55 protein-coding genes (2 of these 55 cut by a window edge) are annotated in these 57,671 nt (G+C 69.0%); 31 read left to right on the top strand and 24 right to left on the bottom strand.

The features are described 5' to 3' along the window. Both F9C11_RS17260 and F9C11_RS17255 read right to left on the bottom strand, forming a co-directional pair. On the bottom strand, positions 1–576 hold the 5' portion of the coding sequence (locus tag F9C11_RS17260) for a response regulator (RefSeq protein WP_409185893.1). The gene continues 87 nt to the left of window position 1, outside the view; the window shows 576 of its 663 coding nt (coding positions 1–576); its start codon is at positions 574–576; its stop codon lies beyond the left edge, outside the window. Then, positions 573–1,670 (bottom strand): sensor histidine kinase, encoded by a 1,098-nt coding sequence (locus tag F9C11_RS17255; protein WP_409185892.1) that lies wholly within the window; start codon positions 1,668–1,670, stop codon positions 573–575. The genes F9C11_RS17260 and F9C11_RS17255 overlap by 4 nt, the downstream gene beginning before the upstream one ends. A 208-nt stretch (positions 1,671–1,878) precedes the next feature. Here F9C11_RS17255 and F9C11_RS17250 point away from each other — a divergent pair, with 208 nt between their 5' ends. Then, complete coding sequence (locus F9C11_RS17250; protein ID WP_409185891.1) at positions 1,879–3,297, top strand: alpha/beta hydrolase family protein; 1,419 nt, start codon at positions 1,879–1,881, stop codon at positions 3,295–3,297. Positions 3,298–3,388: 91 nt separating this feature from the next. Here the strand turns inward: F9C11_RS17250 and F9C11_RS17245 are convergent, their stop codons facing one another. Next, a complete protein-coding gene (locus tag F9C11_RS17245; protein ID WP_409185890.1) occupies positions 3,389–3,928 on the bottom strand; it encodes a hypothetical protein in 540 nt (179 codons plus the stop codon). 192 nt (positions 3,929–4,120) lie between these two features. Here F9C11_RS17245 and F9C11_RS17240 point away from each other — a divergent pair, with 192 nt between their 5' ends. From F9C11_RS17240 to F9C11_RS17185, 12 genes are all read left to right on the top strand, one after another. Further along, positions 4,121–5,632, top strand: coding sequence for a class I adenylate-forming enzyme family protein (locus tag F9C11_RS17240; protein WP_409185889.1), 1,512 nt, complete (start codon positions 4,121–4,123; stop codon positions 5,630–5,632). Continuing rightward, positions 5,629–6,807 (top strand): thiolase family protein, encoded by a 1,179-nt coding sequence (locus tag F9C11_RS17235; RefSeq protein WP_409185888.1) that lies wholly within the window; start codon positions 5,629–5,631, stop codon positions 6,805–6,807. The genes F9C11_RS17240 and F9C11_RS17235 overlap by 4 nt, the downstream gene beginning before the upstream one ends. Continuing rightward, complete coding sequence (locus F9C11_RS17230; RefSeq protein ID WP_409185887.1) at positions 6,798–7,184, top strand: Zn-ribbon domain-containing OB-fold protein; 387 nt, start codon at positions 6,798–6,800, stop codon at positions 7,182–7,184. Before F9C11_RS17235 ends, F9C11_RS17230 begins: the two co-directional genes overlap by 10 nt. Positions 7,185–7,221: 37 nt before the next feature. Continuing rightward, positions 7,222–8,004, top strand: coding sequence for an IclR family transcriptional regulator (locus tag F9C11_RS17225; RefSeq protein ID WP_409185886.1), 783 nt, complete (start codon positions 7,222–7,224; stop codon positions 8,002–8,004). A gap of 16 nt (positions 8,005–8,020) precedes the next feature. Beyond that, the gene (locus F9C11_RS17220) at positions 8,021–9,574 is read left to right on the top strand and encodes a methylmalonyl-CoA mutase family protein (protein ID WP_409185885.1); all 1,554 of its coding nucleotides are present in this window, start codon (positions 8,021–8,023) and stop codon (positions 9,572–9,574) included. After that, positions 9,571–9,948: a cobalamin B12-binding domain-containing protein gene (locus F9C11_RS17215; protein ID WP_409185884.1), complete on the top strand. Its 378-nt coding sequence runs from the start codon at positions 9,571–9,573 to the stop codon at positions 9,946–9,948. Before F9C11_RS17220 ends, F9C11_RS17215 begins: the two co-directional genes overlap by 4 nt. 192 nt (positions 9,949–10,140) lie before the next feature. Next, positions 10,141–11,499, top strand: a complete 1,359-nt coding sequence (locus F9C11_RS17210) for an MFS transporter (RefSeq protein WP_409185882.1) — start codon at positions 10,141–10,143, stop codon at positions 11,497–11,499. A 22-nt stretch (positions 11,500–11,521) separates the two neighbouring features. Beyond that, a complete protein-coding gene (locus F9C11_RS17205) occupies positions 11,522–12,511 on the top strand; it encodes an aldo/keto reductase (RefSeq protein WP_409186923.1) in 990 nt (329 codons plus the stop codon). 12 nt (positions 12,512–12,523) lie between these two features. Continuing rightward, positions 12,524–13,318, top strand: a complete 795-nt coding sequence (locus tag F9C11_RS17200) for an SDR family NAD(P)-dependent oxidoreductase (protein WP_409185881.1) — start codon at positions 12,524–12,526, stop codon at positions 13,316–13,318. Continuing rightward, positions 13,315–14,184 (top strand): carbon-nitrogen hydrolase family protein, encoded by an 870-nt coding sequence (locus tag F9C11_RS17195; protein WP_409185880.1) that lies wholly within the window; start codon positions 13,315–13,317, stop codon positions 14,182–14,184. The genes F9C11_RS17200 and F9C11_RS17195 overlap by 4 nt, the downstream gene beginning before the upstream one ends. After that, on the top strand, positions 14,181–15,551 hold the full coding sequence (locus tag F9C11_RS17190; RefSeq protein ID WP_409185879.1) for an amidase: 1,371 nt from the start codon (positions 14,181–14,183) through the stop codon (positions 15,549–15,551). Before F9C11_RS17195 ends, F9C11_RS17190 begins: the two co-directional genes overlap by 4 nt. Beyond that, complete coding sequence (locus F9C11_RS17185) at positions 15,548–16,378, top strand: LLM class F420-dependent oxidoreductase (protein WP_409185878.1); 831 nt, start codon at positions 15,548–15,550, stop codon at positions 16,376–16,378. Before F9C11_RS17190 ends, F9C11_RS17185 begins: the two co-directional genes overlap by 4 nt. A 541-nt stretch (positions 16,379–16,919) precedes the next feature. On the opposite strand, the gene F9C11_RS17180 is transcribed toward F9C11_RS17185, so the two are convergent. From F9C11_RS17180 to F9C11_RS17160, 5 genes are all read right to left on the bottom strand, one after another. Further along, complete coding sequence (locus tag F9C11_RS17180) at positions 16,920–17,651, bottom strand: glycoside hydrolase family 75 protein (protein WP_409185877.1); 732 nt, start codon at positions 17,649–17,651, stop codon at positions 16,920–16,922. A 198-nt stretch (positions 17,652–17,849) separates the two neighbouring features. Further along, a complete protein-coding gene (locus F9C11_RS17175; RefSeq protein ID WP_409185876.1) occupies positions 17,850–19,262 on the bottom strand; it encodes a DUF4157 domain-containing protein in 1,413 nt (470 codons plus the stop codon). Positions 19,263–19,574: 312 nt separating this feature from the next. Continuing rightward, positions 19,575–20,702, bottom strand: a complete 1,128-nt coding sequence (locus F9C11_RS17170) for a serine hydrolase domain-containing protein (protein ID WP_409185875.1) — start codon at positions 20,700–20,702, stop codon at positions 19,575–19,577. Positions 20,703–20,819: 117 nt separating this feature from the next. Beyond that, positions 20,820–21,866 carry an alpha/beta fold hydrolase gene (locus tag F9C11_RS17165; protein ID WP_409185874.1) on the bottom strand — a complete coding sequence of 349 codons (1,047 nt, stop codon included), beginning with the start codon at positions 21,864–21,866 and terminating at the stop codon, positions 20,820–20,822. A 91-nt stretch (positions 21,867–21,957) separates the two neighbouring features. Then, a complete protein-coding gene (locus F9C11_RS17160) occupies positions 21,958–24,669 on the bottom strand; it encodes an AAA family ATPase (RefSeq protein WP_409185873.1) in 2,712 nt (903 codons plus the stop codon). A 127-nt stretch (positions 24,670–24,796) separates the two neighbouring features. Between F9C11_RS17160 and F9C11_RS17155 the strand changes: the two genes are divergently transcribed. The 4 genes from F9C11_RS17155 (at position 24,797) to F9C11_RS17140 (ending at position 29,094) form a co-directional block, all read left to right on the top strand. Continuing rightward, entirely contained in the window at positions 24,797–26,308 is a 1,512-nt protein-coding gene (locus F9C11_RS17155) for a tannase/feruloyl esterase family alpha/beta hydrolase (protein WP_409185872.1), read from the top strand. Positions 26,309–26,434: 126 nt separating this feature from the next. Next, a complete protein-coding gene (locus tag F9C11_RS17150) occupies positions 26,435–26,926 on the top strand; it encodes a DUF6130 family protein (RefSeq protein ID WP_409185871.1) in 492 nt (163 codons plus the stop codon). A gap of 83 nt (positions 26,927–27,009) precedes the next feature. Beyond that, a complete protein-coding gene (locus tag F9C11_RS17145) occupies positions 27,010–27,933 on the top strand; it encodes a LysR substrate-binding domain-containing protein (RefSeq protein ID WP_409185870.1) in 924 nt (307 codons plus the stop codon). Positions 27,934–28,578: 645 nt separating this feature from the next. Next, positions 28,579–29,094, top strand: coding sequence for an SRPBCC family protein (locus F9C11_RS17140; protein WP_409185869.1), 516 nt, complete (start codon positions 28,579–28,581; stop codon positions 29,092–29,094). A 19-nt stretch (positions 29,095–29,113) separates the two neighbouring features. Here F9C11_RS17140 and F9C11_RS17135 read toward each other — a convergent pair whose 3' ends face one another. Then, entirely contained in the window at positions 29,114–29,554 is a 441-nt protein-coding gene (locus tag F9C11_RS17135) for a hypothetical protein (RefSeq protein WP_409185868.1), read from the bottom strand. Between the two features lie 356 nt (positions 29,555–29,910). Between F9C11_RS17135 and F9C11_RS17130 the strand changes: the two genes are divergently transcribed. Continuing rightward, positions 29,911–30,483, top strand: a complete 573-nt coding sequence (locus F9C11_RS17130) for a hypothetical protein (protein WP_409185867.1) — start codon at positions 29,911–29,913, stop codon at positions 30,481–30,483. Positions 30,484–30,499: 16 nt separating this feature from the next. Here F9C11_RS17130 and F9C11_RS17125 read toward each other — a convergent pair whose 3' ends face one another. The 8 genes from F9C11_RS17125 to F9C11_RS17090 all read right to left on the bottom strand — a co-directional run bounded on the left by F9C11_RS17125 (position 30,500) and on the right by F9C11_RS17090 (position 37,389). Next, entirely contained in the window at positions 30,500–30,961 is a 462-nt protein-coding gene (locus F9C11_RS17125) for a hypothetical protein (RefSeq protein WP_409185866.1), read from the bottom strand. A 30-nt stretch (positions 30,962–30,991) separates the two neighbouring features. After that, a complete protein-coding gene (locus tag F9C11_RS17120) occupies positions 30,992–31,327 on the bottom strand; it encodes a hypothetical protein (RefSeq protein WP_409185865.1) in 336 nt (111 codons plus the stop codon). 108 nt (positions 31,328–31,435) lie between these two features. Further along, positions 31,436–32,947: a DHA2 family efflux MFS transporter permease subunit gene (locus F9C11_RS17115; RefSeq protein WP_409185864.1), complete on the bottom strand. Its 1,512-nt coding sequence runs from the start codon at positions 32,945–32,947 to the stop codon at positions 31,436–31,438. A 29-nt stretch (positions 32,948–32,976) separates the two neighbouring features. Continuing rightward, complete coding sequence (locus F9C11_RS17110) at positions 32,977–33,879, bottom strand: NADP-dependent oxidoreductase (RefSeq protein ID WP_409185863.1); 903 nt, start codon at positions 33,877–33,879, stop codon at positions 32,977–32,979. 492 nt (positions 33,880–34,371) lie between these two features. Further along, positions 34,372–35,088 (bottom strand): TetR/AcrR family transcriptional regulator, encoded by a 717-nt coding sequence (locus F9C11_RS17105; protein WP_409185862.1) that lies wholly within the window; start codon positions 35,086–35,088, stop codon positions 34,372–34,374. 59 nt (positions 35,089–35,147) lie between these two features. Further along, positions 35,148–35,960: a class I SAM-dependent methyltransferase gene (locus tag F9C11_RS17100; RefSeq protein ID WP_409185861.1), complete on the bottom strand. Its 813-nt coding sequence runs from the start codon at positions 35,958–35,960 to the stop codon at positions 35,148–35,150. Between the two features lie 9 nt (positions 35,961–35,969). Further along, a complete protein-coding gene (locus F9C11_RS17095) occupies positions 35,970–36,422 on the bottom strand; it encodes a GbsR/MarR family transcriptional regulator (RefSeq protein WP_409185860.1) in 453 nt (150 codons plus the stop codon). A gap of 34 nt (positions 36,423–36,456) precedes the next feature. Then, positions 36,457–37,389: an alpha/beta hydrolase gene (locus F9C11_RS17090; RefSeq protein ID WP_409185859.1), complete on the bottom strand. Its 933-nt coding sequence runs from the start codon at positions 37,387–37,389 to the stop codon at positions 36,457–36,459. Between the two features lie 105 nt (positions 37,390–37,494). On the opposite strand from F9C11_RS17090, the gene F9C11_RS17085 reads away from it, so the two are divergent. Continuing rightward, a complete protein-coding gene (locus F9C11_RS17085) occupies positions 37,495–37,833 on the top strand; it encodes a PadR family transcriptional regulator (protein ID WP_409185858.1) in 339 nt (112 codons plus the stop codon). A gap of 257 nt (positions 37,834–38,090) precedes the next feature. Here the strand turns inward: F9C11_RS17085 and F9C11_RS17080 are convergent, their stop codons facing one another. The 3 genes from F9C11_RS17080 to F9C11_RS17070 form a co-directional block, all read right to left on the bottom strand. Then, positions 38,091–39,689, bottom strand: a complete 1,599-nt coding sequence (locus tag F9C11_RS17080; protein WP_409185857.1) for an ABC-F family ATP-binding cassette domain-containing protein — start codon at positions 39,687–39,689, stop codon at positions 38,091–38,093. A 267-nt stretch (positions 39,690–39,956) separates the two neighbouring features. Beyond that, positions 39,957–40,373 (bottom strand): Dabb family protein, encoded by a 417-nt coding sequence (locus F9C11_RS17075; protein WP_409185856.1) that lies wholly within the window; start codon positions 40,371–40,373, stop codon positions 39,957–39,959. Positions 40,374–40,384: 11 nt separating this feature from the next. Further along, positions 40,385–41,227 carry an SDR family oxidoreductase gene (locus tag F9C11_RS17070; protein WP_409185855.1) on the bottom strand — a complete coding sequence of 281 codons (843 nt, stop codon included), beginning with the start codon at positions 41,225–41,227 and terminating at the stop codon, positions 40,385–40,387. 113 nt (positions 41,228–41,340) lie between these two features. On the opposite strand from F9C11_RS17070, the gene F9C11_RS17065 reads away from it, so the two are divergent. Beyond that, positions 41,341–44,001 carry an AAA family ATPase gene (locus F9C11_RS17065; RefSeq protein WP_409185854.1) on the top strand — a complete coding sequence of 887 codons (2,661 nt, stop codon included), beginning with the start codon at positions 41,341–41,343 and terminating at the stop codon, positions 43,999–44,001. Here the strand turns inward: F9C11_RS17065 and F9C11_RS17060 are convergent. The 4 genes from F9C11_RS17060 to F9C11_RS17045 are packed head-to-tail and all read right to left on the bottom strand — an operon-like array spanning position 43,998 to position 45,673. Then, complete coding sequence (locus F9C11_RS17060; RefSeq protein ID WP_409185853.1) at positions 43,998–44,273, bottom strand: hypothetical protein; 276 nt, start codon at positions 44,271–44,273, stop codon at positions 43,998–44,000. The genes F9C11_RS17065 and F9C11_RS17060 overlap by 4 nt on opposite strands. Then, positions 44,270–44,719: a hypothetical protein gene (locus tag F9C11_RS17055; RefSeq protein ID WP_409185852.1), complete on the bottom strand. Its 450-nt coding sequence runs from the start codon at positions 44,717–44,719 to the stop codon at positions 44,270–44,272. Before F9C11_RS17055 ends, F9C11_RS17060 begins: the two co-directional genes overlap by 4 nt. Further along, positions 44,716–45,021 (bottom strand): hypothetical protein, encoded by a 306-nt coding sequence (locus F9C11_RS17050; protein ID WP_409185851.1) that lies wholly within the window; start codon positions 45,019–45,021, stop codon positions 44,716–44,718. Before F9C11_RS17050 ends, F9C11_RS17055 begins: the two co-directional genes overlap by 4 nt. A gap of 10 nt (positions 45,022–45,031) precedes the next feature. Continuing rightward, positions 45,032–45,673 carry a DJ-1/PfpI family protein gene (locus tag F9C11_RS17045; RefSeq protein WP_409185850.1) on the bottom strand — a complete coding sequence of 214 codons (642 nt, stop codon included), beginning with the start codon at positions 45,671–45,673 and terminating at the stop codon, positions 45,032–45,034. 122 nt (positions 45,674–45,795) lie between these two features. Between F9C11_RS17045 and F9C11_RS17040 the strand changes: the two genes are divergently transcribed. The 11 genes from F9C11_RS17040 to F9C11_RS16990 all read left to right on the top strand — a co-directional run. Beyond that, a complete protein-coding gene (locus F9C11_RS17040) occupies positions 45,796–46,755 on the top strand; it encodes a GlxA family transcriptional regulator (RefSeq protein WP_409185849.1) in 960 nt (319 codons plus the stop codon). Positions 46,756–46,851: 96 nt separating this feature from the next. Then, complete coding sequence (locus F9C11_RS17035; RefSeq protein ID WP_409185848.1) at positions 46,852–47,877, top strand: ABC transporter permease; 1,026 nt, start codon at positions 46,852–46,854, stop codon at positions 47,875–47,877. Continuing rightward, positions 47,874–48,839: an ABC transporter permease gene (locus tag F9C11_RS17030; protein WP_409185847.1), complete on the top strand. Its 966-nt coding sequence runs from the start codon at positions 47,874–47,876 to the stop codon at positions 48,837–48,839. Before F9C11_RS17035 ends, F9C11_RS17030 begins: the two co-directional genes overlap by 4 nt. After that, positions 48,836–49,828, top strand: a complete 993-nt coding sequence (locus tag F9C11_RS17025) for an ABC transporter ATP-binding protein (protein WP_409185846.1) — start codon at positions 48,836–48,838, stop codon at positions 49,826–49,828. Before F9C11_RS17030 ends, F9C11_RS17025 begins: the two co-directional genes overlap by 4 nt. After that, on the top strand, positions 49,828–50,838 hold the full coding sequence (locus F9C11_RS17020) for an ABC transporter ATP-binding protein (RefSeq protein WP_409185845.1): 1,011 nt from the start codon (positions 49,828–49,830) through the stop codon (positions 50,836–50,838). The genes F9C11_RS17025 and F9C11_RS17020 overlap by 1 nt, the downstream gene beginning before the upstream one ends. Then, a complete protein-coding gene (locus F9C11_RS17015) occupies positions 50,831–51,775 on the top strand; it encodes a LysR family transcriptional regulator (RefSeq protein ID WP_409185844.1) in 945 nt (314 codons plus the stop codon). Before F9C11_RS17020 ends, F9C11_RS17015 begins: the two co-directional genes overlap by 8 nt. Then, entirely contained in the window at positions 51,772–53,472 is a 1,701-nt protein-coding gene (locus F9C11_RS17010) for an ABC transporter substrate-binding protein (protein ID WP_409185843.1), read from the top strand. Before F9C11_RS17015 ends, F9C11_RS17010 begins: the two co-directional genes overlap by 4 nt. Before the next feature lie 36 nt (positions 53,473–53,508). Then, a complete protein-coding gene (locus F9C11_RS17005; protein ID WP_409185842.1) occupies positions 53,509–54,579 on the top strand; it encodes a hypothetical protein in 1,071 nt (356 codons plus the stop codon). Between the two features lie 52 nt (positions 54,580–54,631). Then, positions 54,632–55,660 (top strand): LysR family transcriptional regulator, encoded by a 1,029-nt coding sequence (locus F9C11_RS17000; protein ID WP_409185841.1) that lies wholly within the window; start codon positions 54,632–54,634, stop codon positions 55,658–55,660. 49 nt (positions 55,661–55,709) lie between these two features. Beyond that, a complete protein-coding gene (locus F9C11_RS16995) occupies positions 55,710–56,099 on the top strand; it encodes a hypothetical protein (RefSeq protein ID WP_409185840.1) in 390 nt (129 codons plus the stop codon). A gap of 1,193 nt (positions 56,100–57,292) precedes the next feature. Beyond that, on the top strand, positions 57,293–57,671 hold the 5' portion of the coding sequence (locus F9C11_RS16990) for a TetR/AcrR family transcriptional regulator (protein WP_409185839.1). It continues 218 nt past the right edge of the window; only the first 379 of its 597 coding nucleotides appear in the window; it begins with the start codon at positions 57,293–57,295; the stop codon falls past the right edge of the window.

Raw genomic sequence — 57,671 nt, 5'->3', positions numbered from 1 at the left:
CAGGTGGGACTTCACGGTCGCCTCGGCGAGGTGCAGGGCGGCGGCGATCTCGGCGTTGGACCGGCCGGCGCCGACCTGGACGAGCACCTCGCGTTCCCGGGAACTGAGCCGACTCAGCCGCTCGTCGGGGGCGGTGGCGGCGGGGTCCGGGAGGTGCGGGCGGAATTTCTCCAGCAGCCGGCGGATGACGCGCGGCGAGACGACCGCGTCGCCGGCAGCCACGGTGCGGATCGCGGCGAGCAGTTCCTCGGGCCGGGTGTTCTTGAGCAGGAAGCCCGAGGCCCCGGCTTTGAGCCCGGCGAAGGCGTACTCGTCCAGGTCGAAGGTGGTGAGGATCAGGACCCTGGTGTGCGGGCAGTTCCGGAGGATCTGGCGGGTCGCCTCGATTCCGTCGGTCCCGGGCATGCGGACGTCCATGAGGACGACGTCGGGGCGCAGCTCGACGGCGAGGCGGACGGCGTCGGCGCCGTTCCCCGCTTCGCCGATCGGCTCCAGGTCCGGCTGCGCGTCCAGAACCATGCTGAATGCCATGCGCAGCAACGCTTCGTCGTCGGCGATCAGGATGCGGATCGTCATGCGGACGCCGTCAAGTCGAGGCAGGTATGCACTCCCCAGCCGCCGCCGGGAAGCGGGCCGGCCTGCACCGTTCCCCGGTAGGCGGCCGCGCGCTCGCGCATTCCGGTGATGCCGTTGCCGAAACGGGTGATCGCAGAGGTCGGCGGGCCGGCGTCGGTGACGTCCACCGTGACGGTCTCGGCAGTGCATTTGATCCGGACCTTCGCGTGCGTACCGGCGGGAGTGTGTTTGAGGGTGTTCGTCAAGGCTTCCTGTACCAGGCGATAGACGGTCAGTTGCGCGGTCGCGGGGAGCTGCGCGTGGTCGCCGTGGAGGTCGAGTTCGGTCGGGAGCCCGGCGGCGCACATCTGGTCCGCGAGGGACTCCAGCTGCGCGATGCCGGGCAGTGGGTGCCGCGCAGCGTCCGGTTCGTCGGCTCGCAGGACGCCGAGCGAACGCCGCATGTCGGTCAGCGCCTGCCGGCCGGTTTCGGCGACCTGGAGCATCGCGGCGGCGGCTTTGCCGGACGACGGCTGCGCGTAACCGGCGGCATCGGCGAGCGCGACCATGACGGACAGGTTGTGGGTGACGATGTCGTGCATCTCCCTCGTGATCCGGGCTCGCTCCTCGGCAACTGCCCGTTCCCGCGCTGCTTCCAGGTACGCACGGGTGGTCCGGTTGTTCCTCCCGAGGGCGGCCGCGGCGGCGACCATCGCGGTGAGCGCGACGAACGGGGTCAGGAACCCGCCGTCTGTCGCCCAGCGCAGGCAGGCGAGGACGGCCCCGATTTCGGCGACGACGACTGCGGCGAGGGTGGCGCGCTTGCCGGAGTTCGCGGCCACTGTGTAGAGAGCCACCAGCAGAGCGACGTCCGCGGGCAACTGCACGCCCGCCCACCACTGGACGAAAGCCGCAGCCGCCACCGCACCGAACACGGTGAGCGGGGCCCGGCGCCGCCAGGCCAAGGGCAACGCGAGTGCGACGGTGAGCGCGGCGGCCACCGGCAACTCCGCAGGCGCCCACATGGTCAAGACGTTGAGCAGCAGAAGCACGGGCAGCAGCGAGTCCCACACTGTCGGCGGCAGCCGGGACGCCCAGCGCCGCTCGGTCCTCACAGCGCGATCGTAGGCCGCCGACCCGCCGCGCACATGAGCCTGCGGGCTGACCGCGGCGAGCCGGATTGCGACCGCGGAAGGAGTCCCGACACCTCCTGCGGTCGCACTCCGGCCGCTGGTTCCGGGGTTCGATTGCCACTGGAGACGGCATCGAGATCGGGTCCAGAGAGCGATGCGGCCGCGCGGGCCCGCGGCCGAACATGGCCCGGTGACCGAGATCATCCCGGGACTGAACCTGTCCCTGCTGGAAATCCTGACCCTGCTCAGCGCCGTCACGCTGGTGGTAGCGCGCTGGCTGCCCGCCCTGGCACGCCGGCGCGGCGCCATCGCCGCGGGAGTGGTGTTCCTGCCGTCCGCGATCGCGCTCGCCGTGACCGGGATCCGCTGGCAGCTGCTGCCGGTGCTGGCAGGCGCCATGCTCGCCTTCCTTCCGTTGGCGCGAAACCGTCCTCGGCGGATCCGCTTGGCGCTGCCGGGATCGCTGGCCTGCTTCGCCCTGATCGCCACCGGCCCCGTGACCGCGTGGGCCTTCCCCGTCCCCGGCTTCCCCGCGCCCTCCGGCGGCTTCGCGGTCGGCACCCGCGTGCTGCAGTGGACCGACCCGAACCGCCCCGAGACCTTCACCGCCGATCCGCAGGACCGGCGCACGGTCGTCGCCCAGCTCTGGTACCCCGCGCGAGACAGTGCTGACGCACCGCGTGCGCAGTACCTCGGACGCACGACGGACGAAGCACGCACGGTCGCCGAAGCACTCGCCCGCGGAGTCGGCCTGCCGGGTTTCCTGCTGGACGATGTCCCGCGCGCCCGCACCCACGCGATTCCCGACGCCCCGGCGGCCAGCGAAGGCGGACGGTTTCCGATCGTGCTGTTCTCGCCGGGGTCGAGCGGCGTGCGTACGCAGAACACCGCGTGGGCGGAGGAACTCGCCAGCCACGGCTACGTGGTCGCCGCGCTAGACCACCCGTACGACTCCGCCGCCGTCGTGCTCGCCGACGGCCGGACGATCACCACCGCGACCGTCTCCACCGGAGACCGGGACGAGGACAACCGCCTTGGCGAAACCTGGACCGCGATCCGGGCCGCCGACCTCAGCTTCGCGCTGACCCAACTGGAAGCCCTCAACCAAGGCGGCTCCGATCCGCTGGCCGGACGCCTGGACACCAGCCGGGTCGCCGCGACCGGCCACTCCATGGGCGGTGCCGCCGCACTGCAAGCGGCCAGACAGGACCACCGGATCGCCGCGGTCGTCGATCTGGACGGCTACCCGCGCGGCCCCCTGTCGCCCGCACTGGACCAGCCGACGCTCGCACTCACCCAGGCCGTCACCCCGGCCACCGACCCTCGTTACCTGCCCCAGCTCACCGAGGTGCTAGCCCGCGGGACAGCGACGAACTACCGCCTCACCCTCCCGGGCGCCGCACACCTCACCTTCACCGACGGTCCGCTGTACTTGCCGCCGGTGCCTTCGATAACCGGTTCGCTGGGCCGGGCCGAGAGCCCGCACGTGGTCGCGGCTGCCACTCTGGTGTTCTTGGATTCGGTTCTGCGTAACGGGTCTGGTGATGTGGCGGGGGTTCTGGCGGGGTATGGGGAGGTGCGCGTTTTTTCTCCGGGGCACAATCGCTGAGTGAGCTTTGTTCCGCGAAACCTTCAGCGCTCGCCAGCTCTCCTCCACGGACAGCCGACCTGCCACGACTTGATCGTCCAGTTCGGCCTGGTCAGGCCAGACTGGCAGCCTTGAGCCACAACGTGAGCGGGACCGTCAACGGATACAGCACGAAAACCCACAACGACCGATCAATACGTCTTCCTCGCCCCTCGACCTCCGTGTCACGGACCGCACGGCTGTGCTCCAACGCAGCGGACAACCGACGTTCGTTCTTCCCGGCGCGTGAACGGTAGCGGCGGGAAATCTTGGACAGCAGCCAAAGATGGTCGAACTCCCACCGGATACTGCTGTTTTCCAGCCCAATTTCAATCTGGTTTCCGCGCTCGCGGACGAAATAGACCTGTTTCCAAGGAACTTTCAGCGACCCGACCGCGTACACGACCTCCACCTCATGCCCGTCCCAGGCGATTCGGGGTCGCAAGCCGCTGCGGCGGATCACTTCGAGCAGCACTGCGGCCAGCGGCAGGGAAACCCCCAGCGGAGGCAACCCTCCGACGTCGTAGACGGCCGGGACTCCGGCGCTGAGGAACACTACGACGAAAGCGGCGAACACATTGATGAATCTGCTGCGCCTGATCTCGCCGTGCACCGTGTCCTCGTCAGTCGTCAGAGCCGCGCTCCCGCCGCGCCGCTGAGGATACCGCTGTCCGGACGAGGCGCGGCCGGGCAGCGCAGCGAAGCAAGCGGCTCCCCGGCAGCACCCCCCTTGACACAGTGTTTCATCAGACAATACGTTCTTGTCACCAGATGAAACACCCTTCAGCAAGGGGAGGCCGCTCGGATGGTTCTCGACACCGCCTACTTGCTCCGTCGGGCCGGGGCCGCGCATCGGGGTCTTACGGCAGTCGACGACGGGCGCACGGCGCGCACCTTCGGCGAGCTTCTCGACCGCGCGGAGCGGCTGGCCAATGCGATGGACGCGCTCGGCGTTCCGGAAGGCGCGAGTGTCGGGATCCTGTCCGACAACCGCACCGAATTCGTCGAGACCGATTGTGCTCTGGCGCTCGGGCGACGGGTTCGCGTGGCACTCAACGCGAGGCTGCATCTGGAGGATTTCCGTTACGTAGCCGAGGATTCCGGACTCCGTGCGCTCTTCTTCGCCCCGAAATTCGCCGCCGAGGCGCACGCGCTGGCCGAGGAGTTCGGGATCGCGGTGATTCCGTTCGAGGACGATGCCAGCTTCCAGCACTCGTACGAGATGCTGATCGCCAGCGCACGAAGCGGGCCAGTGTTGCGGGACAGCGATCCCGAAGGGGCGGCGTGGATTTCCTACACCTCCGGGACAACTGGGCGGCCCAAGGGAGTCGTGCTGTCGCATCGGGCATTGCGCGAGGTGGCGTTGAACTTGCTGCTGGAGCTGGCACCGGTCCGCGAAGGGGAAAGGATTTTGCTCACCCAGGCCGTTTCGCACGCGTCGGGGTATTTCGTGTTGCCGTATTTGATCAGCGGCGCTGGCGTGCATGTCCTGCCGAAGTTCGATCCCGACGAGGTGTGGCGCCGGTCCCGCGAAGAGCATTTCCGGACACTCAAAGCGGTTCCGGCGATGCTCGAACCATTGCTGGACGCGGCGCGCGGCGAGTGGGGGTTCGAGACAATCGTCTACGGCGCGTCCAGCGTCGCGTTGCCGGTCCTGGAGCGCGCGCTCGACCGGTTCGGGCCGACGTTGGTGCAGGACTACGGGCAGTCCGAAGCGCCGATGACGATTACCTGCCTCAGCAAGACCGATCATCTCGACCCGCAGGCCAGGCAATCCGCGGGCAGGCCGTGGAAATCGGTGGCGGTTGAGGTGCGCACCGAGGACGGGCGGGTCGCGCGGGCGGGCGAGATCGGGGAGGTCTACGTGCGCGGGTCGCATGTGATGACCGGATACCACCGCAAACCCGAGGCGACGGCAGCGGTGCTGGCCGACGGATGGCTGCGCACCAAGGATCTCGCGAGGGCCGACGAGCGCGGGTTCATTCACCTGCAGGGGCGCAATGACGAAATGATCAACTCTGGCGGGTACAACATCGCGCCGCGCGAGGTGGAAAACGAACTGTCCGCGCACGCGGCGGTGAGCGAGGCAGTGGTGCTCGGGCTGCCGGACCCGCGGTGGGGCGACGCGGTCACCGCGGTGGTCCGGTTGGGGGACGCCCAGGTCGCGTCCAGTCAGGAGTTGATCGAGTTCGTCCGTCCCCGGCTGGGGATTCGCACGCCGCGGCGGCTGGAGATCTGGGACGCCATTCCGCGCACCCCCTACGGGAAGGTCGACCGGGTGGAACTGCGGGACAGGCTGATCGGAGGGCTGGAATGAGCGTCGACGACATTGAGATCTTAGGCGTCGGGATGCATCCCTTCGGACGTTATCTCAACTCCTCGTTGAAAGATCTCAACCGGGTCGCGTGCGTATCCGCGCTGGTGGACGCGGGGCTCGAGGTGCGTGACGTCGACGCGGTCTACGCGGCCAACGCGATGGCGGGACTGTTGCAGGGCCAGGAGATGATCCGCGGGCAGTCGGTGCTGCGCGAGATCGGGATCGAGCGGGTTCCGGTGACGAATGTCGAGAACGCCTGTGCGAGCGGGTCCACCGCGTTGCGGCAGGCGGTCCTCGCGATCCGCGCCGGATCGGCGGACGTCGTGTTGGTCGCGGGCGTGGAGAAGATGTTCGTGGAGGACCGGTCTCGGACGCTCGCGGCGCTGGAGTCGGCGGGCGATCTCGACGTGGTGTCCGGGATCGGGCTGCAGTTCACCGCGGTTTACGGGATGCGGCTGCGCAAGCTCATCGCGGCGGGCAGGCTCACCATGGACGATCTGGTCGCGGTTTCGGTGAAGAGCCACGCCAACGGCGAGCGCAATCCGTATGCCCAGCACCGGAAAATCGTCAGCCCGGAGGAAGTGCTGGCGTCGCGGCCCATCGCTGACCCGTTGACCTTGCTCATGTGCAGTTCGATCTGCGACGGCGCGGCGGCGGTCGTGGTCGCCCGGCGTGGGGCGGTTCCGGCGACAGAGAGACCGACCGTCCGGATTAGAGCAGCACAGGCGGCAACTGGATATACCACCACCGGGGACGAGCCATCTCTGACCGAGCTGTGTGCGGCAGCGGCCTACGCGGAGGCGGGGTTCGGCCCCGAGGACATCGACGTCGCCGAGGTACACGACGCGATGGCTCCTGCCGAACTCATCGCCTACGAGCAGCTCGGCTTCTGCAGTCCAGGCGACGCCGGCGCGCTGCTCGCCAGCGGCACGACCCAGCTCGACGGCGCCCGTCCGGTCAATCCCAGCGGCGGGCTGTCGTCGCGCGGCCACGCGGTCGGGGCGACCGGGCTGGCGCAGATCGCCGAGCTGACCTGGCAGTTGCGCGGCGAGGCCACCGGACGGCAGACACGGCAGCCGCGCATCGGTCTCGCCCACAACAACGGCGGCTGGCTGGAGGGCGAATCAGCCGTCTCGTGCGTACATCTGCTGGAGAGGACCGACCAATGGGACTGAACGCCGCCTTGAAGGTTCCGGCCACCGGCGAACGGCCGCGCGACAACGGGCACGCGCTCGTCGGCAGCCGTTGCGGGCGATGCGGCGCGGCCTCGTTCCCGGCGCGCGCGGTCTGTCACCGATGCGGGACGGCCGCGCCGGCGGAGCACGCGTTCGCGGCGACCGGCGTGCTGCTCACCTACACGACCGTGCACGTCCCCCGGCCAGGGCTGCCCGCGCCGTACACGCTCGGCCAGATCGCCCTCGACGACGGCGGGCCGATGGTGTTCGGCCAGGTCCGGACCGGCGGGTCCGCACCCGAAGCCGGGATGGCCGTGCGCGTGCGGATCGGCGGGACGCCGCGCTACTGGTTCGAGCCCGAGCGTTTCGCTGGTTGATACGGTGACCTCACTCGACAAAACGCAGAGGTGGCCAGTGACTGAAACCCCCGACGGCTCCACGGTCCGCGCGGTGAGCCGGGCGATCGACATCCTGTTCGCGCTCGGGCACAGCCCGCTGACGCTCGGCGACGTGGCCGAGGTCGTCTCGCTGTCGAAGCCGACGACCTACCGGCTGCTGAGCACGTTGCGCGCCAAGGGAATGGTCGTGCAGGACCAGGCCAGCGGGCATTACGGGCTCGGCCCCGGCTGCTTCCACCTGATGTCGTCGATTTCCAACGGCAATGCGGGTTTCATCTTCGAGGCGACCGACGCGCTGGAGCAACTGCGCGACGTCACCGAGGAAACTGTCGCGGTGCACGTGCGTGCCGGCCGGTCCCGCATTTGCGTGAAGGAACTGCCCAGCCCGCACCTCATCCGTTACATCGCGGGCGTCGGCGTTTCGGAGGGCATCCACACCGGTTCGGCGGGCAAGACGCTGCTCGCGTTCATGCCCGAGGCCGAGCGCGAGCGCCTGCTCAAGGACCTTCCGCTCAACCCCACGACGCCGAATACGATCACCGACCTCGAAACCCTGCGCGCCCAGCTGACGCGGATCGCGGCCGAGGGCATCGCGCACAGCCACGGCGAACGGGCGGTGGGCGCGGTCGGCGTCACCGCGCCGATCACGGACGCGAACGGTTTCGCACTCGCGGCGTTGAGCGTCATCGGACCGGAAGGCCGGCTCGGCAAAGAAAAAATCGCCGCGATCGAACGTCACGTCAGGGAAGTCGCGGCGCGGATTTCGGCGACGGTGTCCGGAGCATCCGAAGTGGACTGAACGAGACGGAGGCCCAGTGCCCCACCACGACGACATCACCACGGCGAACGACGGCCGGGTCCCGGTTCGCATCCGGTACGAGCCGACCGCTGCCGAGCCCGCGCTGAAAGCGTGGAGCGACAACAGGATTGCCGAACCTGGACCGTTCCGGCCGCGCTTCATGGTCTACTCCGGACTCGGCTCGCCCGCGATGACCGCGGAACGGCTCGCCGTGCTGCAGGAGGTCGGCGCGGAATCGTTCCTGCTGGCCGCGGACCTTCCGTCGCAGCTCGGCTTCGATCCCGACCACGAGCTTTCGCACGCTCAAGTCGGCCGGGCCGGAGTGTCGTGCGCGACGCTCGACGATTTCGGCACGATCTGCTCCCGGCTCGACCTCGCGACCGCCGACAGCCTCGGCATGCTGCAGAACTCGCTCGGGCACGTCGCGCTCGGGATGGTCCACAGTGTACTGTCCGATCGCGACGCCCGGCACGTGAAGCTGGTGATGCAAAACGATCCGCTCAAGGAATTCACCGCACGCGGCACCGAAATCCACTCCCCCGCGCAAGCACTGCGGATCGCCGCCGACTGCGTCGCGTTCGCGATCGACGAAGGAATGCCTGGTGCGGCGCTGACCGTCTGCTCCAACCATTACGACGTCGCGGGCGCGGGACCGTTGTTAGCGGTCGCTTTCGCTTTCGGCAACGCCATCGCGTACCTGGACGAACTGGTCGGCCGCGGCTACGAACCCGCGGCCGTCGCCGAGAAGTTGATGTTCTTCCTCAACGAACGCAGCGATTTGTTCGTGGAAGCCTCGGTTTTCCGCACCGCACGCATCCTGTGGAGCGAGATTCTGCGCGACCGCTACGGAATTCCGGTCGCCGAGCAGCCGGTCGCGAAACTCATGGGTTACGCGCATGGGCTGGAATCCGCCGACGAACCGCTGGTCAACATCCCGCGCGTGACGCTCAGCGTCCTCGGTTCCATGCTCGGCGGCGTCGATTACCTCTGCGCCACCGGTTACGACGAGGCGTTGCGCATCCCGTCCGCCGACGCCGCCGCGCTCGCCGTGCGCACGATGCAGGTCGTCGCGTACGAACACGGCACGCTGACGACGATCGACCCGCTCGCGGGCAGCGCCAAACTGCGCGACGTGGACGAGCAGGTGCTGCGCGAAGTCCGGCTCGAACTCGACCGGCTCGCCGAAGCCGGAGGTCCGCTCGAAGCCATCGAGAACGGCTATATCGCCGGCCGGATCGACGAAAACCGAGGTGCCCGCCAGGAACAACTGAGAACCGGCGAGCGGCTGATGGTCGGCCACGGCGTGTTCGACGCCAAGACCCGCGCGGAGTGGTTCGCGGGCAGGAGTTCGGGCGAGCTCGATTTCGCCAAGGTCGAGCGGGAGGCCGTCGAACGGATCACCGAGCACAAGCGGCACCGCGACACCGCGCTGGCCGACCGGGCGCTCAAGGCCGTCGAGACCGCGGCCGCGGGCACCGAGAACCTGGTCCGGCCCGGCATCGAGGCGCTGCGGGCGGGCGCCACCTCCGCCGAGATCGTCGGCGCCACCCGGGAAGGGTTCGAGAGATGAAGCGCGTAGTGCTGGCGAAACTCGGGCTCGACGGCCACGACGTCGGCGTCCGGCTGATCGGCAAGCACCTCGCCGACGCCGGGTTCGAGGTCGTCTACCTGGGCAAACGCGTGGCGACGGCGACGATCGTGCAGGTCGCGGTCCAGGAGGACGCCGACGCGATCGGGCTCAGCTGCCTCAGCGGCGGGCTCGGCCACTTCGCGTCGCTGACCGTCGAGGGGCTGCGCCGCGAGGGCTCCGACGTCCCGGTCCTCGCCGGCGGCATCGACGAGCCCGCCGAAATCGACCGCATGCTGGCGGCGGGCGTCCACCGGCATTTCGGGCCCGGGGCGTCGATGGAGGAGATCGTCGAGGCCTTTCGAGAGGCGACCTGACGCCTTCCGCCGCCCACCTCCCGCTCAGCCGAGCGGGAGGTCCCGATCCTGCCCCGCGGAAGCCCGGCACGAGCCCCCTTGACCTGCGTGACCAGGGCGAGTAGACAATCCATATCACGTAGTGATTCACACGTTTCACTGGACGAAACGTTTCGTCCCACGGCCGTCGAAAAGTGGCGGAAGGAGCGGGCAATGGCGCCGGCGCAGGAACCCCCACAGGCACGACCCGAAACGAGACTGGCCAAGGTCGCGGTGACCGCACTCTCGGCTTCGAGCATCGAGAACTACGACTTCTTCATCTACGGCACCGCGGCGGCGCTGGTCTTCCCGCAGCTCTTCTTCCCCGAGCAGACCGCGTTGACCAGTGCGTTGCTCAGCTTCGCGACCTTCGCGGTCGGTTTCCTCGCCCGGCCGCTCGGCGGCGTGCTCTTCGGCCACATCGGCGACGTGCGCGGGCGCAAAACGGCGTTGATCGGCGCGCTCGCCGGAATGGGCCTCGCCTCGACCCTCATCGGCCTGATGCCGACGTATTCGGTGCTCGGGGTCGCCGCGCCGATCTTGTTGGTATTGCTGCGTTTCCTGCAGGGCATCGCAGTCGGCGGACAGCTCGGCGGCGTCGTCCTCCTGGCGATGGAAAGCGCGCCGCCCCGGAAGCGCGGCTTCTTCTCCAGCTTCGCGCAGGCGGGCGGTCCGGGCGGCATCATCCTCGGCAACCTCGCGTTCATCGCGGCTATCCGATTCACGTCGCCCGCGGCGTTCGAGGCGTGGGGCTGGCGCGTCCCGTTCCTCGCGAGCGCGGCGCTGGTGTGGCTAGCTATTCACTTGCAGCTGCGCTTGGAGGACACCGACGCGTTCCGGCGGCTCAAGCAGGTCAAGAAGCCGGAACGCTCCCCCGTGCTGCGCGCGTTTCGGGTGCACTACAAGCAAATCGCGTTGGTCGCGGCTGCCTACATCGGCATCAACGTGACCTACTACCTGTTCATGACGTTCGCGGTCTCGTACAGCACGAACCCCGCGATTTTGGGGCTGTCGAAGGACACCGTCCTGCTCGCGGTGCTTGTCGCGGCTGGCGTGCAACTGGTATTGCTCCCGGTGTCCGGTGCCATCTCAGACCGCATCGGCCGGCGCACGATGCTGCTGGCAGGTTCCGGGTTGCTGTGCGCCTTCTCGTTCGCTTTCTGGCCGCTGCTGAACACGAAGTCGACCTTCCTGATCCTGGTCGCGTTCATCGTCGGCCTCGGCTTGCTGCACACCACGATGTACGGACCGCAGGGCGCTTTCTTCGCCGAAGCGTTCACGACCGGGCTCCGGTACTCCGGCGTCTCGCTGGGCGTGCAGCTCGGCGCGGTCATCGGCGGCGCGTTCGCCCCGCTGATCGCCACGTCGCTGTACGCGGCGACCGGGTCCTCGATGTCGGTGGCCATCTACATGGCGGTCGTCTGCGCGATCACCTTCGGCGCGGTCCTGCTGATGCCAGAGACCCATCTGAAAGATATCAACGAGCCAATGGTGGCATCCGAACCGGCCGCCGCCAGCGATCCGTCCCGCTAGGCAAAGGAGAACCAGCATGGCGATGCCCCTTCGGCATCTCGGCAAGCTCGACGTCGGCGCGCAAGGACTCGGCTGCATGGGAATGAGCGATTTCTACGGCAGCGGCGACGAAACCGAATCCATCGCGACCGTGCACCGCGCGCTCGACCTCGGCGTCACGCTCCTGGACACCTCCGACATGTACGGCTACGGCGCCAACGAGGAACTGGTCGGGCGGGCGATCGCCGGACGCCGCGACGAGGTCGTCCTGGCCACGAAATTCGGCGTCGTCCGCACGGAGGACGATTCGATGGCCCGCTCGGTGCGCGGTGACGCGGAGTACGTCCGGCAGGCCTGTACCGCGTCCTTGCGCCGGCTCGGGGTCGACCACATCGACCTCTATCAGCAGCACCGCGTCGATCCCGCGGTCGAGATCGAGGAGACGGTCGGAGCGCTGGCAGAACTGGTCGCGGCCGGGAAGGTGCGCTACCTCGGGCTGTCGGAGGCGTCGGCGGAGACGATCCGCCGGGCGCACGCCGTGCACCCGATCACCTCAGTGCAGACCGAATGGTCGCTGTGGTCGCGCACGATCGAGGACGAGGTCGTGCCGGTGTGCCGCGAACTGGGCATCGGGATCGTGCCGTACTCGCCGCTGGGCCGCGGCATCCTCACCGGGCGCTACCGTTCGATCGACGACTTCGAGAAGGACGACTTCCGGCGGACGGCACAGCCGCGTTTCGCCGCCGGGAACCTCGAACGCAACCTGGAATTCGTGCGGGCGCTGGAAAAGCTCGCCGAGGAGCGGGGCGTCACGGCGGGTCAGCTCGCGCTGGCGTGGGTGCACAGCCACGGCGACGACGTCGTGCCCATTCCGGGGACGAAGAAGCGGAGCAGGCTGGAGGAAAACGTCGCGGCTGTTGATATCTCACTGTCGGCCGCTGACGTGGCAGCGATCGAACAGGCCGTGCCCGCCGATCAGATCGCCGGCGAGCGCTACTCGCCCGACCGCATGTCGTTGCTCGAAGCGCCTTGATGGGTGGGTGAAATGCGTTTCGCAGAGCGGGTGGTGATCGTGACCGGCGGCGGTGGCTCGGGACTGGGCCGGACGTTGGTCCGCCGCTTCGCCGCCGAGGGCGCCGCCGTGGTGGTAGCCGACCGCGACGAGGCGGCTGCCGACCAGGCCGCCGCCGAGGTGGAAGACCAGGGCGGCCGAGCGCTGGCCGTGCGGACCGACGTCCGCAGCGACGACGACGTCCGGGCGCTGGCCGAAGCCGCCCGATTCGCCTACGGCCGCATCGACGTCTTGGTCAACAACGCCTTCACGTCCAATCCGGCGTCCATTCTGGACACTCGGATCGAGGACTGGAACCGTGACCTCGACGTCGTGCTGACCGGTGCCTTCCGTTGCTCCCAGCAGGTGCTCCCGACGATGGTCGAACAGCGGCGCGGGGTGATCATCAATGTGTCGTCGGTAAACGCGCACACGCACGTGGGCGCGGCGGGATACAGCGCCGCGAAGGCCGGGGTGGAGGCGCTGGCCCGCAACCTGGCCGTCGAGTTCGCGCCCTTCGGGATCCGGGCGAACGCGCTGGTGCCGGGCACCTTCCGCACCGACGTCTGGAAGGAACGCGAGAAGATCGACCCGGACCTCCTCGACCGCCTCGCCACCTGGTATCCGCTCGGCCAGGTCGGCATGCCCGACGACATCGCGTCCGCGGCGCTCTTCCTGGCTTCGGACGAGGCGTCGTTCATCACCGGCAGCTTGCTACCCGTCGACGGGGGCTTGCTGGCGGGCAATCCGCAGTTCGCGCGCGACGTGCATCCGGAGAACCATCGATGAAAGACGAGGTACGCGTTTCGTTGGTGCAGTTCAGTTCCGCGGTGCTGGACTGTCCAGGCAACGCCAAACGGATGGCAGAGTTCGTCGAGCGCGAGGCGCAGGAGCACGGTGCCGAACTAGTCGTCTTCCCCGAGTTGAGCAACACCGGCTACATCCGCTCCGCGCGCGACGACGCTTACGCGGAGAGTCTCTACGCGGCGTCGGAACTCGTACCGGGTCCGACCACGGAGGTGCTGGGTGAAGCGGCCCGTCGTGGTGGGGCACACGTCGTCGTTGGTATGTCACAACGGCACCCTCGGATACCAGAGGTGCTGTACAACAGCGCCGTGGTGATCGGCCCGGACGGCGAGGTGGCCGGGGTGCAGCACAAGGTGCACCCGTGCCGGGACGAGAAGGAATACTACGTCCCCGGCGATGAGATCTCAGTGTTCTCTACTGCACTGGGCACGCTGGCGCTCAACGTGTGTTACGACGTCCGGTTCCCCGAGATGGCCCGCGTCCAGACGCTCGCGGGGGCCGAGATCGTCGTCTCGTTGTGGGCGTCGGCGGTGCAGCCGGGGAAGGTTCCGTCGGACAGCATCGTGTCGCGGTGCGCGACGAGGGCGATGGAGAACGCCGTCTTCTTCCTGGGCTGCAACCGGACCGGCACCGACGGCGAACAGCACTTCTACGGCCGGAGCGCCATCGCGGGCCCGAGCGGCGACGTTCTGGCACGCTCGGACGACGACCGGGAGGACGCGGTCCGAGCGGTGCTGCGGAACTCAGATCTCAAAGCACAGCGCAGATATCTCACGATCTTCCGCGACCGCAGGCCGGAACTCTACGGCCGCGTTGCCGAACCGCTCTCCCGCCCGGAGCACCCATGACCCCGGACCTCTGCCAATGGACGGCTGAACAACTCGGTGCCGCCTATGCGGCCGGCGAGCTTTCGCCGGTAGAAGCGACCAAGGCGGCGCTGGCGGCCATCGACGCCCACGACAACCTCCGCGCCTTCGCGCACGTCGACTACGAAGGTGCGCTCAATCAGGCTGCGGTGAGTGAACGACGCTGGGCCGACGGACGCGCGCTGGGGCCATTCGACGGAGTTCCCGCGTCGATCAAGGACCTCTTCCTAACCCGAGATATCCCAACGCTGCGCGGTTCGCGTCGCACCGACCCGACCCAGCCATGGCAGACCGACAGCCCTGCCGCGGCAGCACTCCGCGCGAACGGTCTCGTCCTGCTCGGCAAGACCACGACTTCCGAACTCGGCTGGAAAGGCGTTACCGACAACCTCATCGACGGCATCACCCGGAATCCGTGGGATCCGACCCTGACCGCGGGCGGGTCGAGCGGCGGCAGCGGCGTGGCAGTCCGGACCGGGATGGGCGCGGTGTCCGTCGCCACCGACGCCGCAGGTTCAGTGCGCATCCCGGCCGCCTTCTGCGGAGTCGTGGGCTTCAAGCCGACACACGGACGCATCCCGATGTACCCGCCCAGCGTCCTGGGCACCCTGGCGCACGCCGGTCCGATGGCCCGCTCGGTGGCCGACGTCGCCGCGCTGACCGACCTCCTCGCGGCCCGGGACCACCGCGATCCCTCCTGGACGCCGACCATCGGCGAGCCAATCGACCCTGTCCGGATCGCGTACTCACCAGCGCTGGGCCGCGTCGACGTACACCCGGAGGTCGCCGCCCTCGTCGCGGAAACCGTCGCCGCGTTGGCCGGAACCGGCCTGCACGTCGAGGAGGCCGACCCCGATTTCCCTGACCCGGCAAGCGCATTCGACGTGCTGTGGTCTGTCGGCGTCGCGCACATCGTCCGCCGCTACGGCGGCACCGCACCGCTCGACCCGGGCTTGCAGAGGCTGATCGAACGAGGCGCTCAGCATTCGACGGCCGACTATCTCGACGCACAAAGCGAACTCGCCGCGCTCGGCGTCGCCATGGGCGAATTCCACACGAAGTTCGACCTCCTGCTCACGCCAACCGTGCCGATCGAGCCCTTCGCCGCGGGCCACGACGTGCCGCCGGACAGCGGGCTGACCGACTGGCCACAGTGGACACCCTTCACCTATCCGTTCAACATGTCGCGGCAACCCGCGCTGAGCGTCCCGATTGGACTGACGTCCCGCGGTTTGCCGGTCGGCATTCAGATCGTGGGGCCTCGGCACTCGGATGCCACGGTGCTCGCGGTCGGCGCACTGATCGAGAAACTACGACCCGCGCTCGGTTATCCGCAGGAGAACTCATGAAGTTCGGCGTCAACACATTCGTCACGGACGAGAGCATCCGCCCGGACACGCTGGGCCGGGCGCTGGAAGAACGCGGTTTCGAGACGCTGCTCGTCACGGAGCACTCGCATATCCCGGTGAAGCGGGAGACGCCCTGGTCCGGCGGCGGCGAGCTGCCGCGCGAGTATTACCGAACTTACGACCCGTTCGTCGCACTCGCGCTCGCTTCCGCGGCGACGACGACCCTCACCCTCGGCACCGCCGTCGCCCTGCTGGCCCAGCGCGATGTCTTCCAGACCGCCAAGGAAGTCGCGACGCTCGACGTCCTGTCCGGCGGCCGGGTCCTCTTCGGAGTCGGGGCCGGGTGGAACCGCGAAGAAATGCGCAACCACGGCGTCGATCCGCACCGCCGCGGCCCGCTGCTGAACGAGAAAATCGCCGCGCTGAAGGCGATCTGGACCTCCGAGGAGGCCGAATTCCACGGCGAGCACCTAGACTTCGCCCCGGTCTGCTCCTGGCCGAAACCAGCACAACGCCCGCACCCGCCCATCGCGATCGGCGGCGAAAGCAAAGCCGCCCTCGACCGCCTCGCCCGCTACGGCGACGAATGGCTGCCCCGCGCGAAAACCCCGCCCGCCGAACTGCGCCGCGTAGCATCGTGGCTGGCCGACACGGGGCGGGCCGACGTCCGCATCACCCTCTGCGGAGCCGCCCTCGACTCCGACCTCGCCGCCTACGCGGAGTCCGAAGTGGACCGGGTGACGTTCACGCTGCCGCCCCAGCCGGAACGGGAGACGGTGCAATACCTCGACAAACTCGCGGATCACATCGAGCGGCAAACCCGCTGAACCCTGGGGGCGGTGCGCGGGCCGCCTGACTGGCCGACCAGGGGAGCCCAGAACAAACCTCGGACGGAACGAGAAACCCCGCGATACCCGAAAAACTAACGGACGACATCAAACAGCAAACACACCGAACACGACCGACCAACTGCCTCGCACGGCAGCGCAAAGGATTCGGCTTCGTGGGCACACGGTCGTTCGCGCGGCCACAGCGGCAACGGTGTGCTCGAAGAGGTCAAATCAGTGATCAACGTCGCGCGCCACCCAGGGAAGCCGGGGTCGAGGCACCGACATCCGCAGCACACTCCGCGGACCGCACTTGACTCTGACCTCGCTGGCAACACGGAGTCCAGAGTGGACTGGCGATGTTCACTCTGCTGTCCGGCTCGACTGACTGGCCAAAACCGAACCGATCTTGGTACTCCAGGTTGTGGATCCACCCACGACTCCGGCCTCACCGCGCACATCGAGCCCTAAGCAGACAGACCGCAGACATGCCGAATGCGGCCACCACCACCCCGGCAGTGACCGCATTCGCCTGCCACCCTTAAATACCCATGCTCGCCCCAAGGCTGTCCAGCGCCTTGTTGACCATGCCCTGCGCGGTAGCGTTCAGGTTCGCATTGGTCCCGTTCACGACCCAGTCCGAACCGGAGAAAATCACCACGGTCACGCCGTTGTCGACGCCGCCCTCAGTGCCGCTGCTGTTGATCCCCAGCAGGGAAGCCGCCTTTACCGAGGCTTCGCCCAGTTCCCGGGAGTCGTTGTCCGAAGTGTCCTGGTCGTTGGCGGTCTGCGTGTCGCCGAAGATCGCGCCGATCACCTTGCTCTTGTAGAACATCAGCGCGAACTGCCTGCCCTTGATGCCGTGTTCCTTGTAGAAGAAGTGCGGGCAGGGGCTCTTCTTGTCGTAGCAGTCGTCGCCGAGGACGTAGAACGGGACGTGGTGCGCGCCGAGCGATTTTCCGTTGCTGTCCTTGAAAGTCGTCGTTCCCTGGTGGTCGGGATCGGGGTCGGGGTCGCTGCCGTCGGTGTCGACGGCCAGGCCGGAACCGTAGGCGTAGACGCCCTTCGCCACCTGGTAGACGTTGACGTTCTTGGCCCGCGTCATCGTGTTGATGTGCGGTTTGGAATTGACCTTGTTCGCGTCCGTGCTGTTCTTCTTGACGCCGGCCAGCACTTCGGCGGCCGTATAGGACTTGGCGGCCGCTTCCGGGGTGGCCGCGTGAGCGGAGTTGACCGCGAGCGGCACGGCGAGCGCCAGAGCGGCGCCGACCACTGCGAAACGCCTACGGGAGGATGACATGACCGGGCGACCTCCAGCCTTCATTAGGAAACTTTCCTAACATAGTGAACCACCGGTGACCGGGCGTTGTCACGAGGCGACCTGGAGAAAATTCGAGGCGGGTGCCTGGTGCTGGGAATCCGGGCGGGAACACGTGCCGCTGAGCGGAAACGGCGCCCGCGGAGCAGCCGGCTACCGCAGTTCGAAGCTGTAGAACTGCCGTCCTTCCACCAGCAGGTAGACCTGGACGACCGGGCTGGCCTGGCGCGGCAGTGCGTCGCGCATCGCGAAGAAGATCTTCTTCATCGCCTGGAACATCGCGGTGCGATCTTTCACCAAGCGGTAACTGGCCGGGAGATCCATGCGCACGCTAGTCCGGTTGTTCTTCTGCGCGTCTTCGAGAAGCGCCGCGGCTGTGGTGGCGAATTCGTTCGACAGGGGATAGTCGCCCTCCCGCTCGGTGCCGCGTGCCTCGGGCGGCGTCAGCAACAGCCGGTCGAATTGCCCGGCCGCGGCCAAGACGGCCGGGCTCGGCGGCGCCGGGGCGGGACGCGGTTTGGGCGGATCTTTCCGCGGGGAGAAGTCGAACGGAACCGACGGGCCCTTGATGATCGTCTCGCCGGGCGCGGACGGTACCGGCGGCGCGATCGACGGCGGCACGACCGGCGCGTACGGGCTGCCCGCGCCTTCCTGCTGGCGTTCCATCGAGGCGCCCGGCTGTTGTTTGATCAATCCTTCCACAAGGCTGTGAATAGAGTTCCGTTCCTCAGGGGTGATGCGCGCGTTCGCTATCGCCGTGTCGACCAGTTGAAGCAAGCCTGAGGCGACCGCCGATTTGGCACCGTCCACGATGAGCTTCTTGACGCTGTCGGGCACCTTCATCCGGCGGAGGATCGGCGCGAGGGTCGTGTCGACGAGCACGGCACCGGCCGCTTCCCCCACGTTCTTCGGCCGATTGTCCGGAGCCGCTTTGGCCGGGCCTCCGCGCAATCGCCCCAGCCGCTCCGCTGGGATGGCAGCGGGCAGCTGCCTGGCGACTGCGTGCGCGAAGCTGGCCGGGGTGCCAGGCACCGTGCCGGACAGCCAGGCCTGCACGGACGCCGACCGCACCGGGTCTCCGATGAGCAGCGACAGGACCGCGACCTTCACCTGCTCGGTATTGTGCAGCGTCTGCCCGCCCTGGTCCTGCTGCACTTCCTGCAGGTAGGCGGTGAGCACCTTCTCGACTTCGTCGCGGCTCACGACCGTCTTCTCGCTGGTGCGATCGACCTGCCGCTGGACCGCGGCCACTGGACCGCCGGGGATCGCCGACCCCGCGTCGGCCGCCCGCTCGGCCGCGTCGCCAGGGGAACTGACTCCCGGCACGAGCCGGCTGGCGTGCCGCTGGTGCACGACGTGCGCCGCCTCGTGCGTCAGCAGGTGCTCGTCGGGATCACCCGCCACCACGATGTCCTCCCCGGCGGTGTACGCGACCGCGCCCAGGTCACGTGCGGAGCGAGCCGCTTCGGGGCCGGTGTGCACCCGGACGCCGCCGAGGTCCTCGCCCCACCGTTCTTCCAGCTGGTGCCGCACCTCGGCCGGGAGCGGAGTTCCCGATGACCGCACTGGGATATGACTGAAGTCCGTTGAGATGGCAGCTCGCCTCGCCTGGTCCTTCTCCGGCCCGGCCTGAGGCGCCAGATCAGCCGGTTGCCTCGTCGGACGGTGGCCATGAGCCCGCATCCCGCGCCTCGCTTCCGATCGCCTGGCCGCAGCTTCCGCCCAGGATCGGACTGGTCCGTCACTGCGGCATCACCCGCTCCGCCCAGGATCGGACTGGTCCGTCACCGCGGCATCACCCGCGACGAAACCCCGGGCGCGGCTCGCCAGGCGGCCGCCGGGATCACCCGGCGGCCACCCGCCCCGCCCGACCGGATCTCAGGACGCGCAGTAAGCCTTGAACGCGGCGTTGCCGAGCGTGGTCTGCCCCCGGGTCGCGACGCCCGCCAGATGGTTCTCGTTGGCCGCCACCAGCACCTGCTTGCTGCCGTCGTCGCTGGTCAGCCACAGGTTGAAATATCCCAGCACCCCGCCGCTGTGATTCCAGGCCAGTCCGCAGGGCGTCGGGGACAGACCGATTCCCAGCCCGTACCGGGTGCCCGCGTTGTCGGCCGGCACCGTCGTCTTCAGTTCGGCCTGCTGCCGCGGCGGCAGGAGTTTTCCGCTCAGCAGTGCGCGTTCGAAGGTGGCCAGATCGTCCTCTGTGGACACAATGGCGCCCGCGGTTCCGAACGCCTGCACGTTGGAGACGGTGACGTCGTTGTAGAACACGCCGAGCCAGATGTAGTAGCCGGTCAGGTAGTTGCCGGTCAGCGAAGGGTCGGCGGTCGGGAAGGACGTGTTGGTCAAGGAGAGCGGCTCGAAGACGCGCCGCTGGATCTCCGCGGCCGGTTCGTTCCCGGTCACCGCCTTGATCACCATGCCGGCGAGGATGTAGTTGGTGTTCGAGTAGTGGAACGCCGCGCCCGGCGCGCCCAGCGACGGATGCGACGTCGCGATGTCCACCAGCGTCTGCGGCGGCCACGCCTGCCGCGGGTTGGTGTTCGCGACGTAGGAGTTGATGAACCGGGCGTCGGCCGCGTAGTCCGGCAGCCCGGAGGTCTGGTTCAGCACCTGCCGGACGGTGATCTTCGTGCCGTCGTTCCCGTTGGCGTTCACCGAGCCGGGCAGCCAGCGGGCGAGCGGGTCGTCGAGGGAGAGCTTGCCCTCGGCCTCCAGCTGCAGCAGGACGGCGGCGGTGAACGCCTTGGTGTCGCTGCCGATCCGGAACCGCGCTTTCGGGTCCGCCGGGGTCTTGGCGGTGAGATTTCCGTACCCGGCGTGGATGTACTGCGCGGCTTCCCCGTTCCGGACCAGTCCGATCACCCCGGGGTAGCCGAGGCTGACCCCGGTCTGGGCGGCCGCTTGGAGGATCTCGGCCGGAGTCTCCGCCGAAGCCGGGGCGGCCAGGCCGGTCAAGGCCGCGGCCACGGCCGCCGCGACGGCTCCGAAAGCTTTGCGTCTCATCGCACTCCTCAGTTCGACAGTCGCCGAAGCCGCCGTTTCCCGAACGGGCACAGCGGTTTCCGGCGAGAGGAGTGCATACCGTATCCGCTCCCGATCAAACCTCGATGAACCCGCGGATCACAGCTTCGCCGCGTCCACGATCGCCTGCGCGAACGGCCGCGGCGCCTCCTGCGGAACGTTGTGCCCGATCCCGTCGAGGATCCGGTGCTCATATTTTCCGGTGAACTTGGCGCGGTAGCCCTTGCCGTCCTTGGCCGCGCCGTCGAAATCGCTGGCCAACGTGATCGCAGGGACTCCGATGGTCGCCCCCGCGGCGAGTTTCTGTTCGTACGCCTCGTACTGCGGTTCTCCGGGGGCGAGGCTGAGCCGCCAGCGGTAGTTGTGGATGACGATCGCGACGTGGTCCGGATTGTCGAACGCGGCGGCGGTGCGGTCGTACGTCGCGTCGTCGAAGTGCCACGCCGGCGACGCCGTTTTCCAGATCAGTTTGTTGAAATCGTGCCGGTTCGCCGCATAGCCGGCGCGGCCGCGCTCGGTCGCGAAGTAATACTGGTACCACCAGCCCAGTTCGGCGGCCGGGGGCAGCGGCTGGAGGTTCGCCTTGAGGTTGGCGACGATGTACCCGCTGACCGGGACGACGGCCTGGCACCGCTCAGGCCACAACGCCGCGATCACCGCGGCCGTCCGGGAACCCCAGTCGTATCCGCCGAGAATCGCTTTGTCGATTTTCAACGTGTCCATCAGCGCGACGACGTCGAGCGCGATGGCCGTCTGCTGCCCGTTGCGGACTGTGCCGGCCGATTTGAACACCGTCGGACCGAACCCGCGCAGGAACGGAACGATCACCCGGAACCCTTGTGCGGCAAGCAATGGCGCGACATCGGCGTAGCTGTACGGGTCATAGGGCCAGCCGTGCAACAGCACCACCGGTTTGCCGTTCGCCGGGCCGAATTCGGCGTACGCCATGCTCACGAGACCGGCGTCGGCGTGCTTGATCGTGCCCAGCGAAGTGTGCTCGCCCGAGCCCGCCCGCAAATCGGCCCCAGCGGCGGTCCCGACCCCAGCGGCAGGTCCGACCCCAGGGGCAGGCGAGGAGCAGGCAGCGAGAGAGGTCGCCGCCACCCCGGCCGCGAACATCTGGGTGAATCGTCTCCTGCTGATCATCTGAACTCCTGTGCGCGAGACCGTGGGACAGCCTCGACGCTAAGGAGCCCGGCCGCCGCCCGCGCCCGTCGGATGACGCAACCGGCGTACGTCAGTCGCCGAGCGCCTTCACCGCATCGGCCAGCTCAGCACGGGAACTCACGCCGAGTTTGGGGAAGATCCGGTGCAGGTGGGTCCCGACGGTCCGGTGCGAAAGATAGAGCCGCTGCCCGATCTCCCGGTTCGTCAGCCCCTCGGCGGCCAGCTGCGCGATGCTCAGCTCGTGCGGCGTCAGCTTGTCGCGCGCGTCCGGGCTCCGGTTCGGGCTCGACTCCCCCGCGCTGCGCAACTCGCGCCGCGCCCGCTCGGCCCACGCCGTCAAGCCGAGCGCGTCGAAAGTCTCCCGCGCGGTGCGCAGGTGCGCCCGCGATTCGACGACCCGGCGCTGCCGCCGCAACCACTCTCCGAACGCCAGGTGGACCCGCCCGCGTTCGGCGGGCCATCCGCTCAAGTCCGCCCGCAAAGCCGTGGTGAACAGGTCTTCGGCGGACTCCTTCGGCGCGAGCACGGCCCGCGCGTACCGCAGCCCGATGTGCAACGCCGGCGCGGAGGTCGTGGTCGCCAACGGCTCCAGTCCGGCCAGGATTTCGCGCATCGCGTCGGTCTGCCCGGCCCGGACGGCGGCTTCGGTCAGCTCCGCGACGCAGTACGCGTGCAGGGCCAGCTGGCAAGCCGGATCGGCCGGGTCGAGCAAGCGGCGCAGGTCGGCGAACGCGTCCTCGTACCGGCCTTCGCTCACCGCGACGAGCCCGCGCGCGAGCTGGACCGTGGCCAGCACCGGCCGCGCACCGGCGGCGAGTCCAGCGCGTTCGGCCTGGTCAGCGAGGGTGCTGGCCTGTTTGTGGTCGCCGCGCAAGGCCGCGATCTCGGCTTGGACCGCCAGCGCCAGCCCGCCCATGAACGGCTGGCCGGTCTCCTGCGCGAGCCGGACCGCCTCCGCGGCCGACGGTGCGGCCCCGGCCAGGTCGCCGAGCCGGACCCGGCTCCACGCTTGAACCGCCAGGGCCCGCGGCAGCAACCCGAGCCTGCCTTGCGCCCGCAGGCCCGGCACCGCGGCCGTCGAGAAGCGGGCCGCCAGGTCGAACGCGCCGACCTGCAAGGACGCGCTGCCCAGGTACCGGTCGGTTTCCGGATCAGCCCCGGCCGCGCCGGCGAGGACGCGCAACTGTTCCAGCACCGCGGTGCCCCGCTCGAACGGCGCGACGTACGCGGCGACCGCGAGCAGGCGCGGATCGTCGTCCGGGATGGGCAGTTCGGCGGCGACGTCCAGCAGGGTCCGGCGGACCGGCTCGCCGGGTTCGGCCCAGAAACACCGCATCGCGGCACCCCACAGGATCCGCATCGCCGCGTCGTGCTGCCCGTCCGCGGCGACGGATCCGGCGAGCGCCGCCAGCTCCCCGATCCGGGCGGGGTCCTCGCGGACGCCGTCCTCGAATCCGCTGAGCAACTGGCTCGCGGTGGCCTTCCGGCGCGGGGAAAGCGGTCCGTTCCGGGCGTCGCGCACCAGACGTTCGGCAGTCTCGCGGCGACCGGTTTCCACCGCCAGCTCGGCGGCCCGCAGCAACCGGTCCGCCCGCGCGTCCGGGTCTTCGCTGAGCCGCGCCGCCTGCTCCAACGCGGCGATCGCGGCGGCGGCCCCGCCTCTCCGGCGAGCCCGATCGGCGGCGGATTCGAGGGCCGCCGCCACCGTTTCGTCCGGCCCGGAGGCCGCCCGGGCTTGGTGCCAGGCGTGCCGATCGGGCTGGTCACGCACCGTCTCGGCCAACGCGAGCTGCGCGCGCCGCCGGTCGCCGAGCGGCGCGGCGGCGGGAATGGCCGAACGCATCAGCGGATGCCGGAACCTCACGCAGCCGACCGCGAACTCGACCAGCCGGGCGTCGGCAGCGGGGCTGAGCACCTCGGGCGCCACCGGGCTGCCGAGGAAAACCCCGGTCGCGGCAAGGGTTTCGGCGAGCGAACCGGCCTCGTTGAGCGCCGCGATCAGCAGCGCGGCGCGGGTGGCCTCCGGCAGGGTCGCGACCCGGGAGGCGAACGTCCGCTCGAGGCGTTCGGTCAGCGGCAGGACCGGATCGAGCACGTCGAGGTCGGCGACCGCCGCCGGAAGCTCGGTCAGCGCGAGCGGATGGCCCGCGGACTCGGCGAGCAGCCGGGTGCGGACCATCGGGTCGAGGCGCGGCGCGACCGAGTCGAGCAATTCCGCGGCGGCGTCGTCGGGGAGGCGGTCGAGCGGCATCAGGGAGAGGCCGGCGTCGAGCAGCGGACCGGACGCGTCCCGGAGCGTCGCGATGAGCGCGACCGGTTCGGTTTCGATCCGCCGGGCGACGAAAGCCAGGACGTCGGCGCTGGCGCGGTCGAGCCAGTGAACGTCCTCGGCGAGCACCAGCACCGGCTTCGCGGAGGCGGTATCGGCGAGCAAGGTCAACGCGCCGAGGCCGACCAGGTACGCGCTGGGTTCCGGCCCGTCCGCGAGCCCGAGCGCGGTCTCCAGCGCCGTCCGTTGCGGCGCGGGCAACTCGGCCACGCCCGCGCGAACGGGGTGCAGCAGCTGGTGCAGCCCGGCGTAGGCGAGGTCCTGCTCAGCCTCGGCGCCGGTCGTGCGCAGCACTCGCGTCCCCGCGACCGAGGCAGCCTCGGCCGCCGCGGCGACGAGCGCGGACTTCCCGATCCCGGCCTCGCCCCGGAGGAGGACGCCGACACGTCCTTCCGGGCCGTCGACCAGCTCAGTCAGCTCCTTGAGCTCGGCGTCCCGTCCGTACAGCGTCATGGTCCTCCCCTAGCCACTGCCAGCGACGATACCGGGCGACGTACGGCTACGACGTCGTCCGACGGGCGCGGAGACGGTCGCGAGCGCCTTAGCTTCAGGCGAAAGCGACCCTCCACAAAGGAAAGCGATGAGACGTACTCTCTTGGCGTTGCCGCTCGCGGCGCTGCTGGCGACCACGGTCACCCAGCTCGCGCCCAGCGCCGCCGCGGCCGAAACGACCGCCTGCGCCACAGTTCCGGTCGCCGCGCCCAGCGGCGCGAAAATCGAATCGGTGCGGGCCGAGCCGAAGCCCGGCTATTGCGAAATCACCGTCACGCTCACCCATCCCGGGGCCAACGACCACGTCAAGGTCGCCGTGGCCTTGCCGCAAACCGGATGGACCGGACGGCTCCAAGCGGTCGGCGGAAGCGCGTACGCCGCCGGGGACTTCGGCGCACCGCTTGCCCAAGCCGCCAAGGACGGCTACGCCGGCGTGACCACCGACGCCGGGGTCGGCGCCGGATTGGACACCTCGTGGGCGCTGACCGCGCCCGGCAAGGTCAACCGGCCGCTGCTGACGAACTTCGCCACCCGCTCGGTGCACGAGGCCGCGCTGGTCGGCAAGGACGTCGCCCAGCGGTTCTACCAGCGGCCGGTGACCTATTCGTACTGGAACGGCTGCTCGACCGGCGGCCGCCAGGGCTACTCCGAGGCGCAGAACTACCCCGGCGACTTCGACGGCATCCTGGCGAACGCGCCCGCGGTCCACTGGACGCAGTTCGCGGTCGCGACGCTCTGGCCGCAGATCGTGATGAACCAGGAGCACGACTTCCCGAGCGCCTGCGTCTTCACCGCGTTCCGGCAGGCCGCGATCAAGGCGTGCGACGCGAACGACGGCGTCCGGAACGGCATCGTCGACCGGCCGGACGAATGCAGCTACGACCCGCGGTCCCTGATCGGCACGAAGGTTCTCTGCGCCGGCGAGGAAATCGCCGTCACGGCCAAGGACGCCGACGTCATGCGCAAGATCTGGGCCGGGCCGACCGACGAACGCGGCCGGAAGCTGTGGGACGGGCTCCCGAAGGGCGCCGATTTCGCGTGGCTGGCCGGAACCGGCGACAGCCCGTACGCCACCGGGTTCCCGGTCGCGGTCAAATGGGTGCAGTCGTTCGTGGCCAAACAGGCTGATTTCGACGTTTCGAAGCTCAGCTACGCGCAGTTCGCCCAGGTGTTCCGGCAGTCGGTGCGGGAGTACGACGACGTCATCGGCACCGCCGGCCCGGACCTGTCGGCCTTCCGCCGGACCGGCGGGAAACTGCTGACCTTCGTCGGTTCGGACGACCAGCTCATCCCGCCCGGCGGCACCCTGCGCTACCGCACCGAGGTCGAACGGGCGATGGGCGGCCCCCACCGGGTGAACGACTTCTACCGGCTGTTCCTGGCCCCCGGCGTCGAACACTGCGGCGGCGGGACGGGCGCGGCACCGGTCAACCCGCTCGGCGCGCTCGTCGACTGGGTCGAACACGGCAAGGCGCCGGCCACCTTGCCTGCCGCGACCGCGGACGGGAAGCAGACCCGCGACCTGTGCGCGTACCCGCGGGTTTCGCGGTACCGGGGCTACGGCGACCCGGCCGTGACGTCCAGCTACCGCTGCCGCTGACCTGTGCCGTGCGTGCCGACCCCAGCGGCACGCACGGCACTTCCCTTACGACTTCCCTTATGACGTACAGCAATGCGGTCAGCCGACCGACGCGAAGCTGATCAACAGCGGCCTAGTTTTCGTTCCATGGCTCATTTTCTTCGCACCGCGATCCTCGGCTCGGTTGTCTTGCTGGCGACGGCTTGCTCCGCTTCTGCCGCACCTCCTCCTGCCTCGCCCCCGGTGCCCGCCGCGCCTCCCGCCGCGGCCTCGGGATGGCCGCCCGCACCGGTCGTACCGCTGCCGTCCCAGCCGCCGCCCGCGCTCGTCGTCGACGCACCGCTGCCGGAACAGCTCGCGAAAGGCCTCGTCGTCCTGCGCTACCGGGCGGAAAATCTGCGCATCGTCCCGGTCTACGGCCCGGCCGCGCTCGACGTTTCCCCGCGCCTCGGCCACATCCACGTCACGGTGGACGACGCGCCCTGGCACTGGGCCGACGGCAGCGGCGAACCGCTGATCATCCAGTCCCTGCCGCCCGGCCCGCACAAGGTGTGGATCGGGCTGGCCGACCCGACGCACAAGGTGCTGGACAGCAAAACCGTCAGTTTCGTCGTGCCGCCGGGCGGCCAGCACCACTGAGCGGACCGGCAGAATCGAGCGCATGACCCGACCGCGCCGATCTCGTCGACGGCAGACTCAAGCTCCGGCATCTGCGTTACGCGGTGGCCATCGCCGAACACGGCTCGCTGGTCGCCGCAGGCGAGCGGATGCACGTCACCCAGCCGGTACTGACCCGCGGGCTGCGCGAACTCGAGTCGATCCTCGGGGTCGAACTGTTCGAGCGCGGCCCGCGGGGAACGACGCCGACCCTGTTCGGCGAGGTGTTCGTCGACCACGCCAAGGCGGTGCTCGCCGAGCTTCGCCGGGCGGGGCGGCATCTCGAAGAACTGGTCGACGGGCACGCCGGCACCGTCACGATCGGCATCTTCCTCGCCGGCGCGAGCGTGCTGCTGCCCCGCGCGGCCGCGCGGGTGAAAGCCGTCGCGCCGGACCTGACCGTCGGCATCCGGCACGGCGGCCCGGAAGCGCTATACGAGGCGCTGCTCGCCGGCGACGTCGACCTTGTCGTCGGCACGCTCGAACCGGCGAACAACGACCGGCTGCGCCAGCACCACCTCTACTACGAGCCCGCACGCGTGGTGGCGCGCAGCCAGCATCCCGCGCACCAGCGGCCGGGAGTGACACTCGCCGACCTGGTCGGCGAGCTCTGGTCGCTGCCGCCCGCGGACAACCCGCAGCGGCGGCAACTGGAGGAACACCTCCTGAGCCGCGGCCTCCCGACCCCGGCCAACCGCATCGAATGCGGTTCGTTCCTCGCCGTGCGCGCCATCGCGCTGGAGACCGACACCCTGGTCGTGATGCCGCAGCTGGTCGCCGAGACCGAACCGGGTCTGGCCGTGCTGCCGATCGACCTCCGGCATCGTGGAATCGGTCGGCGTCACGCTGCCCGCGGGCAGGCAGCTCACCCCGACGATGCTGCTCGTGATGCGAAAACTGGACGAGGTGGCGGCCGAGATCCGGGCGGCGAGCACCGGCTATGCCCCACCGGCATAGCGGAGCACCAACGCGGCATTGGACGGGCATGACCACGACTTCTAGCGTGCGAATCATGGAAATGAATTCCCCGTGCTGCACTCCTTCCGGTTCCGGTTCTGGTTCGGCGGCCGTTTCCGGTTCGGTGGCCGGTTCCGGCTCGGCGGCCGGTTCTGGTTCGGTGGCCGTTTCCAGTTAGGCGGCCGGTTCCGGCTCGGCGGCCGGTTCTGGTTCGGTGGCCGTTTCCAGTTAGGCGGCCGGTTCCGGCTCGGCGGCCGGTTCTGGTTCGGTGGCCGTTTCCAGTTAGGCGGCCGGTTCCGGCTCGGCGGCCGGTTCTGGTTCGGTGGCCGTTTCAGGTTCGGCGGCCGGTTCCAGCAGCCAGCGGAAGTTTCCGGCCGGTCGGCGATTCCGTCAGCCCCGCGCCCCTGTTTCGGCACATACCTGCTCGCCTTTTTCGCCCCCCCGCGCCCGGCAGGTGCGGATCACCGGACTGACCCAGTCAGCGACCGCCCTCGGGAACAACGGCGGCTTCATGCGCTGCTCAGCCGATCACCACCACGTGCTGCCTCGGCCGCCGTCGCGCTTCTTCTGATATCTCAAAAGACCCGGCCGGATATTTCAGCGAGCAATCGACTGCGACCTCGGCGCGCGCATGTCCGGACAGCATTCCCCAGACACCCTCGAAAAGGAGAGAAATCGTGACAACCGCCCTGTACGTCCCGCAGATTCCGGACAGCCTCAACATCCGCTTCGTCGAAAACCGCATCGTGGTCAACCGGCCGGTGCAGGAGGTCTACGACTGGGCGACCACCTGGCCGAACCTGCCGAAGTGGCTCCCGATGGCGTCCGGAACCGAAGTCCGCCGCGGCACGGCGGACGTCCCCGCGGAACTCGGCGACGTACTGCTCGAAACCATCGTTCCGGACCTGAACGAAAAGCCGAAGCTGTACAGCGTCGTCGCGCGGGTCCCGGGCAAACTCTGGACGGTGGCCGGCCGCGACGTGCTCGACGACGGGACCCTGGTGCCGTCGCTGTACGCGATCGCCACCTTCACCACCTTCGACCTCGGCGACGGCACGACTTTGTTCTGCCGCCTGTTCGAGCGCCTGGTCCCGCCCACCGAACCGGCCGGCGCGCACCCGGTCGAGGATCCAGCACGCATTCAGCCCGGACTGGAACTGCTCAAGGCACACCTCGAGGGCACCGCCGAGTAAGCCCCGCGGCCGGCCTCCCTTACCGCGTGACAGTGACCGTCGGCCCTTCCAACGTCTCGTACGAGTAATTGTCCCCGACGAACTGGTGCTCGATTACATACTGGCCGGCCTGCGCGTTGGCGAAAACCGCGATGGAGAAGGTGAAGGTTTTGCTGCCGTTGAGCGGTACGTCGCCCACGTCGTAGCGAATGGTGTTCCCGGCCTGATAGCACAGCGCGCAGGTGCTGACGTCCAGAAGCTGATTGATCGCCCCGTTCGCCACGCCCAGACCAAGTTTTCCGCCTTTCAGCGGATCAGCGTCCGCGTTCGACAGGGTCACCGAGAAGGTCAGGGCCGCCCCGGGCGCGACCGTGGCCGGGGTAATGCTCACCGCACTCGACGGCGCCGGATCGGCGCTCGCGGACGTGCTGATCGCCAACAAGCCAAGAGCACACAAAGCCGCGACAATGATTTTTCTCATGACAGCTGATCACCCACTCCATGCTCGGCACCACACAAGAAAGGAATTGACCCGCCTCGGCCGGTTTCGCGCTCGCACCGCCATTCGGAGCACGCTGCTCATTCTTTCGGCCGCACCGCATTTCGTCGATTTCCGACCGGATTGACCGAGAACGGGGATTACAACCTCCTTCTGGGCCAGACCCCCGACAGGCCGACGTAAACCCGGAAAGGATAGCGGGAATCAAGCCCGTCGCGCGAGAACTGTTTCGCCGATCGCCGCTATCGTGGGAGACCAGTCGGCGAAAGGGCTAACCTGATCGCGGGGACGGCAGCAGCACCCGATCCGAACGGCCCCGCTGATCAGCCAGCGGGACAGTGCGGATCTCCCATCGGGACGCGAGCACCTACGTCCTGCCCGAGCTCGACGCCCCGGTCCTCCGTTCAATCGCGCTCGAGCACGAACTCCTCGGCGCGTCCGGCCTGCTGGCGAACGGCTTCGAGGACGAAGACAGCAGCGCGATGCTCTTCCTAGACATCACCGACGGCACCGTGATATCTCAGGCCCGCGTGCACGATCCACCGTCGCGGGACTTGGCGAATTCCTCACCGGCGAGCAGGATTACGGAATCTTCCGCGCAATACGACCGCGCCGGAAACGCCGGACCGCACTGGCCCAACCACGCTTTGCTGCCCATCAATCGACACGGCGGCATTCGGTGTCCCGAATCCGAAAACATCCGCCAATCGCGCTCTCGATTCCACAGTCTGACCGAAAACGCCCCCTACTCCGCGAACCGCTGTTGCGCGATCCCTACACCACGCAACCGGCGCTGGACCGCGACGGCACGGCCGTTTTCGGGACAAAAGGACGGAGGCACAAGTCAGCAACCAGCCCGAACGACGAACAGTCCCCGCGCGACGGCGGCCATCTCAACGCCAACCCCGTGAGATACCAGCAACACCGTCACCGCACCACAACGTAACCTCCCCCAACCCGCGCCGCAGCAAGATCGGCGTGCGTGGAGGTACTGGTCAGAAACCGGCCCTGGACGACGCGCACCCATGAGCCATCCAGAGGAAAGACGAGCACCAGCTTCGTCCCGTCAGTTCCGCGCACCATCGCGCCCTTCCGCAAGTTTCCGAGAAACTCGATGACATCGCGCTCGATCTCCTCCGCGAAATCCCGGTACTTGGCCTGCGAGATGTCATACAGATCCGTGTCTATGGCGTAAGTGGTCCGCTTGCCGGTCGCCGGGTCCCAGGCTTCGAACTCCATCCCGAGCCAGCGCCGCGGATCGACGATCACCGTGGCCTGCCACGTCAACCCGCTGAGTTGCCATCTCACCGAGGCGTCGTCGGCGACCACCGTCCACGGGGTGGTTGTCCGCAGTTCGCGGAGAAATGCAAGAAGCCCTTGGCCGGTCACGCGGCCCAGTCTATGCCGCGGACCTCCGAATCAGCGGACGGTGAACGGCAAGATCGAATAGGAATGCTGGCAGTCCAGCGCCACCCAGTAATTCCCGTTCCCCGCCGGAGTCACGTCCGGCCGGACACTCGCCTGCGCGGTGCCGACATAGGTGGGCGGGTTCGTCGGGAACCCGGTGAGCACGTTCGACCACAGCTGGCGTACTGGCCCGTCGTCCTTGCTGCACTGCCAGCTCATCGTCACCGTATCGCCAGGTGCGCCCGAGGTCGGATCGAGAGTCAGCTGCGAGGTGGCTGACGCGGGCGCCGCCGTCCCGATTCCCGCCAGCCCCAGTATTCCCAGCAAGACAATTGCCCTACGAATCATGACCCCTCCCCAGGTTTTGAACTCCTCACGATAGAACCTCGCGCTTCCGGCTGTCCAGGCGTCTGCCAGGAGGCGGAATTGCCATACCACCGGGCTGGCGTTCGTGTCTCAACCGACCGCCGTGTCATGTTCAGCGGCCACCGACAATGGGCCGCTCCGGAACAGCAGTGCGGCCAGTGCCGCGCTGCCGAGGAAAACCGCCGCCGCGATCCAGAACACCAGGTGGTATCCGGCGAAGGTCGCCGCGGCGAGGGTCTCCGGGCCAGTCGCCGGATGAGTGGCCAGGTATCCGGCGACCGCGGACGTCGTGAGGGAGCTGAATACCGCGGTCCCGATGGAGCCGCCGATTTGCTGGGCCGTCGTCACGAGCGCGGACGCCACCCCGGCGTCGTGCGGCTGGACACCGCTGGTCGCCGCGTTCTGAACCGGGCCGAAGATGAAGCCGAAGCCCACGCCGGTGACCAGCAGGGCGGGCAGGATGTTCGCCGCGTAGCTCGAATCCGCGCCCAGTCCGGTGAGCAGGGCCATGCCAGCCGCGGCGAGGAGGCAGCCCAGCGGAACGATCGGCCGAGGCCCCCAGCGCGGCAGGAGCACCGCCCCGGAGAACACCGCTCCCGCCATGACCAGGCCGATCATCGGCAGGAACGCCACACCGGTCTGCAGCGGACTGAATCCCAGCGTGTTCGCGAGATAGAACGTGAGGAAGAGGAAGACCGCGAACATCCCGGTCCCGGTGATGCCCAGGGTCAGGTACGCCGCGCCGCGGACCCGGTCGAGGAGCACCCGCAGCGGCAGCAGCGGATGCGCGGTGCGGCGTTCGATGACCACGAAGGCGGCGATGAGCACGACGCCCGCGAGCACCGGACCGAGCGTCCGGATGTCGTGCCAGCCGTTTCTTTCCGCGGTACCGAGCCCGAACACGATCCCGATCAGGCCGGCCACGACGGCGGCCGTGCCCGCGACGTCGGGACGCACCCGCTGAGTCCGATCACCGTCGCGCAAAAGGATTAGCCCGCCGACGAACGCGACCGCCGCGATGATCAGGTTGACGTAGAGGCACCATCGCCACGACAGGCCCTGCGTGAGGACGCCGCCCAGCAGCAATCCCACTGCACCACCCGCACCCGAGATCGCGCCGAAAATGCCGAACGCACGGCCACGTTCCTTCGGGTCGTCGGCAAAAGTGATGGACAGCAAGGACAACGCGGCTGGTGCCAGCATCGCGGCGAACGCGCCTTGACCGATGCGTGCGGCCAGCAGCGTCGCGAAATTCCCGGCGGCACCACCGACCGCGGAGGCGAGCGCGAACCCGCCAACGCCGATGAGGAACAGCCGCTTCCGTCCAAAGTAGTCAGCGAGCCGTCCGCCGAGGAGCAGGAGACTGCCGAACGCGAGCGCGTAGCCGGTCAGCACCCATTGCCGGTAATCGGCGGGAAATCCGAGATCGTGCTGCGCGCTCGGAAGGGCGATGTTGACGATGGTGGAATCGAGAATGTCCATCAGCTGGGCGAGGCTCAGCACGACGAGCGTCAGCCAGCGATGCTTGTGGCGCACGGCGTTTCCGGGCGCGCTTCGAGGAGCCGACTGGGCGATCCCAGCCGGCGAAAGGTCAGAATTCATGGAGTTCTTTCGTTCGAGTGAGAGGCCCGTCAACCGGGCAGCAGGACAAGCTTTCCGCGCACGCGGCCCGATTCGCCGACCCGGTGCGCTTCCGCGACCTCGGTCAGCGGGAACGTCCGCCCGACCGGCAGCGTGAACTTCCCGGCTTCGACCAGTTCGCCGAGTTGAGATATCACATACAGCGCGTGCCCGCCGTCGCCGCGGCTGAACCGCACGCCGTACTGCTCGGTGCCGGCGAAATCGGCGATAGTGAGGACGTGGTCCGCGCCGCCGGCGAGCTGGATCAGCTCCGGCAAGACGCCGCTCCCCGCGACGTCCAAGGCCAAGTCGACGCCATCGGGCGCGAGCGCGCGGACCCGATCTGACATACCAGGGCCGTAGGCAACGGGCTCGGCACCGAGCGAGCGCAGAAAGTCATGCGTGGCAAGGCTTCCGGTGCCGACCACGCGCGCACCCCGGGCCACGGCAAGCTGAACCGCGGCACTGCCCACACTGCCGGAAGCACCGTTGACGAGCACCGTGACACCGCCGCCGACACCGAGTTGGTCGAGCGCACGCGCCGCAGTCTCCGTTGCGGCGGGCAATGCGGCGGCTTCCGCGAAACTGAGCGACGGCGGGATGGGCGCGTAGCAGGACAGCACGGCCAATTCCGCTTGTGCGCCACTGGAAGCGGTGAAACCGAACACGCGGTCGCCGATCTCGGCATCCGTCACGCCCTCGCCGAGTTCGTCCACGATGCCCGCTGCTTCGTGCCCCATCGCCTGCGGGAGTTCCTGATCGATCAGGCCCTGCCGCTTCTTCCAGTCGCTCGCGTTGATTCCCGCCGCACGCACGGAAATCCGGACCTGACCGGGCCCCGGACGCGGATCCGGGACCTCGGCGAGTTCGAGGACTTCCGGGCCGCCGAACCTGCTGAATCGGACCGATTTCATGAGGCAATCCCTTCCCGGTCCGAGACCGAGGATCGAAGCGGCAGGCACGGGAATCGCGACCAGCCCACCCGTTCGCGGGGCAGCGCGACGGAAGACCGTGAGGTCGCCTTCTCTCGTGCCGCGGACCCGGCCGGGAGCGGACGTCGCCACTGGGCACCGAGCCGCGGTGAAGGCACCTGCCGGTCCGGTTGAACGCAGGCCCGTGATGTACGAACACCGTTCTATCAACGAACAGTGTTCCTGTCAAGGCGCGCGAAGTCCACCGCGGGGAGATTTCAGCTAGACACACGACCGACCGGAGGGCTCTGACCTGGGCTTACTCACCCCGAGGGCCTGCCAGCAGGTGGGAGCTTGCCGGGGGCCAGGCTGGCAGCCGAGTACTGGCCAGCGCTCATCCGAGGCCGAACCGCTGATATCCGTCAGGCGGTGCGCTGGCATGGCAGACGGCAGCGGCTGATCGCCTCACAACGCGTCCGGCCGCCGGGCACCGACCTACCGACGGGCCAGCCCGTCGATCATCACCTCGAGCGCGAAGTCGAACCGGTCGTGCCCCTCACCGGCAGTCAGCTCGGCGGCATGGCTTGCGGTATAAGGAAATTCCTCCGCGGGCAGCGAAGCGAGACGACGCCGCATCTCCTCCCTCCCCACAATCCACACGGCATCCTTCTCCTCCACCCGCCGGCGCACGATCGACGTCTCGAGGCAGTAGGCGGCCACATAGAGCAGGAGCGAATCCACGCCCCAAGCCGCGGCCTGCGCCGGGACGCCGCCGTTCAGCAGGATCGCCAGCATGCCCTCGGTGAGCCGCGCCGTGTCGAGGTCGGTGGGCGCCACCGCGAACGCGGCGCCGGAGATCCCGGGGTAGGCCAGGTACAGGTCGCGCAACTGGACGCACACGTCGCGAATCTGCTCGCGCCAGTTCGCGGGATCCGGTTCCGGCAGGGCGATTTTCGCGCTCAGCCGCGCGATGAGCAGCTCGTCGAGATCGGTTTTGTTGACCACGTGCGCGTAAAGCGAAGCGGGACCGGTGTTCAGCGCGTCGGCCACGCGGCGCATGGACAACGCCTCGTACCCCTCGGCGGCGATGATCGCCAACGCGGCGTCGACAACCTGCTCCACGGTGATCGGCACCGTGCGCCGCCGGGGTTTCGGGCTGGTTCCGGGCTTCGGCGGCTGATGCCGTGCCGCACGCCGCTGCTTGGGGTCCACCGGCCCACCTTATCCCGGGACGGCAGCCGTTCGTTCGCCGAACACCGTTCGGCCGGAGGCTAGAACCGGTACCGAAGCACCCGGGTGCCCTGCCTGGACAACCAGGCGCTGCACCCCATCGCCCGGGTCATCGCCCGCAGCGGCTGCGGGAACTCGCGGACTTCCGGAGCGCGGGTCAGCAGCTGCTCGTCGGCCAGGGTCAGCCCGGCCTGCCAGGCCTCGGGCTCGCGTGCGTCGTCGAACCCTTGCGCGGCGCTGATTCCGATGGCCTTGATCGCCGGGTGGTACTTCATCGACCAGGCGGCGAACCGGGTGTAGCCGTTGAGCGCCAGCTCCCCGGTGCGGAAGTGCTCGGTCAGCTGCCGCGTCAGCCGCTGGAACGCGGCACCGGGCAGGAAGGGCAGGACGCCCTCGGCGACGATCATGGCCGGCCGGTCGCGCGGCAGCGGATCGAGCCAGCCGGACGTGGTCAGATCAGCACCTACCCGGTGAGATATCTCAGGCAGGAACTGGGATCGCAGCGCGACGACGTCGGGAAAATCGACGTCGTACCAGTCGATGCCGCCAGGCAGGTCACAACGCAGCGCCCGGGTGTCGAGGCCGCACCCGAGGTCGAGCACGACCGCGTCGGGATGCGCCGCGGCGAACGCCCGGACCGCTTCGTCGAGTTTCTTGGCCCGCAGGGCGGTTCCGCAGACGAGGCTGGGTTTGACCTTGAGCCGGGCGAAGTCGTAGTCGATCCGCTCGGCGATCCGGGCCGAATGAAGGTCGCCGAGGATCGGCCGCGGCGACCGGGCGTCCAGGGCCCTGGCGTGAAGGGTGAGCAACAGGGTTTCCCGGAGCGGGTCCAGGTCGGGACGCAGGCGTGGCACGAGAAGTCCTTACGTTTTCAGGGGGTGGCGCGCGGCGAGGTCGCGCAGCCAGGTCAGCGACCGCTGCGCGGCGCGGATGCGTTCGGTGTTCGGGCCGCCCCCGGCGAGTTTCATGCCCTCGTCGGCGATGTCCCCGAAGGCGCCGAGGCTGTCGAGCTTGCGCTGGACCACCTTGTGCCAGGCATCGTCCTCGATGCGGTAGTACGTGGTGCGGTCGCCGGGGACGCGGACCTTGCGGACGAGCCCGATCGTGGTCAGGAAGCGCATGTTCGACGTCAGCGAGGCGCGGCTGGCCTGGATCGCGTCGGCGATCCGGCCCGCGGACTGCTCGGGCGGATCGCAGATCATCAGCAGGCCGAGGATGCGCCCGGTGATCGGCGGGAGCGCCCATTCCTCCACACAGAACGTCGCCACCCGCTCGACCCACTGCAGCACCTCGGCCTGCTTGTCCTCATTGGACATCGCGCGTCCTCCTCGACCTGCTCTCCGGCAGCTGTCACTCTGTCATGGCAGCCCCCGCACCCGGGAAAGGCACCGGGGTGACGCCGGGCTGCGGCGCCTTGCGCAGGTGCTGATCGAACCAGTCCACGGCCAGCGCCATCGCCTCCTCCAGGCCCGGTCCGGTGTAGAGGCCGAGCACGTCGTAGGGCAGCACCTCGAGCCGTTTCGGCTCGCCTGCCTTGGCGAACGCACTCTGCGCCTCGTCGAGCAGGTGGTAGGGATCCCAGCCGCCGTTGGCGATCATCAACAGCGGGGTCGGGGCCAGCCGGTGGATGAGCTGCTCCGGCGCGAAGGTGAGCAGATGCTCGGTCGAGTCGAGGGTTTTTTCGTTGCGGTAGGAAGGAAACATCTGCGCGGCGACGTCCGGCGCGTCCCGCACGCTGTCCCCCAGCTTCAGGTGCGGGACTCTCGCGCTTGCCCCGCCCTCGTAGCGCCGCTGCCAGTCCGCGTCGAGCTGATCGCGCATCGCGCGCACCCCCGCCCAGCCGGCGAGCCGTTCCAGATACCGCCACCCGTTCCACACGCTGGGGCTCTGCACGACGACACACTTGGCGCGCCGGTCGAGCACGGCGGCCTGCACCGCGACCGAACCGCCGATGCTGACACCCCACAGCCCAATCCGTGCCATATCAACTTCCGGCCGCTGCTGTAGGCAGGAGATCGCACTGCGGAAATCCTCCGCCTGCCGTTCCGGGTAGTCCTGTCCCCGCGGCTCCCCCTCGCTGCCGCCGACCGTGCGGTAATCGATCGCCAGCACGGCGAACCCGGCGCGCACGAAGTACGGCGCGAAGACCGCCAGCGCCTCCTTGACCATCACCCCGCTGTGCCCGAGCACCAGACCCGGCACCGGGCCGTCGGCGTCCGGCAGATACAGGTCACCGGCACACCAGGTGCCGAGACTGTTGAACCTCACCTGTTCGGAATCCATTGCCGCCCCCTTCTTGCTAGTTATTTCAGTCTGCACTGAAATAACTAGCATCGTCAATACGCCAGACTGGCCGCCATATACAGCTCGCCGGTATATGCTGCCGAGGTGAACGACAGTGCTCTGCGCGAGCCGACCTTCCTGATCCTCACCGCGCTCGCCGCCCAGCCGCAGCACGGGTACGGCGTGCTCCGCGATGTCGAGACGATCTCCGACGGCCAGGTCAAGCTGCGAGCGGGCACGTTGTACGCCGCGCTGGACCGGCTTCACGCGGAGGGCTGGGTCGAGGTGGACCGCGAGGAGGTCGTGGACAGCAGGCTGCGCCGCTACTACCGGTTGAGCGAACCGGGAGCCGCGCGACTGGCCGCCGAAATCCAGCGACGGAACCGCCACACCACGGTCGCCGAGCTACGGCTTCAGCTCCGCAACGGGGGTAAACGGGCTTAAGCCCCCGCAGCCGCCGGGTCCTGCCCCACGTGCGCATCGAGCTGTGCACGGCGAAGAGGTTCTGGGCGCATCAGCGCACCGGCGGATCTCCGACTGTTCGAGGCCGCAGAACACGCGGAGCGGCCAGGAAGCGGGTTTCACCATCGGCGCGGGCGGCCCGGTATTCAGCACGATCGCCAATCCCAAGGCGCGACGGGATTCACTGCCGCGTTGATCGCGGCGGAAGCTGGCACGCTCCCGCCGCGATCCGCAGACCGCTACCCCGCCACGGTCTCCTCCACTGTGGACCCGAGCCGCACCCACCTCGTCGCCCCGATGGTGTGCAGGAACGGGAGGTCGTGGCTGACCACCACGAGGGCGCCAGCGTACGACTTCAGCGCCTGTGCCAGCTGCCGGACGCTGGCCAGGTCCAGATTGTTCGTCGGCTCGTCCAGCAACAGCAATTGCGGCGCTGGTTCCGCCAGAAGCAGCGTCGCCAGCGTTGCCCGGAAACGCTCGCCTCCGGAAAGGCTTCCGGCTGGCTGGTCCGCCCGGCTGCCGCGCACCAGGAATCGCGCGAGTTGAGCTCGGATCTCGTTGTCCGACGCGGAGGGCGCGGCGCGGGCCACGTTCTGCGCGACGGACAGCGTGTCGTCCAGCAGGTCGAGCCGTTGCGGCAACCAGCGCACCGGCACCGGGACTTTCACCGTCCCGGATCGCGGCTCGATCGCCCCGGTGATCGTCTGCAGCAGCGTGGTTTTGCCGGAACCATTGAGACCGACCACTGCGACCCGCTCCGGCCCGCGCAGTGCGAAATCCACCGCGAGGCCGTTCCGAAGCTCCACATCGGACAGAGTGAGCACTTCTTTCCCGGACGCCACCGAGGTTTCCGGCAGTTCGATCCGGATCTCGTCGTCGGTGCGGACCGCGTCCTCCGCCTCCTTCACTCGGTCCTTGGCCGCCGCCACCTTGCCGAGGTGCATCGTGCGGTGCTTGCCCGCGGCGATTTCCGCGTCCTCCTGCCGCTTGCGCATCCGCACCTTGGGCTCGCGCTTGTTTTCCCACTGCTTCCGGCCGTACCGGGCGCGCCGGTCCAGTTTCGTCCGCGCCTCGGCCAGCTCCCGTTTCTGCCGCTTGAGATCCGACTCCGCGGCCCGCAGCAGGCGCGAAGCCGCCTCCTGCTGGACGGCCACCGCCGCCTCGTAATCGTCCAGATCGCCGCCGTAGAAGGTCACCTCCCCGGAGCGGAGATCGCCGATCCGGTCGACGTGCCGCAGCAACTCGCGGTCGTGAGATACCAGGACCAGCACTCCTTTCCACGTCCGGACCGCCTCGCCGACCAGCCGCCGGGCCCGCAGGTCCAGGTTGTTGGTCGGCTCGTCGAGCACGAGCACGTCCGGTTGCCGCAGGAACTGCGCGGCGAGGCCGAGCAGGATCAGTTCACCGCCGGACAGCTCCCCCGCCCGCGCGTCCGGGGCGACGTGCGCGAGGCCGAGCCGATCGAGGGTCGCGCGGGTGCGTTCCTCGACGTCCCACTGCTCGCCGATGGTCGCGAAATGGCGTTCGTCGGCCTCCCCGCGTTCGATCGCGGCGAGCGCGGACCGGATCTCCGCCACGCCCAGCACCTCGTCGACCCGGCGTTCGGCGTCGAGAATCAGGTTTTGCGGCAGATAACCGAGTTCGCCGGACACGCTGATCGAGCCCGAGGCCGGCCGCAGTTCGCCGCAGAGCAGCCGGAGCAGGGTCGATTTCCCGGAACCGTTCACTCCGATCAGCCCGGTGCGGCCCTCGCCGATCGCCAGGGAAAACCGATCGAACACGACCTCGCCGTCCGGCCAGGCAAAGCTGAGGTCCGAGCACACGATGGACGAAGACACAGGCGTACCTCCCCGTTCGCGGATGGGACAAGAACGTGGGGACACCGCGGCGGAACCGGCGAGCACGGGACGGATTCAGGATGCCGTCCTCCGAGGCCAGACGCGCGACGGGCGGAAGAACCCGAGATCGCGGTGTCTCTACACCTCAGAAGATCAATGCACCTTCTCCGATGAACGGCAACAACGGAGAAGAGCGTACCCAACAGACCCTGCTGCGCCAACGAATTAACACAGCGGGCGCGGTACCCGGACCGCGCCCGCTGACCGTCACCCGCCGTGTTTCCCCGGCGCCGCGCTGCCGGTGTACTCGGCGAGGCCGGAGATGAGGTCCGCGATGTCCGGCACGTTCTCGAACCGGGTCCGGTGCACGTCGGCGATCTTCGCGCCGATCTCCGGGTCCGGGTCGTCGGTGATGTCGGACGACATGAACTCCTCCACCAGCGGAAGCCCGACCCGGTCCAGTTCGAGGTGCGCGGGATGGTTCATGTACTCCGCGTATCCCTCGATGTCCTCGAGCACCAGGACGGCGCCCAATTCGTATTTCCCGCCGAAATCACGGCCGACGACGCGCGCCTTGATCGCCGGGATCGCGGCGAACAGTTCGTTCATTTTCGCGACGACAGCGGTCTTTTCCTCCGGCGTGACCTCAGGTTTGAGCGCGAACCGAATGCTGTGGTAGATCATCGGATTTCCTTTCAGAGAGCCGCGAACGCGGCGGCGTAGTCCCGGGCGAACTCGGTGAGATCACGGGCAGGTCGTCCGGTCAGCTCGGCGACGGAGGTGTGCACCTCCGCGGCCTCGCCCCGGGAGTAGTGGGCGTAGTCCTCGACCAGACCGTCGATCTGCCACGACGGGAGCAGCCCGGTCAGCGCGGCGGCGAACTGGTCGGCGGGCGCGTCGTGGAAGGCGATGTCCCGTCCGGTGACGGCGGAGAGCGCGTCGGCGATCTGGGCGTGGGTCACGGCGCGCGGGCCGGTCAGGGTGTAGGTGCGGCCGGAGTGGCCGGTGCTGGTTAATACGGCAGCGGCGGCAGCTGAGATATCTCTGGTGTCGATGGCGCTGACGGCCGCGTCGCCGATGGGCGCGGCGAAGAATCCCTGCGCGATGGTGGCGGAGAAGTTGAGCAACGCCTGCAGGTAGAGGTTGGGCCGGAGCACGGTGTAGTCGAGCCCGAGTTTCGCGACGTGCGCCTCGACTTCGGCGTGCCAGCGCAGGAAGCGCACCGGCGAATCGGCCCGGGCCGCGTACTGGGAGAGCAGCACGAGCCGGTTGACCCCGGCGTCGCGGGCCAGGTTCGCGAACCGGATCTGCAGCTCGGCGGCGTCGGGGGCCGAAGGGCTGTTCAGGAAGACCGCGTCGACGCCCTTCAGGGCCGCGGCGATCGAGGCTGGGTCCCGCAGGTCGGCGACGACGGTCTCGACGCCGTCGACGGGACGGCCCCGCGTCATGGCGCGGACGGTGCTGCCGCGGGCTTGCAGGGCGGGAATCAGCGCAGACCCGACGGTCCCGGTAGCCCCGGTGACAAGCACTGTGTCCATTGTGGAATTTCCTTTCCTCGGGTGGCCTGCCACCACCATCGCCCTGACCTCCCACCGCTCGCGTCGGCGACTATCACCTACTTCGCCTACGCACCTGCCCTAAGGTTCGGACCATGCCCACGACGTCCTCCCTCATCGGCCGGCACGACGAGATCGACCGCCTCCTCGCGCTGGTCCGTGCGGCGGAACAGGGCGAGGGCGGCGTCCTCGTCCTGCGCGGCGAGCCGGGCATCGGCAAGAGCGCGCTGCTGGACCACGTCGAGCAGGCGGCCGAGGGGTTTCAGCGCATCCGCGCGTCCGGGTCGGAGTTCGAGGGCGAGCTGCCGTTCGCGGCGCTGCACCAGCTGTGCGTTCCAGTGCTCGCGCACCTGGAGACCCTGTCGACGCCCTACCGCGACTCCCTCCTGGTCGCGTTCGGGCTGGCCGACGGCGCGCCGGACCCGTTCCGCGTCGGCCTCGCCGCGCTCGAACTGCTGGCCACCGCGGCCGCGGAACGCCCGATGCTGTGTGTGATCGACGACGCACATTGGCTGGACGCCGCCTCGGCGCGCGCGTTGACTTTCCTGGCCAGGCGCATCTCGGCCGAACCGATCGCGATGGTGTTCGCCGCCCGCGACCAGGACCCGGTCCCCGGCCTGGACGAGCTGCCCGGACTGACCGTCGGCGGGCTGAGCGACGCGGACGCGCGCGCCCTGCTGGCCGGGGAGAAGACCGGGACGCTCGACGAACGGGTGCGCGATCGCCTCCTCGCCGAGGCGCGCGGCAACCCGCTCGCCCTGATCGAACTGCCGAAAGCAGGCGGTTTCGCGCTGCCGACGCCGTCGCCGATCGCGAGCCGGATCGAGCGGAGTTTCCTCGCGAGAATGGCGGAGCTTCCCTCGGACGCGCGGGAGCTGCTGATCCTCGCCAGCGCCGATCCCACCGGCGACCCCGGCCTGCTGTGGGCGGCCGCCGGGCGGCTGGACCTCGACGTGTCCGCGGCGAGCGCCGCCGCCGAGGCGTCCGGGCTGATCCAGTTCGACACGCGGGCGCGCTTCTGCCATCCGCTGGCGCGCTCGGCCGCTTACCGCGCGGCTGAGCCGAAACAGCGGCGAGCGGCGCATCGTGCGCTAGCCGATTCGACCGACCCGGACACCGCTGGCGACCGGCGCGCCTGGCACCGCGCGCAGGCCACCGCCGGGCCGGACGAGGAGGTCGCGGCGGAGCTGGAAGTGTCGGCGTCCCGCGCGCAGGCCCGGGGTGGCGTCGCGGCCGCCGCCGCGTTTCTCGAACGCGCCGCCGCGCTGTCGCTCGACCACGGCAAGCAGGTCGAACGCACGCTCGCAGCCGCCCGGGCGACGCTCGCCGCGGGCCGGACCGAAGCCGCGGCTGACCTCCTGACCAGCATCGACGCCTCGACTTTGGCGGTCCCGCAACGGGCCTCCGTCGACCTGCTGCGCGGGCAGATCGCCTTCGTCCAGGGCGCGGACGGGGCGGTTCGCGGGCCGGAGATCATCCTGGGGGCCGCGCAGCAGCTCGCCGCCAGCGACCCGGAACGGTCGCGCGAGTTCTTGGTGGCGGCGCTGGAGATGGGGCTCGTCGTCGGGAGGGCCGCGGGAGTGCTGGACCGGGTGCTCGCCGCCGCGCCCCCGGCCGGACCCGCGGATCTCCTCGCCGCGCTCGTGCGATTGACCGCCGAAGGACCTCGCGCCGGGGTGCCGGCCATCCGGCAGGCCCTCGCCGGCGATGACTGGACCCGCACACCCGCACTGGCTGCCGTGCTAGCGGGCGAGCTGTGGGATCTCAGCCTGCACCGGACGATCGTCGACTGGCTGACGCGGACCGGACAGTCGACCGGCTCGCCGATGACCGTCCGGCTCGGTCTGTCGCAGGCGGCGATCCACGCGGTGCTCACCGGGAACTTCGGGCAGGCAATGGCCGCGATCGCCGAGGAAGAAGCCATCGCCGACGCACTCGGCGACCCTCCCCAGCTCTACCCGCGCGTGCACCTGGCGGCGATGCGCGGACGCCGGCAGGAGGTGCTCGACCTGTTCGCCGAGGCCACGAGCCGCCGCACCGGCCAGCTGACCGCGAACGCCCACTGGGCGACGGCCGTGCTGTACAACGGCCTCGGCGACTACCCGGCTGCTCTCGCGGCCGCGACGCAAGCAGTGGCGAGCGGTGATCTCTTCCTCGCCGGCATCGCCTTGCCCGAGCAAATCGAGGCCGCCGTGCGATGCGGGGAGGACGCCGTCGCTCGGTCCGCGTTGGAAGACCTGGTCGAGCGCACGGAACCCGCCGGCACCGACTTCGCACTCGGCGTCGCGGCTGGCGCGCGGGCGATGGTCCACGACGCCGAGGACGAGTACGTCGCGGCGCTGTCGTACTTGACCGGTACTCCGCTTTCCGTGCAGACCGCGCGGGCGCACCTGCGGTACGGGGAATGGCTGCGCCGCGCTGGCCGCCGCCGGGATGCGCGCGAACATCTGCGTACCGCGCATGAGCAGCTGTCGGAGATCGGAATGGAGGCGTTCACCCGGCGGGCGGCCGACGAGCTGCGCGCTACCGGGGAGGTGGCGCGCAGCCGATCGGCGCATACCTATGACCGGCTGACCATGCAGGAGATGCACATCGCGCGCGAGGTCGCCGCTGGGGCCACGTCGAAGGAGGTGGCTACGCGGCTGTTCCTCAGCCCTCGGACGGTGGATGCCCATCTGCGTAATATCTTTCGGAAGCTCGGTATCACGTCACGGAGGCAGCTCAGAGATATGCCTGATCTTCGGGACCCGAGCTAGGCGCCTCCTGCCGACGGCGTTCTCCGAGGCGAAGCTGCCCGCGCCGAGAGAAGCCCGCCGATTCCCGGGATCAACGCCAGCAGCCACACTCGATGCCGGCCTTCCATCACGAGTACGGCACCGATCACCGTCCCCATGTAAGCCAGCCCGTGAATCGGGCCCAGCACCCCCGAAACCGTCGGCTGATGCACAGTCACCACATTTCCCAGCATCAGCACCAGCGTGACCAATTCCACCGCGCCGATGATTTCCAAAATCCGTCGCGGGCTCACAATCCCACCCCCGTCGTCGAGCCGGGACGGTAGATCATCAAAACGACGACCGCCGCCCACAGCAGGTTGAAAATTCCGGTCGTCATTCCCAGCCGGACGGTCACCGGCCGGTCAGAACCGAGCGCGTCGACGACGCGTTTCTGCCCGGGCAGGATCAACCCGACCAGAATTCCCGCGGCGGCGACGGTCAGGACCAGCGAGACGATCAGCCACGCGTCCCCCAGCACCCCGATCCGCGCACCGGTCGCGAGGCCGAAGACCGGGACCAGGACCCCGATCACCGCGTAAACCCGGGTGGTCCGGTGGAGAACCTGCAGCGTCGCGGCCTTCTTCGGGTCGTCGGAAGCGAGCCGGGCGGCGCTCGGGAACATGCTCGCGGCGACGGCGACCGGCCCGATCGCGAGAATGGCCGCCAGGACGTGCACCGACAAAAGAAAAGCGTTCACGCGGAGATCCGTTCACCCGTCACGCTGGTGCGCGGAAGCCGTCCGGCGCGGGATTCGCCGGAAAGGGAGTCGCCGTGCACGGTGACGGCGTAGTCGAGATTGAGCCGCATCGGCCGGGTGATGCGTTGCCGCCAGGTGAATCGGTCGCCGGAGGCCGCGAGTTCGGTGAGCGGCGTGGTTTCCCCGAAGCCGCTCGCGCTGCCCTGGAGCACGCCGTCCGTTTCTTCGAAAGTGTAAGTGGCTTCCATGGTGCCGATCGGGGTTTTCATCCGCAGCAGCCAGGTTCCGACAATGGTGTTCATTCTTTCCCTTTCAGTGCGCGGCTTTCCAGGTGGTGCCGCGCCGTTCGTACTCGAAAAGCTCCTCGACGGCGTGTGCGGTGTGCGAGCCGAAATCGCGCTCCAGCACGTAAAGCGCCACATCGAGACCGGAAGTGACCCCGCCGCCGCTGATGAGGTCTCCGTCGTCCACGACGCGGGCGCGGACGGCGTTCGTTCCGGTGGCCTCGAGCAGGTCGATGCCGAGCACATGCGTCGTCGCGGTACGGCCCTCGAGCAGACCCGCCATCGCCAGTGCGAGCGAACCCCCGCAGATGGTCACGACCGTGCTGTCCGGATTGTCGAACGCGCGCCGCAGCAACGGCATCGCGTCCCCCGACGCGAAGCGCGACAACAGGACGGGGATGGTCTCGACGCCCGTGTCCGGGTCGCCGTCCACCGGGCCGGCCGCGCCGGGGACGAGGACATAGCCGGACGCGTCGGGGTCGAACGCGGCGGTCGCGGTCAGGGTGAGCCCGGGGTTGCCGGAGCGCACGACGCCGGGACCGTCCGCGCTCACGAGTTCGACGGCGAGCTTGCCGCCGAGGAACCCGCTTCCGGCCGACAGCACCTCGAACGGCGCGACGACGTCGAGCGGGTCGAACCCGTCGAAGAGGACGAACTGGGCCCGAAGCATGAGTGGTTCCTTTCGATGGACGCTTTCGTCCATCGAAGCCCGTCGGCGATGATCTTCCCAGTGGCTATCTGGACAACTTCCACTCAGATCTGGCCACGCCACCGATGCCTTATCCTGCAGGTATGTACACCACGGTGGTGCTTGCCCTGCCGGACTCGATCGCCTTCGATCTGGCCACGCCAATCGAGACCTTCGGGCGGGTCCGGCTCCCCGACGGCCGCCCGGGGTACCGGACGCTCGTCGCCGGTCCGGCGCGCGACGTCGAGGCGGGCCCGCTGCGCCTGGCGGTCGACGAAGGCCTGGACGCCCTCCACCGCGCCGACCTCATCGTGGTGCCCGGACGCAACAACCCGCTGGCCCCGACGGCGCCGGAAGTCCTGGACGCGTTGCGCGCGGCGGCCGACCGCGGCACGCGCATCGCGTCGATCTGCGTCGGGGCGTTCACTCTCGCCGAAGCGGGATTGCTCGACGGCCGCGACGCGACAACGCATTGGCTGGCCGCCGACGGATTCAAAAAGAAATACCCGGCAGTCCGGATGAATCCCGACGTGCTTTACACCGACAACGGGAAAATCCTCACCTCCGCGGGCGCGGTCGCCGGAATTGATCTGTGCCTGCACATCGTCCAGAACGATTACGGAACCGCCGTCGCGGCCGACGCCGCCCGCCTCGCCGTCGCGCCATTGCACCGGCCCGGCGGACAGGCGCAATACCTCGTCCGCAATCGCCCGCCCAGCCGCGCGACCGCACTCGGCCAGATACTGCCGTGGATCGAGGAAAACGCCTACCGCGACCTCGCTCTCGCGGACATCGCCGACGCGGCCGGACTGAGCGTGCGCACGCTGACCAGGCGATTCAAGGACGAAACCGGGCAAAGCCCGATGCAATGGGTGGCCGGAGTGCGCATCCGGCAGGCCCAGGAACTGCTCGAAACCACCGATCACACCGTCGACCGGATCGCCGCGCAGACCGGATTCCCGACGACGAGCAACTTCCGTTCCCAGTTCTGCCAGGTCGTCGGGGTGCCGCCGGGCGCTTACCGGAAAGCGTTCCGGCCGGGGCCGCGCGGAGCAGCCCATTAGGCCGGCTTATCGAATGCGATGCCGGTCTTCTTGCCGAAAAACCTGACCCTTCTCTAGTTTTTGCCGACAGGACGGTGAAACCGAGGGGGTGGCCAGGTGACCGAACCCCAGGCCGCCGGGACCCGGGCGGAACCGGAATCCGGCGGCGGGCCGTGGCGGCGGGGAATCCGGGCGCTGCTCGGCAATTCCCGGGTGATGGCGTCGGCGGCGGTCCTCGTCGTGATCGTGGTGCTCTGCCTGCTCGCGCCGCTGTACGCCAGCCAGATCTCCGGAACCGATCCGTTCGTCGCCGACCCGGTCGGCACCACCGTGCTCGACGACGGAACCGTGGCGCCGTTGCTGCAACCCGCGTCCCAGGGCGTCGGCGTGCTGCCGATCGGCCCGACCGGACAGGCGCATTTCCTGCTCGGCGCGGACGGGGACGGCCGCGACGTCGCCGCGCGGATCCTCTACGGCGGCCGGAACACCCTGGTGATCGGCGTGCTCGCCGGCCTGGTCGCCTGCGCCGGAGGCCTGGCGGTCGGGCTGCTCGCCGGATACGTCGGCGGCGTGGTCGACGGGGTGCTGTCCAGGATCCTGGACGTCGTATGGGCGTTTCCGGTGCTGATGCTGGCGATTTCCCTTTCCGCGATCAGTTTCGCGTCCGGGATCAGCCTCGGTTTCGTCCGGATCAGTTCCGGCAGTCTCGCCTTGCCGGTCCTGATTATCGGAGTGGTCTATGTGCCTTATGTCGCGCGACCGGTGCGCGGGGCGGTGCTGTCCGTGCGCGCCGCGGACTACGTCGGCGCGGCCACGTCCTACGGCGCCGGGCACGGCCGGATCATCCGCCGGGAAATCCTGCCGAACGTGCTGTCCCGGGTGCTCGTGCTGTTCCCGCTGATGGTGGCGACCGCGATGCTGCTGGAATCCGGCCTGTCGTTCCTCGGCATCGGCGTGCATCCGCCCGCCGCGAGCTGGGGCACGATCATCGAGGACGGCACGCAATTGCTGCGCAACCGGCCGCTGATGGCGATCGTGCCCGGTGCGCTGCTCGCGATCACCGTGTGCGTGCTGAACATCCTCGGCGACGCGATCCGGGACGCCTTCGACCCGAAGGCCGAGCTGCGGATGCGTGCCCGGTGATCGGCTACGTCGTGCGCCGCGTGTTCTCCGCGGCGGGCGTGCTGATCGCGGTGAGCGTCCTGGTCTTCCTGATCTTCTTCAAGACCCCGGGCGTCGACCCGGCGCGGCAGATCGCGGGCAAACAGGCGACCCCGCAGGTGATCGCGCAGATCCGGGCCGATTTCGGCCTCGACAAGCCGTTGCCTGCACAGTACTTCGAGATGATGAAGCGCCTGGTCGTCGACCGGGACCTGGTCTCCTACACCGATCGCGGCCCGGTGCTGTCCCGCGTCGCCAAGGCCGTTCCGGTCACGCTGTCGCTGGTCGGCGGGGCCGCGGTGCTCTGGCTGCTGCTCGCGCTCGGCGCGGGCACGCTCGCCGCCGTCTTCCGCGGCCGCGCGGTCGATCCGCTGCTGATGGGGCTCGGGCTGATCGGTATGTCGCTCCCGGTGTACTGGCTAGGCGGCGTGGTTAACCTGCTCACCCAGGGCACCTGGCATACCAGCGTCTTCAGCTGGCTGCCCGAACTCGGCTACACGCCGATCAACGTCGACCCGCTGAAGTGGTTCGGGCAGCTGCTGTTCCCTTGGATCACGCTGGCGATCGGCACCGCCGGACTGTACGCACGCGTGCTGCGGGCCGACCTGATCGAGGTCGACCGGTCCGAATTCGTGCTCACCGCCCGCGCGAAGGGCCTTCCTGAATCCCGCGTGCTGCTTCGCCACGTGCTGCGGAACTCGCTGATCCCGTTCGTCAGCCTGTTCGGCCTCGATCTCGGGGCCATGCTCGGCGGGGCCGCGGTGCTCACCGAGCAGGTGTTCGGCCTGCCCGGGGTCGGCAACCTCACCTTCCACTCGCTCAGCCGGTTCGACCTGCCGGTGCTGATGGCGGTGACGCTGTACGGCGCGTTCGCCGTCGTGCTGGTGAACCTCCTGGTCGACCTCGGTTACGCGGCGCTTGACCCGAGGATCCGAGTGCGATGACGACCTTGTCCGCGGAAGGCCTGACCGTCGAGTTCCGCACGCGCAGCGGCTTGGTGCGGGTGGTGGACGACGTGTCGTTCTCCCTGCCGGAGGGCGAAACCCTCGGCGTGGTCGGCGAATCCGGCTCCGGGAAGTCGGTGACCATGCTCGCGCTGCTCGGCCTGATCCGCGACAGCAACGCGATCGTGCGCGGCCGGGTGCTGTTCGACGGCCAGGATCTCCTCGCCCTGCCGCCCAAGCGGAGGCGCGAGTACCGCGGCAGCCGGATCGCGATGATCTTCCAGGACCCGATGACGTCGCTGAACCCGGTGTACCGCGTGGGATGGCAGATCGCCGAACAGATATGTCACCACCAGCGCGGTGGCAGGCGAGCCGCCCGCCGCCGCGCGGTCGAACTGCTCGACCTCGTCGGCATCCCGAGCCCGGACGCCCGTGCGCGGGACTATCCGCACCAGTTCTCCGGCGGCATGCGGCAGCGGGTGATGATCGCGATGGCACTGTCCTGCGAACCCGACGTCCTGATCGCCGACGAACCGACCACCGCGCTGGACGTTTCGGTGCAGGCGCAGATCCTGCGCATCATCCGGGACCTGAGCGCGCGCATCGGGACCAGCGTCGTCCTGATCACGCACGACCTCGGTGTGCTCGCCGGAATCGCGTCGCGGATACAGGTGATGTACGCCGGACGGATCGTCGAGCAGGCACCGACCGCGCAGCTGTTCGCCCGGCCGCAGCATCCGTACACCGTCGGGCTGCTCGGCTCGATTCCGCGGCTGGATGTTCCCCGGCCGACCCGGCTGCCGTCCATCGAGGGCTTGCCGCCGCTCGCGGCCGACATCGGGCCCGGCTGTGCGTTCGCGCCGCGTTGCCCGGACGCGCAAGCGGTGTGCGTCCAGCAACGGCCGGTTCTGCTGCCGTCGGCCGCGGAGCATTTCCACGCCTGCCTGCTGCGGCACGCGCCCTCCCCGGACGAAAAGAGAACCGCCTGATGTCCGAACTCATCAGCACCACCGACCTGGTCAAATGGTTCCCGGTCCGGCGAAACCGCTTGGGCCGTCCCGCTCGGCTGCACGCCGTCGATCGCGTCACGCTGTCCGTGCGGCGCGGCGAAACGCTCGGTCTGGTCGGCGAATCCGGCTGCGGCAAGTCCACCCTCGGCCGGTGCCTGGTCCGGCTGTACCGGCCGAGCAGCGGGTCGATCAGTTTCGCCGGCAGAGATATCAGCCGGACCGGCCGGCGCGGGCTGCGCCCGGTGCGCCGGTCGGTGCAGATGATCTTCCAGGACCCGTACGCCAGCCTGAACCCGCGCCGCCGGGTCGGCGATTCGGTCGCCGAGCCGCTGCGCGTGCACCGGCGGCCCGCGACCCGCGCGGACATCGCCGAACTCCTTGTCCTGACCGGGCTTTCCGCCGAACTCGCCGACCGGTTCCCGCACGAGCTGTCCGGCGGCCAGCGGCAGCGCGCGGTGATCGCGCGAGCGCTGGCGCTGCGGCCGCGGGTCGTCGTCGCCGACGAACCGGTGTCCGCGCTGGACGTCTCGGTCCAGGCGCAGATCCTGAACCTGTTCGACGACCTCAAGGAGCGCCTCGGCCTCACCTACGTGTTCATCGCGCACGACCTCGGCGTCGTCCGGCACACGTCCGACCGGGTCGCGGTGATGTATCTCGGCCGGATCGTCGAACAGGCACCGGTCGTTGAGATCTTTGCCGCGCCGCACCACCCTTACACCGCGGCGCTGCTGGCGTCGGTGCCGATCCCGGACCCGGCGGCGGGCACGGGCTGGCGGGACACGACGCTGGCCGGAGACGTGCCGAGTCCGCTCGACCCGCCGCGCGGCTGCCGGTTCCACCCGCGCTGCCCGCGCGCCACCAGCGTGTGCCGGACTGCGGAACCGTTGCTGGCCAAGGAAAACGCCCGCCACGAGGTCGCCTGTCACCATCCGCTTGAGCCGGCCGTCCAGGTGGCGCCGGCCGAACCGAAGGCCGCTCGCGATGACTAGCGCCGAGACCGACCAGTCCGCCCGTCCGACGCTCCCGCAGCTCGCGGCGCTGATCGCGATCTCCGCGACCGGTTCGTTCGCCGGGGCCGCGACCGCGCTCGGCTGCACGCAGTCGGCGGTGAGCCAGCGGGTCGCGAGCCTCGAACGCGGGCTCGGGGTCCTGCTGGTGCACCGGTCCCGGCAGCAGCGCCGGGTTTCGCTCACCGAAGCGGGCGACACTCTGGTCGCCGCCGCGGAGCAGGTCGGCGGGATCCTCTCGGTCGCGATCAGCCAGGTGGAGACGATCCGCAAGGGCCTCAACGCGACCGTCCGGATCGGCCTGTTCACCAGCGCGAGCGAGCGGGTGATCCCGCCGATGATGGCGGCGCTGCGGCGGCAGCCGGTCGACTACCGGATCGAATTGGTGGAACTGGACCAGCAAGCCGAAGTGTCGCGGCTGGTGCGCAACGGGGACGTCGACCTCGCTTTCGTGAAGCTGCCGATCGCCGATCCCGCGCTGCTCACCGCGGAACTCATCACCGACCCCTTCGTCCTGCTGACGCCGGCCGGCGCCCCGCCGGTCTCGCCCGGCCGGCTCGCCGGGCTGCCGCTGATCGGCCTGCGCGGCCAGCGCGACCCGATGGAGGCCTGGGCCGCGTCCGCGGGCGCGGAGCTGAACTGGGTGCTGGAGATGGAAACCAACCACGCCGTCGAGGCGATGGTCGCCGCCGGGCTCGGCTACGGCGCCGTGCCGCGGCTCACCCTCGGCGGCCGGACTCCCGGCGTGCGAAGGATTTCCCTCGCCGGCACCGTGCCGGCGCGGACCGTCGGGATCGCCTGGCGGCGGTACCACCCGAGGCTGGCGTTCATCCGCGGGGTCATCGACATCATCCAGCGGGTGTGCGCCCGTTCGGCGGAGATCCTGCCGCCGGTCGACGGCGAAGGTCTGGCGCGATGAGACGGAACCCGGCCGTGCTCGCGGCGCTGGTGCTCTTGGCGGCGAGCGGATGCGCGGTGGACGACACGCTGGATCTGACGTCGGTCGCTCCCGGCGATCGCGGACATCAGGGCGGGATCGAGGTTTTGCTGTCCTCGGGCAATGTCGGCACCGCCGATCCGATGGTCAATTTCTCCACGTCGTCCTGGACGCTTTTCACCGCGACCTACGACGGCCTCACCGCGTTCACCAAGTCCGGTCCGGAAACCGGCCAGCACGTGGCACCCGATCTCGTCACCGAAATCCCGAAACCCGCTGCCGACGGTCTCAAATGGACCTTCACCCTGCGCTCCGGCATCCGGTTCAGCGACGGCCGCGAGGTTCGGCCGAAGGACGTCAAAGCGTCCTTCGAGCGGATGTTCAAGGTGCACGGGCCGACCACGTCCTCGCAATTCGACCTCCTCGCCGGCGCGAAGGAATGCCTCGACGCTCCGGAAACCTGCGATCTGTCACAAGGCATCACGATCGACGAGACGACCAACAAGATCACTTTCACGCTGACCGAACCGGATCCCGAACTCCCCCAGCAACTCGGGCAGCCGCTGGCGTCGATTCTGCCCGCGGACACCCCGCCCGCCGACGTCGGCTCGGACGTGGCGAAACTGCGCTCGACCGGACCGTATTACTGGGCGAGCTACGATCCGACCGACCGCGTCGTGCTGAAACGCAATCCGTATTTCCGCTCCTGGTCGCCGCTCGCTGCCCCAGAGGGATATCCGGATCAGATCGTGCAGAAATTCGGCCTCGAACCGACCGACCAGATCACCGCGGTGATCAACGGCCAGGCCGATCTCGCCGCCGACCAGCCGCCGCCGGACCGGTTGAACGAGATCAGCGTCGACCACCCGCGGCAATTGCACCTCGACCAGCTCGGCCACGTCTGGTATTGGGCGTTGAACACCCGGATTCCGCCGTTCGACAATCTCAAGGCCCGGCAGGCATTGAATTACGCGTTCGATCGCAACTCGGCGGTGCTGCAGGCGGGCGGCCCTGGGCTGGCCGTGCCGACCTGCCAGATCCTGGTGCCGAACATCCCGGGCTACCAACAGTATTGCCCGTGGACGAGCAACCCGGGCCCGAACGGCCGCGGACCGTGGCGCGGCACTGATCTCGCGAAAGCGAAGCGGCTGGTCGCCGAATCCGGTACCGCCGGATCCGCGGTTTCGGTGGTACCGGGAAAAAACCGGATGCATATCGCGATGGGCGAATACATGCAGACGCTGTTGACCGATCTTGGCTACCGTGCGACGCTGAAACCGATGGACGAAGGATTGCAGTATCCCTTCGTCCAGAATTCCGGAAACCACGTCGAAGTCGCCTTGACCGACTGGTCCCAGGACTATCCGGCTCCGAGCGATTTCCTGAAAGTGCTGACGTCCTGCGCCTCGTTCGTGCCGAATTCGGACGCGAGCCCGAACGTCGGCGGCTTCTGCGATCCGGCCGTCGACGCCCGGATGGCCGAGGCCTCGCGGCTGGCCAACACCGATCCGGACGCGGCGAACGCGCTGTGGGCCGAAGTGGACCGCGCGGTCACCGATCAGGCTCCGTGGGTCTCCATGTACGTGCCGAAATGGATCGACTTCACCTCGGCGCGGCTCGGCAATTACCGGTTCAGCGGCCAATTCGGCTTTCTGCCCGGAGTCGCCTGGTTGCGCTGAGCTTTCCCCGGAAGTCCCGCCCAGCGAAGGAGTGGCATGCCGAATCCCGACGGTTCCTCTCGATACGCACCCGACGCCGCCACGTTGCGCCGGCATCTCCTGCCGCTGCTCGCCGCGCGCGGGCCGTCCGGCTACGAGGACGAACCGGTGCGCGCCTGGGTCGAATTGGCGGGCGAATTCGCGGACGTGCACGTCGATCCGCTCGGCAGCGGGCACGCGGTGGTCAATCCGGGCGGCAACCCGCGAATCACCCTGATCGGGCACATCGACGAAATCGGGCTGAGCGTCAGCCACATCGACGACGCCGGGCGGCTGTGGGCGGTCAGCATCGGGTGCTGGGACGCTGCGATCCTGTACGGCCAGCACGTCGTGGTACTCGCGGAAAACGGCCGGGTGCCCGGCGTGATCGGCACCGCGCCACCGCATTTGAACGACGGTGATTCAGCCCCGAAAATGGCCGATTTGTGGATCGACATCGGCGCCACCAGCCGGGCCGACGCGCATTCGGTGGTGACGGTCGGCGACCCGGTGGTGTTCGGCGCGCCTCCGGTCGACCTACGCAACGGCCGGATCGCCGCACCGGCGCTGGACAACCGGCTCGGCGCGCTGGCCGTCCTCGAAGCAGCTCGCGCAGCAGCCGCGGCAGCGGGCACCGCTGAGATCTCAGCGGTCGCCAGCGTGCGCGAGGAAACGAGCTACCACGGCGCGATGGGAGCCGTTTACGCGACGGAGCCGAATTTCGCGCTCGCGATCGACACCACGTTCGCCAGCGACATCCCGGAAGACGGCATCGAACGCAAAACCGGCGACCACCGCCTCGGCTCCGGCCCGGCGATCGGCCGCGGCGCCGTCACCGACGAACCCATGGCACGCACCTTGCGCACCCTGGCCACAGAACTCGGAATCCCTTACACCATCGAGGCATACGGCGACGAAAGCGGCTCGGACGCCGATGCCATGGCAGCTGTCGCCGCTGGTATCCGTTGCGGCGTCATTAATATCCCAATCCGGCACATGCACAGCTCCGGCGAGGTGGCCGATCTCGCCGATCTGGCCAGTACGATCGATCTCGCGGCCGCGTTCTGCCTCGCCGGAGGGACCCGATGAGCCGCCCGCAGCGGGAACCTTGAGGATCCCGCCCTCGCAAGGAGGCCAGTCCATGACCGGCGCGGAACGACGGAACCGGCTCGGCCGGGTGGTGCTGGACGCCATCTGGTCCGACGGAGGCCGGCTCACCCTGCTGCAGCTGAGAGCCCTTTACGCGGTCGCGAACGAAGGCTCCTTCGCGGCCGCCGCGGTAGCGCTCGGCTGCAGCCAGCCCGCGGTCAGCCAGCGCATCGCGTCGATCGAACGGAGGCTCGGCGTCGTACTGGTCCGCCGCATGTCCGGGCAGCGCCAGGTGCGGCTCACCGACGCCGGGATCGCCCTGGTCAACGCCGCCGAACAGGTGCAGGTCGTCCTCCGCACCGCGACGAGGCACATCCAGGACATGCGCGACGGCCGCGAGCCGACCGTCCGGATCGGCGTGTTCTCGAGCGTCGCGGTGCGGGTGATGCCGCTGGTGCTGGCCGCGATGCGCACCCAGCAGCTGCCGTGCCGGATCAAGCCCGTCGAGGTCGACGACGATGTCCGCCTGCAGGAACTGCTGCGGTTCGGCGAGATCGACATCGCGTTCGTCATCTTCCCGCTGCAAAGCGGGGAAGCCCACGGCCTGGAACTGTTCAGCGACCCGTTCATCCTGCTCGCGCCCCGCGGCTCCCCGCTGGCCTCGGTCGCCCGTATCCGCCCGGCGGACCTGCGCGGCCTGCCCATGGTGTGCCTGACCAGCGAACAGCTCGAGGTCGCCGCCGAACTCCGCCGGCAGGGCATCGAACCGAACTGGGTCTTCGGCACCGACAAGATCCACGTCGTGGAACCGCTGGTCGCCGCGGATGTCGGGTACTCGATCGTGCCGCAACTGGCGCTGGGGCAACGGCATCCGGGCGTCACGCGGTTCTCGCTGAGCGAGATCGTCTCGCCGAGGGAGATCGGGATCGCCTGGCCGCCCCACCACCCGCGGCTCGGCCTGCTGCTGCGGGTGGCGGACGTGATCCGGGGCGTGTGCGCGGATCCGGCGGACATTTTGCCGCCTATCGACGAGCCTGGATGCGCTGCCGCGTCAAGCAACTCCCACTCGGTCCTGCGCTGAGTCCACCCGGTGGGCGGAAAGGTCCGGCACCGGCAAACACCGCTTCGTCGTGCGTCGCCACGACGACCACCCGTGGCTGATCGCAAACGACCAGCAGGAAACGGAAACCAGCGGCAATGCCTGGTCGGTCGCCGAGGCTCGGGACTTGTATCGGTTGCTCGACCAGGCAGGCGCGATCTTCGTCGTCGCCGCCAACTACGAGCCGGGGCACGCCGCCGGACCCTCCGTCGCGGCGGCCGGTGCCGCCGATCCGGGCCAAGCCGCATTACCTTGGGCAGTAACCGATCCCGACCACCACGGCCAGCACCGAGACGATCGCGCCGCACACCGCTTTCCCCGCTGCTGGAACGGCGATCGCCAGGCCGAACGGCGAACGATGGCGCGTCCTGTGGCTTATTGCGGAGTTCTTTGCCGAGATCCGAAAGGCACACCCGATTGACGATGCGCAGTCTGATTCCCCGCAGCCAGGAGGTACGCCAGAATTCTCAGCATTGGACCAGCTTCCGCCGGTCGCTCGCCGCGCGGCGACTCCCGATTCGACCAATCGGACGCCTGGCGACCATTGGCACGCCGATGTTTCCGGCTTGCTTTCCATCGAGACGGTCGCTGAACCACTGCGCTGTCCGCCGCGCGCCCCTGCGCAAGACTGAGTTCGCCGGACAGACCCGTCCGGTCGCCACCAGCAAGGCCTATTCGCGGTCGGCTTGGGCATGCCGCTGCGGTGGAGATGCGGTGCCGGGACCCCGTTGGCCCGGCACCGCACCGTGGTGATCGTGCCCGGAGACGTCAAGCCACGATCACGCGTTGGGGTTGCAGCAGGGGCAAGCCCAGCCGCCCTGACGCGGGCGTTGGACCAGAAACCCGTACCGCTTGTCCTTGGCGGCTCCGATGGCCGCCGTCGAGCGGTGGCAGTTCTTCGGGTGGTTGCAATCCGAGGAGCAGCCCTTCCCGACGCGACAGCGACGCGTTCGCGGCCGAACGATTCCCGCGGACCTGACGACCGCGAGCGAAGCGACCGAAGCCACCCCGGCGATCTTCAGAGACGCAGGCCCCATCGTCATGATCCCCATTCTTTTCCACCCCCTTGAGCGGGCCGCTCCGCTTGGCCTGAGCGAAAACCATTCAGGTTTACCCCGGCGCGGTAATGCCGGTCGGGAACAGCCGCGTCGCGCCCATCGGCCCCCAACGCCGACGGGACGTGTGCACCGGACCATTCCGGCGGGCAGACGCGGACGAGAAGGACCGGCGCATACGCACCGTCGTCGTGAGCCCGCTGACCCGCGGCGACAGTTATTTCGTCACAGAGCGCCGCGGCTCGTGCGCGGCGTGAAGAAAAGCGGTGAAAACACCTGGGATCCCCCTAGCGCTCGACTCCCCCATCTGACGCTGGAACAAAACACTACCGAACGTGCCCGCAATCGGCCAAACGTCTTTTCGCGACGTCACTGGGATGGCGTAGCCGTTCCCGCAGCGTCGCGCCGGTTACTGCCACTCAGACCAGCCAGCACCGCCGAATGCCGCCGGGTGCTTTCCTCCTTGCTTTCGGCGGATATTCGGCACCCGTTTCCGAATACCGTCCGCTGCCGGACTGGTAGAATCGCGGGACAACCGCGGACAGGAAGGACCCGCGCGGTGTCACGCGCTGCAGAGCCGGAAACGCCCGTCGAGCGCCCCGGCGCCTACCGGAGCCGCTTCACCGGCGCGCTGGAGTCGCTGCTGGCGGAAAAACGCTTTCCGAAGATCACGATCGGCGACCTCGTCGGCCGGGCCCACACCTCGCGCCGCGGCTTTTACGAGCATTTCGACTCCAAGGAAGCCTGCCTGCTCGCCCTGCTCAATGAAGCGGCCGAATCCGGATGCGCGCAGATCTCCGCCGCGGTCGACCGCACCGCCCCGTGGCAGACGCAGGTCCGCCAGCTCGTCACGGCCTGGATCGGCGTCGTGGACGCCCGACCGGCCGTCATGCTGAGTTACCTCCGCGACGTACCGCTGCTGGACGCCCCGATTTCCG

This window comes from Amycolatopsis sp. VS8301801F10, from assembly GCF_046195355.1.
Classification (GTDB): Bacteria; Actinomycetota; Actinomycetes; order Mycobacteriales; family Pseudonocardiaceae; genus Amycolatopsis.
This window is presented reverse-complemented; position numbering and strand designations above follow the sequence as displayed.

Bases quoted from the DNA above. Each gene is read 5' to 3' on its own strand.
- F9C11_RS17240 (WP_409185889.1), top strand. From the start codon at position 4,121: ATGGTTCTCGACACCGCCTACTTGCTCCGTCGGGCCGGGGCCGCGCAT.
- F9C11_RS17235 (WP_409185888.1), top strand. From the start codon at position 5,629: ATGAGCGTCGACGACATTGAGATCTTAGGCGTCGGGATGCATCCCTTC.
- F9C11_RS17230 (WP_409185887.1), top strand. From the start codon at position 6,798: ATGGGACTGAACGCCGCCTTGAAGGTTCCGGCCACCGGCGAACGGCCG.
- F9C11_RS17215 (WP_409185884.1), top strand. From the start codon at position 9,571: ATGAAGCGCGTAGTGCTGGCGAAACTCGGGCTCGACGGCCACGACGTC.
- F9C11_RS17210 (WP_409185882.1), top strand. From the start codon at position 10,141: ATGGCGCCGGCGCAGGAACCCCCACAGGCACGACCCGAAACGAGACTG.
- F9C11_RS17205 (WP_409186923.1), top strand. From the start codon at position 11,522: ATGCCCCTTCGGCATCTCGGCAAGCTCGACGTCGGCGCGCAAGGACTC.
- F9C11_RS17200 (WP_409185881.1), top strand. From the start codon at position 12,524: ATGCGTTTCGCAGAGCGGGTGGTGATCGTGACCGGCGGCGGTGGCTCG.
- F9C11_RS17195 (WP_409185880.1), top strand. From the start codon at position 13,315: ATGAAAGACGAGGTACGCGTTTCGTTGGTGCAGTTCAGTTCCGCGGTG.
- F9C11_RS17190 (WP_409185879.1), top strand. From the start codon at position 14,181: ATGACCCCGGACCTCTGCCAATGGACGGCTGAACAACTCGGTGCCGCC.
- F9C11_RS17185 (WP_409185878.1), top strand. From the start codon at position 15,548: ATGAAGTTCGGCGTCAACACATTCGTCACGGACGAGAGCATCCGCCCG.
- F9C11_RS17170 (WP_409185875.1), bottom strand. From the start codon at position 20,702: ATGAGACGCAAAGCTTTCGGAGCCGTCGCGGCGGCCGTGGCCGCGGCC.
- F9C11_RS17165 (WP_409185874.1), bottom strand. From the start codon at position 21,866: ATGATCAGCAGGAGACGATTCACCCAGATGTTCGCGGCCGGGGTGGCG.
- F9C11_RS17160 (WP_409185873.1), bottom strand. From the start codon at position 24,669: ATGACGCTGTACGGACGGGACGCCGAGCTCAAGGAGCTGACTGAGCTG.
- F9C11_RS17155 (WP_409185872.1), top strand. From the start codon at position 24,797: ATGAGACGTACTCTCTTGGCGTTGCCGCTCGCGGCGCTGCTGGCGACC.
- F9C11_RS17150 (WP_409185871.1), top strand. From the start codon at position 26,435: ATGGCTCATTTTCTTCGCACCGCGATCCTCGGCTCGGTTGTCTTGCTG.
- F9C11_RS17135 (WP_409185868.1), bottom strand. From the start codon at position 29,554: ATGAGAAAAATCATTGTCGCGGCTTTGTGTGCTCTTGGCTTGTTGGCG.
- F9C11_RS17120 (WP_409185865.1), bottom strand. From the start codon at position 31,327: ATGATTCGTAGGGCAATTGTCTTGCTGGGAATACTGGGGCTGGCGGGA.
- F9C11_RS17115 (WP_409185864.1), bottom strand. From the start codon at position 32,947: ATGAATTCTGACCTTTCGCCGGCTGGGATCGCCCAGTCGGCTCCTCGA.
- F9C11_RS17110 (WP_409185863.1), bottom strand. From the start codon at position 33,879: ATGAAATCGGTCCGATTCAGCAGGTTCGGCGGCCCGGAAGTCCTCGAA.
- F9C11_RS17095 (WP_409185860.1), bottom strand. From the start codon at position 36,422: ATGTCCAATGAGGACAAGCAGGCCGAGGTGCTGCAGTGGGTCGAGCGG.
- F9C11_RS17090 (WP_409185859.1), bottom strand. From the start codon at position 37,389: ATGGATTCCGAACAGGTGAGGTTCAACAGTCTCGGCACCTGGTGTGCC.
- F9C11_RS17075 (WP_409185856.1), bottom strand. From the start codon at position 40,373: ATGATCTACCACAGCATTCGGTTCGCGCTCAAACCTGAGGTCACGCCG.
- F9C11_RS17070 (WP_409185855.1), bottom strand. From the start codon at position 41,227: ATGGACACAGTGCTTGTCACCGGGGCTACCGGGACCGTCGGGTCTGCG.
- F9C11_RS17065 (WP_409185854.1), top strand. From the start codon at position 41,341: ATGCCCACGACGTCCTCCCTCATCGGCCGGCACGACGAGATCGACCGC.
- F9C11_RS17050 (WP_409185851.1), bottom strand. From the start codon at position 45,021: ATGAACACCATTGTCGGAACCTGGCTGCTGCGGATGAAAACCCCGATC.
- F9C11_RS17045 (WP_409185850.1), bottom strand. From the start codon at position 45,673: ATGCTTCGGGCCCAGTTCGTCCTCTTCGACGGGTTCGACCCGCTCGAC.
- F9C11_RS17040 (WP_409185849.1), top strand. From the start codon at position 45,796: ATGTACACCACGGTGGTGCTTGCCCTGCCGGACTCGATCGCCTTCGAT.
- F9C11_RS17025 (WP_409185846.1), top strand. From the start codon at position 48,836: ATGACGACCTTGTCCGCGGAAGGCCTGACCGTCGAGTTCCGCACGCGC.
- F9C11_RS17020 (WP_409185845.1), top strand. From the start codon at position 49,828: ATGTCCGAACTCATCAGCACCACCGACCTGGTCAAATGGTTCCCGGTC.
- F9C11_RS17015 (WP_409185844.1), top strand. From the start codon at position 50,831: ATGACTAGCGCCGAGACCGACCAGTCCGCCCGTCCGACGCTCCCGCAG.
- F9C11_RS17010 (WP_409185843.1), top strand. From the start codon at position 51,772: ATGAGACGGAACCCGGCCGTGCTCGCGGCGCTGGTGCTCTTGGCGGCG.
- F9C11_RS17005 (WP_409185842.1), top strand. From the start codon at position 53,509: ATGCCGAATCCCGACGGTTCCTCTCGATACGCACCCGACGCCGCCACG.
- F9C11_RS17000 (WP_409185841.1), top strand. From the start codon at position 54,632: ATGACCGGCGCGGAACGACGGAACCGGCTCGGCCGGGTGGTGCTGGAC.